The organism is Snodgrassella sp. W8124, assembly GCF_016100875.1.
GTDB lineage: Bacteria > Pseudomonadota > Gammaproteobacteria > Burkholderiales > Neisseriaceae > Snodgrassella > Snodgrassella alvi.
The window spans coordinates 1648050-1705720 of record NZ_JACFRP010000001.1; the positions used below are offsets into that span (position 1 = coordinate 1648050).

The 57671-nt window shown below is 43.7% G+C and carries 44 protein-coding genes, 2 tRNA genes and 3 rRNA genes (2 of these 49 cut by a window edge); 18 read left to right on the top strand and 31 right to left on the bottom strand.

The genetic code is table 11. The features are described 5' to 3' along the window. The 3 genes in view from H3U73_RS07400 to H3U73_RS07410 are tightly spaced (at most 47 nt apart) and all read right to left on the bottom strand, a layout consistent with a single transcriptional unit that may run on beyond the window. A protein-coding gene (locus H3U73_RS07400) for a ferredoxin--NADP reductase (protein ID WP_084585974.1) crosses the window boundary here: on the bottom strand, positions 1-266 show its start. It extends 511 nt beyond the left edge of the window; only the first 266 of its 777 coding nucleotides appear in the window; the start codon lies at positions 264-266; its stop codon lies beyond the left edge, outside the window. 47 nt (positions 267-313) lie between these two features. Next, a complete protein-coding gene (locus H3U73_RS07405; protein WP_084585973.1) occupies positions 314-1096 on the bottom strand; it encodes a J domain-containing protein in 783 nt (260 codons plus the stop codon). Between the two features lie 20 nt (positions 1097-1116). Then, complete coding sequence (locus tag H3U73_RS07410; protein WP_025329993.1) at positions 1117-2274, bottom strand: PLP-dependent aspartate aminotransferase family protein; 1158 nt, start codon at positions 2272-2274, stop codon at positions 1117-1119. A gap of 256 nt (positions 2275-2530) precedes the next feature. On the opposite strand from H3U73_RS07410, the gene folE2 reads away from it, so the two are divergent. Together folE2 and dsbD are read left to right on the top strand one after the other, a co-directional pair. Next, positions 2531-3304: a GTP cyclohydrolase FolE2 gene (gene folE2 / locus H3U73_RS07415; protein ID WP_084550769.1), complete on the top strand. Its 774-nt coding sequence runs from the start codon at positions 2531-2533 to the stop codon at positions 3302-3304. 149 nt (positions 3305-3453) lie between these two features. Beyond that, the gene (gene dsbD, locus H3U73_RS07420; RefSeq protein WP_232336211.1) at positions 3454-5313 is read left to right on the top strand and encodes a protein-disulfide reductase DsbD; all 1860 of its coding nucleotides are present in this window, start codon (positions 3454-3456) and stop codon (positions 5311-5313) included. 77 nt (positions 5314-5390) lie between these two features. On the opposite strand, the gene H3U73_RS07425 is transcribed toward dsbD, so the two are convergent. Then, a complete protein-coding gene (locus H3U73_RS07425; RefSeq protein WP_370570145.1) occupies positions 5391-5762 on the bottom strand; it encodes a hypothetical protein in 372 nt (123 codons plus the stop codon). Positions 5763-6012: 250 nt separating this feature from the next. On the opposite strand from H3U73_RS07425, the gene recC reads away from it, so the two are divergent. The 6 genes from recC (at position 6013) to H3U73_RS07455 (ending at position 18221) form a co-directional block, all read left to right on the top strand. Next, positions 6013-9237: an exodeoxyribonuclease V subunit gamma gene (gene recC / locus H3U73_RS07430; RefSeq protein WP_198190294.1), complete on the top strand. Its 3225-nt coding sequence runs from the start codon at positions 6013-6015 to the stop codon at positions 9235-9237. Then, entirely contained in the window at positions 9237-12863 is a 3627-nt protein-coding gene (gene recB, locus H3U73_RS07435) for an exodeoxyribonuclease V subunit beta (RefSeq protein WP_198190295.1), read from the top strand. The genes recC and recB overlap by 1 nt, the downstream gene beginning before the upstream one ends. A 54-nt stretch (positions 12864-12917) precedes the next feature. After that, the gene (locus H3U73_RS07440) at positions 12918-13319 is read left to right on the top strand and encodes a hypothetical protein (protein ID WP_037393914.1); all 402 of its coding nucleotides are present in this window, start codon (positions 12918-12920) and stop codon (positions 13317-13319) included. Positions 13320-13436: 117 nt separating this feature from the next. Beyond that, a complete protein-coding gene (locus tag H3U73_RS07445) occupies positions 13437-14420 on the top strand; it encodes a hypothetical protein (RefSeq protein ID WP_144363184.1) in 984 nt (327 codons plus the stop codon). 296 nt (positions 14421-14716) lie between these two features. Continuing rightward, positions 14717-16033: a DUF445 domain-containing protein gene (locus tag H3U73_RS07450; RefSeq protein WP_084550740.1), complete on the top strand. Its 1317-nt coding sequence runs from the start codon at positions 14717-14719 to the stop codon at positions 16031-16033. 106 nt (positions 16034-16139) lie between these two features. Then, positions 16140-18221, top strand: coding sequence for a TonB-dependent copper receptor (locus tag H3U73_RS07455; RefSeq protein WP_198190296.1), 2082 nt, complete (start codon positions 16140-16142; stop codon positions 18219-18221). 81 nt (positions 18222-18302) lie between these two features. On the opposite strand, the gene H3U73_RS07460 is transcribed toward H3U73_RS07455, so the two are convergent. The 3 genes from H3U73_RS07460 to H3U73_RS07470 all read right to left on the bottom strand — a co-directional run bounded on the left by H3U73_RS07460 (position 18303) and on the right by H3U73_RS07470 (position 23021). Then, on the bottom strand, positions 18303-18824 hold the full coding sequence (locus H3U73_RS07460) for a Spy/CpxP family protein refolding chaperone (protein ID WP_025329983.1): 522 nt from the start codon (positions 18822-18824) through the stop codon (positions 18303-18305). Positions 18825-18993: 169 nt separating this feature from the next. Continuing rightward, positions 18994-21402, bottom strand: coding sequence for a membrane-bound PQQ-dependent dehydrogenase, glucose/quinate/shikimate family (locus tag H3U73_RS07465; RefSeq protein WP_084550734.1), 2409 nt, complete (start codon positions 21400-21402; stop codon positions 18994-18996). Between the two features lie 443 nt (positions 21403-21845). After that, positions 21846-23021, bottom strand: coding sequence for a phosphoglycerate kinase (locus H3U73_RS07470; RefSeq protein ID WP_198190297.1), 1176 nt, complete (start codon positions 23019-23021; stop codon positions 21846-21848). A 253-nt stretch (positions 23022-23274) separates the two neighbouring features. Between H3U73_RS07470 and H3U73_RS07475 the strand changes: the two genes are divergently transcribed. The 3 genes from H3U73_RS07475 (at position 23275) to H3U73_RS07485 (ending at position 24759) form a co-directional block, all read left to right on the top strand. Beyond that, the gene (locus H3U73_RS07475; protein ID WP_025329980.1) at positions 23275-23658 is read left to right on the top strand and encodes an MAPEG family protein; all 384 of its coding nucleotides are present in this window, start codon (positions 23275-23277) and stop codon (positions 23656-23658) included. 54 nt (positions 23659-23712) lie between these two features. Next, positions 23713-24132 (top strand): GFA family protein, encoded by a 420-nt coding sequence (locus tag H3U73_RS07480; RefSeq protein ID WP_025329979.1) that lies wholly within the window; start codon positions 23713-23715, stop codon positions 24130-24132. 156 nt (positions 24133-24288) lie between these two features. Further along, positions 24289-24759, top strand: a complete 471-nt coding sequence (locus H3U73_RS07485) for an ester cyclase (RefSeq protein ID WP_084550728.1) — start codon at positions 24289-24291, stop codon at positions 24757-24759. Between the two features lie 120 nt (positions 24760-24879). Here the strand turns inward: H3U73_RS07485 and H3U73_RS07490 are convergent, their stop codons facing one another. The 6 genes from H3U73_RS07490 to H3U73_RS07515 form a co-directional block, all read right to left on the bottom strand. Beyond that, positions 24880-26061: an acetyl-CoA C-acetyltransferase gene (locus H3U73_RS07490; protein WP_037475498.1), complete on the bottom strand. Its 1182-nt coding sequence runs from the start codon at positions 26059-26061 to the stop codon at positions 24880-24882. Between the two features lie 30 nt (positions 26062-26091). Then, a complete protein-coding gene (locus tag H3U73_RS07495; protein WP_025329976.1) occupies positions 26092-26757 on the bottom strand; it encodes a 3-oxoacid CoA-transferase subunit B in 666 nt (221 codons plus the stop codon). A gap of 13 nt (positions 26758-26770) precedes the next feature. Next, the gene (gene atoD / locus H3U73_RS07500) at positions 26771-27424 is read right to left on the bottom strand and encodes an acetate CoA-transferase subunit alpha (RefSeq protein ID WP_025329975.1); all 654 of its coding nucleotides are present in this window, start codon (positions 27422-27424) and stop codon (positions 26771-26773) included. Between the two features lie 123 nt (positions 27425-27547). Further along, positions 27548-27850 carry a hypothetical protein gene (locus tag H3U73_RS07505; protein WP_025329974.1) on the bottom strand — a complete coding sequence of 101 codons (303 nt, stop codon included), beginning with the start codon at positions 27848-27850 and terminating at the stop codon, positions 27548-27550. A gap of 2 nt (positions 27851-27852) precedes the next feature. Next, positions 27853-29190, bottom strand: a complete 1338-nt coding sequence (locus H3U73_RS07510; RefSeq protein WP_084550725.1) for an acyclic terpene utilization AtuA family protein — start codon at positions 29188-29190, stop codon at positions 27853-27855. 43 nt (positions 29191-29233) lie between these two features. Next, entirely contained in the window at positions 29234-30598 is a 1365-nt protein-coding gene (locus tag H3U73_RS07515; RefSeq protein ID WP_025329972.1) for a CitMHS family transporter, read from the bottom strand. A gap of 235 nt (positions 30599-30833) precedes the next feature. Here H3U73_RS07515 and H3U73_RS07520 point away from each other — a divergent pair, with 235 nt between their 5' ends. Then, positions 30834-31721 (top strand): LysR family transcriptional regulator, encoded by an 888-nt coding sequence (locus tag H3U73_RS07520; RefSeq protein ID WP_084550722.1) that lies wholly within the window; start codon positions 30834-30836, stop codon positions 31719-31721. Between the two features lie 22 nt (positions 31722-31743). Here H3U73_RS07520 and H3U73_RS07525 read toward each other — a convergent pair whose 3' ends face one another. Further along, a complete protein-coding gene (locus tag H3U73_RS07525; RefSeq protein ID WP_244895671.1) occupies positions 31744-32064 on the bottom strand; it encodes a ComEA family DNA-binding protein in 321 nt (106 codons plus the stop codon). 324 nt (positions 32065-32388) lie between these two features. Here H3U73_RS07525 and tkt point away from each other — a divergent pair, with 324 nt between their 5' ends. Then, the gene (tkt, locus tag H3U73_RS07530; RefSeq protein ID WP_084550716.1) at positions 32389-34374 is read left to right on the top strand and encodes a transketolase; all 1986 of its coding nucleotides are present in this window, start codon (positions 32389-32391) and stop codon (positions 34372-34374) included. Between the two features lie 61 nt (positions 34375-34435). Here tkt and H3U73_RS07535 read toward each other — a convergent pair whose 3' ends face one another. From H3U73_RS07535 to H3U73_RS07560, 6 genes are all read right to left on the bottom strand, one after another. Further along, on the bottom strand, positions 34436-35722 hold the full coding sequence (locus tag H3U73_RS07535) for an MFS transporter (protein WP_084550713.1): 1287 nt from the start codon (positions 35720-35722) through the stop codon (positions 34436-34438). A gap of 40 nt (positions 35723-35762) precedes the next feature. Continuing rightward, positions 35763-36950 (bottom strand): M20 aminoacylase family protein, encoded by a 1188-nt coding sequence (locus H3U73_RS07540; RefSeq protein ID WP_025329967.1) that lies wholly within the window; start codon positions 36948-36950, stop codon positions 35763-35765. Between the two features lie 306 nt (positions 36951-37256). Further along, positions 37257-39122: a hypothetical protein gene (locus H3U73_RS07545; protein WP_198190298.1), complete on the bottom strand. Its 1866-nt coding sequence runs from the start codon at positions 39120-39122 to the stop codon at positions 37257-37259. Positions 39123-39607: 485 nt separating this feature from the next. Beyond that, a complete protein-coding gene (locus H3U73_RS07550; protein WP_084550705.1) occupies positions 39608-40582 on the bottom strand; it encodes an NAD(P)-dependent oxidoreductase in 975 nt (324 codons plus the stop codon). Between the two features lies 1 nt (position 40583). Then, the gene (locus tag H3U73_RS10750; RefSeq protein ID WP_144340629.1) at positions 40584-40958 is read right to left on the bottom strand and encodes an EamA family transporter; all 375 of its coding nucleotides are present in this window, start codon (positions 40956-40958) and stop codon (positions 40584-40586) included. Between the two features lie 23 nt (positions 40959-40981). Further along, positions 40982-42412 (bottom strand): UbiA family prenyltransferase, encoded by a 1431-nt coding sequence (locus tag H3U73_RS07560; RefSeq protein WP_198190299.1) that lies wholly within the window; start codon positions 42410-42412, stop codon positions 40982-40984. A gap of 46 nt (positions 42413-42458) precedes the next feature. On the opposite strand from H3U73_RS07560, the gene H3U73_RS07565 reads away from it, so the two are divergent. Further along, complete coding sequence (locus tag H3U73_RS07565; protein WP_084550695.1) at positions 42459-42779, top strand: tRNA (cytidine(34)-2'-O)-methyltransferase; 321 nt, start codon at positions 42459-42461, stop codon at positions 42777-42779. Between the two features lie 101 nt (positions 42780-42880). On the opposite strand, the gene rrf is transcribed toward H3U73_RS07565, so the two are convergent. The 5 genes from rrf to H3U73_RS07590 form a co-directional block, all read right to left on the bottom strand. Further along, a 5S ribosomal RNA gene (rrf, locus tag H3U73_RS07570) occupies positions 42881-42994 on the bottom strand. Between the two features lie 105 nt (positions 42995-43099). Next, positions 43100-45989 (bottom strand): 23S ribosomal RNA (locus H3U73_RS07575). A gap of 326 nt (positions 45990-46315) precedes the next feature. Next, positions 46316-46391 (bottom strand) — tRNA-Ala (locus H3U73_RS07580). A gap of 16 nt (positions 46392-46407) precedes the next feature. Then, a tRNA-Ile gene (locus H3U73_RS07585) sits at positions 46408-46484 on the bottom strand. Positions 46485-46561: 77 nt separating this feature from the next. Beyond that, a 16S ribosomal RNA gene (locus H3U73_RS07590) occupies positions 46562-48101 on the bottom strand. Together the 16S, 23S and 5S rRNA genes with 2 tRNA genes alongside form the textbook arrangement of a ribosomal RNA operon. 632 nt (positions 48102-48733) lie before the next feature. Here H3U73_RS07590 and H3U73_RS07595 point away from each other — a divergent pair. After that, a complete protein-coding gene (locus H3U73_RS07595) occupies positions 48734-49459 on the top strand; it encodes a 16S rRNA (uracil(1498)-N(3))-methyltransferase (protein ID WP_198190300.1) in 726 nt (241 codons plus the stop codon). Between the two features lie 65 nt (positions 49460-49524). Here H3U73_RS07595 and ppk2 read toward each other — a convergent pair whose 3' ends face one another. Both ppk2 and H3U73_RS07605 read right to left on the bottom strand, forming a co-directional pair. Continuing rightward, positions 49525-50418, bottom strand: a complete 894-nt coding sequence (ppk2, locus tag H3U73_RS07600; protein WP_198190301.1) for a polyphosphate kinase 2 — start codon at positions 50416-50418, stop codon at positions 49525-49527. A gap of 139 nt (positions 50419-50557) precedes the next feature. Further along, positions 50558-51751, bottom strand: a complete 1194-nt coding sequence (locus H3U73_RS07605) for an MFS transporter (RefSeq protein ID WP_198190302.1) — start codon at positions 51749-51751, stop codon at positions 50558-50560. Between the two features lie 392 nt (positions 51752-52143). Here H3U73_RS07605 and H3U73_RS07610 point away from each other — a divergent pair, with 392 nt between their 5' ends. From H3U73_RS07610 to H3U73_RS07620, 3 genes are read left to right on the top strand one after another with little or no spacing between them, the layout of a single operon-like run. After that, positions 52144-53559 carry an aspartate aminotransferase family protein gene (locus H3U73_RS07610; protein ID WP_084550173.1) on the top strand — a complete coding sequence of 472 codons (1416 nt, stop codon included), beginning with the start codon at positions 52144-52146 and terminating at the stop codon, positions 53557-53559. A 53-nt stretch (positions 53560-53612) separates the two neighbouring features. Further along, positions 53613-54701, top strand: a complete 1089-nt coding sequence (locus H3U73_RS07615; protein WP_084550171.1) for a GNAT family N-acetyltransferase — start codon at positions 53613-53615, stop codon at positions 54699-54701. After that, the gene (locus tag H3U73_RS07620; protein WP_198190303.1) at positions 54694-55584 is read left to right on the top strand and encodes an arginase family protein; all 891 of its coding nucleotides are present in this window, start codon (positions 54694-54696) and stop codon (positions 55582-55584) included. The genes H3U73_RS07615 and H3U73_RS07620 overlap by 8 nt, the downstream gene beginning before the upstream one ends. Here the strand turns inward: H3U73_RS07620 and H3U73_RS07625 are convergent. The 4 genes in view from H3U73_RS07625 to H3U73_RS07640 are tightly spaced (at most 34 nt apart) and all read right to left on the bottom strand, a layout consistent with a single transcriptional unit that may run on beyond the window. Further along, complete coding sequence (locus H3U73_RS07625; RefSeq protein ID WP_198190304.1) at positions 55566-56753, bottom strand: DegT/DnrJ/EryC1/StrS family aminotransferase; 1188 nt, start codon at positions 56751-56753, stop codon at positions 55566-55568. The two genes, H3U73_RS07620 and H3U73_RS07625, sit on opposite strands and share 19 nt — an antisense overlap. Positions 56754-56783: 30 nt before the next feature. Next, positions 56784-57194 (bottom strand): multidrug efflux SMR transporter, encoded by a 411-nt coding sequence (locus H3U73_RS07630; protein ID WP_025329809.1) that lies wholly within the window; start codon positions 57192-57194, stop codon positions 56784-56786. Further along, entirely contained in the window at positions 57194-57550 is a 357-nt protein-coding gene (locus H3U73_RS07635) for an EamA family transporter (protein ID WP_037392850.1), read from the bottom strand. Before H3U73_RS07635 ends, H3U73_RS07630 begins: the two co-directional genes overlap by 1 nt. Before the next feature lie 34 nt (positions 57551-57584). Then, positions 57585-57671 carry the 3' end of a carboxylesterase gene (locus tag H3U73_RS07640; protein WP_096766277.1) on the bottom strand. The gene runs 735 nt beyond the window's last position, so the window shows 87 of its 822 coding nt (coding positions 736-822); its start codon lies beyond the right edge, outside the window; the stop codon is at positions 57585-57587.

The following is a 57671-nucleotide window of genomic DNA, read 5'->3' on the forward strand; positions in this document are numbered from 1 at the left end:
TGCAATTGTGCCAGCCGGGCACTCATCGGTCCGCCTTCAATCAATACCACAAAGTATTCGAGTGTATCTGCATATTCGGCAGATACAACAGAATAGGCACGCCAGATAAAACCTGCGCCGTCTCGAAAACCCAGACGCGAAAACTGACCGGCACTGAAGCGATAGGCTTCAGGCCGGGTGATGGCAAAAGTCAGCAGTTTAGGGGTATGCTGTTTGACCCAGAGTACGGTTTCTTCAGTAAATTTAGCTTCTGCGGCAGCCTGCATGCAGTTATTCCTGTGTGTGAACCACCGCCTGAGCGGTGACAGTATGATTACAGTCTGATATCGATATCCTGATATTTTCGGCTGGCTTCGGTATGACTGATTTCAATACCATCACTTACTGCCCATTTTCCATCATTAATACGCTGGTATTGCAGGCTGAAACTGCCATCACCGATTTTATGCAGGGTAAAGGTTTCGCCCGCCGGAATATAAAAGGTGCGTATAGCTGTAAATTTACCGGCGTGCAATTCGTATAATTGGGCAAATACCGGCGATTGCAAGGAGGTGGCATGTACGACAATATTGTTATTGCCGCGCTCACGCAAAACCGGATAGCCGGATACATAAGCAGCTTTAAGCGGGAAAAGCTGCCCATTGGGTGCCGTGGTAACTGGCATGCTACTCTGCTCATTAACGTTATTAGCCGGCGGATATGCCAGCCTCCACCACACTCCGCCCATAGCAATCAGTACGGCAATCCCCACAATCCATAACCAGCCGTGACCGCGTTCGTGCAGGTCGACAACTTTATCCTGATGGTTAGGCAATAAAACCGGAGGCGCAAATGGTGTCTGCCGGCGCGCCAGCAATGCCGGTGACAACCTTGCCTGCAGGCTTTGCCGCGCAATCCACACATCATGATGATGGCGCTGCTCCGGATCAGACAATACTGCATATGCTTTATTAATCTCAGCCATACGCTGATGTGCCTGCGGATTATGCGGATTGCGGTCAGGATGGTATTTTTGTGACAAAGCCCGATAGGCCGCACGAATAACTTCGTCGGATGCCCCTTGAGCAACATTTAATACTTCATAATAATTGTGCACGGATTTTTCACTTACACAGGTTAAATCAAGGTATTGAGTGCATGATTGATATCATCCCAGATATCTTCAATATCTTCGATACCGGCTGAAATACGCAGCAGGCCTTCACGGATGCCCAGTGATTCTTTAACTTCTTTACTCATGCCGCTATGCGACTGGCTGGCACTGTGATTAATCAGGCTTTCGACGCCGCCAAGGCTGGCCGCCATCCGAATCATGCGCAGATTTTTTATCACACTATTGGCTGCTTCGCGACTGTTCTGACGTAAATAAATGGAGACCACTCCGCCAAAACCATGCTGCATCTGTTTACAGGCGATATCATGGTGTTCATGTTCCGCCAGACCCGGATAAAATACTTTTTCTACCGCAGGGTGCTGCTGCAAGCGTCTGGCCAGCTCAGCCGCATTGGATAAATGCCGGTCCATACGTACAACCAGTGTTTTGATACCGCGTAATACCAGTGCACAGTCCATCGGACCGGCCACGCCGCCGGTATTAATACTTAAGGCACGTAATAATTTTGCATGTGCAGGATCTTTTACCACAACAATACCCATCAGCACATCTGAATGTCCGCACAGGTATTTGGTTGCGGAATGAAAGACGATATCCACACCCAGATTCAGCGGATTCTGTACGTAGGGTGTCGCAAAAGTATTATCCATACCGACAATGGCACCGGCAGCTTTGGCTTTAGCAGACAGTTCGGCGATGTCTACCAGACGCAGCAGCGGATTACTCGGGGTTTCCAGCCATACCATTTTTACTTTGGTCTGTGCCAGTATCCGGTCCAGATTATCCGGATTGGTAAGATCGGCAAAAATAACGTTAACACCCCACTGGGCATATACTTCGGTTAATAAATCATAAGCTCCGCCATAAATATCGGCTACCGCAACAATGGTATCACCCGGCCGCAGAAAAGTACGCCACACAGCATCGATTCCGGCCATACCACTGCCATAGGCAAAACCGGCACAGCCATTTTCCAGCTCGGCGACTGTGTCTTCAAGTACTTGCCGTGTCGGATTGGAAATACGCGCATAACGGAACGGAATATTTTCGCCGATTTCATTCATGGCGAACATGCTGTTCTGATAAATAGGCGGCATTAGGGCACGGTTATGCTCTTCCGGCTGATAACTGGAATGGATGGTCTGTGTGGCAAATTTCATATTTTCTCCGTTTGATTACTGGTTTTGCTGTTCAGACAGCTGTTTATACGGGTAACGGCATTAATACTGAGGCTGCTAGTTTAGCACGCACTCTGGTTATCAGGCAGCATGCTGTTTCTTTTACACTAATCCCGACTGATTTGCTCGGAATTAAGGCATACAGTATAATTTTATGCCTTATATGCCGGCAGTTTCTGTGGTTTCACTATACTGCGCCGGCTGGATTCAGATTTGTTTTGCAAGGAAAAGTATCAGAATGGACACTATTGCCGACGTGCAAAGCAGTGTTGATAAACGCAATATGCCAATCAATCAGGTTGGTGTGAAAGGCTTACGCCTGCCGCTGAGTATTATTTGTGCTGCAGGTAAACAACATACTGTTGCTGATTTAACCATGACTGTGTCACTGCCGGCCGAACAGAAAGGCACACATATGTCACGCTTTATTGAGTTAATGCAGACACAGCATGACAGTATTGATTTTGCTGTACTGCGGCAGCTGACTGCCGCCATGTTAGAAAAACTTCAGGCAACGGCTGGTAAAATCAGTATGCGCTTTCCTTTTTTCCGGCAAAAGCAGGCTCCGGTAAGCGGCATTTCCAGCCTACTGGATTATGAAGTGGTACTCAGTGGCGAAATTCAGGCTGGTATTTATCAGCAAACATTACAGATCATTATTCCGGTTACCAGCCTGTGTCCGTGCAGTAAGGAAATTTCTGCTTACGGGGCGCATAATCAGCGTTCACATGTCACTGTTACGCTGGTATGCACTGAATCAATTGCTGTTGAAGAAATTATTGATCTGGTAGAACAACAGGGTTCATGTCAGTTATACGGTTTGCTGAAACGGCCGGATGAAAAGTATGTTACTGAATATGCTTATGATAACCCCAAATTTGTTGAAGATATGGTTCGTGATGTTGCTACCGCGCTAAAAACTGATACACGTATTCAGTCTTTTACTGTAGAAAGTGAAAATTTTGAATCTATTCATAACCATTCTGCCTATGCACTGATACAATACCCGTAAACTGATTGTTTGCAGACTTAGCTTTATCTGGTAAACGAAATCAGAAAGCACTTAAGGGGAGATAATGACTACCCTTCGGTTCTGCCGGTAGTCATTTTCTTTGTTGATTGTTCAGGTTGAAATTACACTGGTTACAGTGACCATTTTTTATGTATCACAATCCTACCCGTTCTCGTGTCTGTATGACTTCCCTGTTAAAACTGATGTTTATGCTGCTGGTATTGCTGCCGGGGCTGAATAGTGCAGTGCTGGCTGCGGACAATAAAAAATTATTACCGCCGGAACAGGCTTTTGTACCGGAACTGATTGTTCATAATCAGGATATTCGTGTACATTTTGTTATTGCCGACGGCTATTACCTGTACCGGAATAAAATTCAGATTACTACTGAACCGGCAGATATCTTTGGTGAAGAACAATTTATCCGGCAGGGACAGCAAAAGCACGATGAGTTTTTTGGCACCCAGCAGGTTTACTATAATTATGCAGACGCAGTCTGGCACTATAGATCAGATGCACAGACTGTTCCGTATCAGTTAACTTTATCTTATCAGGGCTGTGCAGATGCAGGAATCTGTTATCCGCCGGTAGAAAATACATTTACCATCAGCCGTACCGGCAAATATCGTATTACGCCACAATCAACGCATATTCAGCCAGTCCCGCAGGATACTTTTACTGATCCTCCGGTTAAAGCTCCGCCACCGGAGTGGTCAGGCAGCTCAGGCGGTGACAGTCTGTTTCAGCTTTCCCGCGCAACACTGATTACCAATTTAATGACATTTTTTATTGCCGGTATGGGATTGAGTCTGACAGCATGCATGTATCCGCTGCTGCCGATAGTATCAGCCATCGTCATGGGTACCCGCCGGAAAACCACTAAATTGCGGGCATTTATCCTATCATTTGTTTATGTACAGGGGCTCGCTTTTACCTATACTATTGTTGGTATTGTTACTGCCCGTACCGGTGCGTTTCTGACCGGATGGCTGCAACAGCCTGCAGTAGTGCTCGCTGCCGCAGCCATACTGGTGATACTGGCTTTATCAATGTTTGATTTATACAGTATTCAGTTGCCGGCACGCTGGCAGACGTTTTTTCAGCGGGTCAGCGGCCGCTTTCATGGCGGACATTTGCTCTCTGTGCTGATAATGGGGGCATTGTCAGCGCTGATTGTCGGTCCCTGTGTCGCACCACCTCTGGCTTTTGCACTGGGTTATATTGCGCAGAGCGGGGATGCTGCTCTGGGCGGCATGGCTCTGTATGTTATGGCGCTGGGTACGGGCATTCCGCTGATTCTGATTTCTGTATTCGGTGTGCATATTCTGCCCCGTGCCGGTAAGTGGATGATTGGTGTCAAATATCTGTTCGGTCTGATGCTGCTGGGTGCAGCTACCTATATTGCCACTCCGTTTCTGAATTACTATCTGGTAGTCACTATTTATACTTTGCTGATGCTGATACCGGCAATCTATTTAGGCTGGCAGTGGTATCATTCATCAGCACGTCAGCGCTGGTTTAATGCGATTATCGGTATACTGTTTCTGGCTTGCGGGATTGGTTTTGTTTCTGCCAGCATAATGAACTGTGTGACGCCTTTACATCGTTTTCTTACTTTAACACCGCCAAACGGTCAGCATTTCGGTCGTTATTTCGATAAGCCGGAACAATTGCGTCAGGCTATGCAAGAGTTGTTTGATGAAGATCCGAATAAGCCGGTACTGGTAGATTTTTATGCAGACTGGTGTATATCCTGCAAGGAAATGACCGCATTTACTTTAAGTAAAGCTTCAGTCAGACGGGTAATTGAAGAAAAGCGTTTTTTGCAGATTGATGTAACCAATAATACGCCGGCACAACGCAGAATGATGCAACGCTATGGTCTGTACGGACCTCCGGGATTATTTGTTGTACACAGAAACGGCTATCGCAGCCAGCCACTGATTGGCTATGTACCGGCATCAGAATTGTTAAGCTGGTATGACAAACAAGTACAAAAAGCACAATAAATTAACAGCCTCTTTGCTTGCAAAGAGGCTGTTGCACAGAGAGTTAACAGTTCATACTTTTTCTGTTTAAGTGTGTTTCAATCCTGATAATGACGATCAGCCACTTTCAAAGCGCGCCGTGCCAGTGCCAGATTGGCTGTTTTGCGGTCGAGTACCATAAACATAAACACACCTTGAACATTCTTCATCGGCCGCAATAAATAATATTGTTTATGCAGGCTGATAAGAATATCGTCTATAGCATCTTCATTGTTGTCCAGACCATAAAGACGCTCAATAGCCTTTATTTCTGAACGCACAATTTCGGTATTGCCGGCGGACAGAATGTCAAGATCCATGCCTGACGGACTAACCCCGTCTATAAACATTCCGCTTTCATAATCCACGACAGCACACGCCATGACACCTTTAGTTGCCGCTAACTCATCAATGACGCCATCAAATCTCACTGTGATATCCTTCTTTATATTGCCAGTATTTTAATTATGGCAGAGTACTTAATTACCTATTTTCCAATTTTTTCCAGCTTTTGACCAGTATTAACTATTTTTTATTAAAATTTTTTAGTTTAAATTCTGTAAATATACTTTTGTGTCAACGCAATAAAAACAGCTAAAGGCGCAAAATCATGTTTGACAAATCGCTCAAGCAGCTCCGGCACAGCTATAATAACAACCTTAACTGGTGCCGGATGCTGTTATGCTGTATGTTTATCAATCCAATCAACTATCTGATTTAGCTGCTTTGTTTGCCAGCGTATATCAGCATACCTCACCACAGTCAGCATGGGCTGCAACAGAAATCGTGGTACAGAGTCAGGGTATGCGCCGCTATCTGAATCACTATCTGGCTCAGGAGCACGGTATTGCCGCTAATCTGCATTTCAGTCTGCCGGCCAGCTACATCTGGCAATTAACTCATCAGGTATTACCGCAAACACCAGCGCTTAACCCGTTTCAGTCAGAAGTATTGCGCTGGCGCTTACTGGGATTGTTTCATAGCCCTGCGTTCAGACAACCCCAATTATGCCAAACTGCTACCGCACTACATTCTTATCTTGATAGCAGTACTCAGGCACCTTACCATCTAGCCGGAAAACTTGCTGATATGTTTGACCAATATTTAATCTATCGCAATGATTGGATAAATAATTGGCAGGAAAACAAATCTGCGAATCTGGGTGAAGATGAGCAATGGCAGGCAGAGCTATGGCGCTGGCTGAATAATGAATCAGATTTACCACACCGTGCCGGCTTAATGCAGGAATTTCTGAGCAAACTTGGTTCTGAACATTTACCCGGGCAGATATTCGTATTCGGTATTGCCACACTGGCACCGGTTTATCTGCATGCATTACAGGTAATAGCACAATATACTGATGTGCATATATTTGCGGTAAACCCGTGTGCTGAGTACTGGGGCAATGTTCTCTCAGCAGATATGCTGCTCAATAGTCAGGAAACTGACCTGAGTGTGGTTGGCCATCCTTTACTGGCCAGTCTGGGCAAACAGGGGCGGGATTTTTTTGATGCGCTCAATGATCTGGGCGAAGTAGTGTATATGCCTTCTGTCTATGCTCAGTGTGATGAAGTGGCAGATACTCTGTTACACCGGCTGCAAAACGATATCCAGTGCCTGCAACATCCGAAACAGTCTGAACCACCGTACCGGCTGCAGGAATATGATAATTCCATTCAGATTGTAGCGGCGCATTCCTGCCTGCGTGAACTGCAAATTCTCAAAGAGCAGCTGATTCAGGACCTGGCCGCACATCCGCACTGGCAGCCGCAGGATATTGCGGTACTTACACCACATATTGGGCCTTATCTGCCTTTTATCCACGCAGTATTCGGACAAACGCAGGGCGACACGCCTGCTCTGCATTACAACATCGCCGACGTTAAAATCAGCCTGCATGAACCCCTACTGCAATTATTCGAAAAACTGCTGCAACTGATGCAGAGCCGGTTTGATATTGAAACTGTGCTGCCTTTGCTGGATGAATCTGCTCTGCGCGCACGTTTTGACTTAAACGACAGCGATGCAGAACTGATTCACCGTGTCTGGAGCGAACAAGGGGTACGCTGGGGCGTGGATGCAGATATGCGTCATGAATATGGCGGACAGGGTAAGCACTTTACCTGGCAGCAGGCGCGTGAACGTACGGTACTCGGCTGGCTGCTGCCGGAAAATAAATATACGGCACTGTGGCAGCAACAGCTTCCGTGGTTCGGTGATATAGGCCAGACTGAAATTCTGGCACGCGCACAACAGTTAATAGACTGTCTGATTAAACATCATAGCTGCTGGCAAAAAGCAGCTACTATTCCCGAATGGATTGCGCGTACACGACAACTTCTGCGGGATTTAGCCGATACTGATTCTCTGTCCGGACATGCCATGCAGCAACTGGAAACCAGTCTGGCTGAATGGCAGGCGCAGGCAGCACTGGCACAATTTAATCTGACCATTGAACCGGCCATTGCAATCGAGCATTTGCAGAAGTATTTATCCACTACCCGTCAGGCCGGATTTCTGCGCGGCGGGATTACCTTTTGCAGCATGGTACCGATGCGCAGCCTGCCCTTTCGCTGTATCTGTCTGCTCGGTCTGAATGACGGCGAATTTCCCCGTACTACCAAATCTGCTGCTTTCGACCTGATTGCACAGCATCCGCGCCGCGGCGATCGTGCCCGTCGCAACGATGACCGCTATCTGTTTCTTGAATCTATTTTAAGTGCGCGCGAAAAACTGTATTTGTCGTATATCGGTAAAGATATTCGCAAAAACGAAGAACTGGCCCCCTCTGCTCTGCTTTATGAGCTGACCGATGTTCTGGCCGCCATGACCGGCTGTAATCCGCTGGTATTTAATCAGCAGCATATCATCAGACACCCGTTACAACCCTTTTCCTATCGCTATTTTAACGGCGATTTAGTCAGCTGCCGCAGTGATTACGCCACGGCACTGAATCAGAATACAGATAAGCCTGCGCCATTTTATGCAAAAATAACTGAACCGGAAAAACAGAATCAGGAAGTTGATATTGAATCCTTTATCCGGTTCTGGCGTAATCCGGTACGTCACTGGCTTCAGCAGCAGTTACAATGGCAGGCACCCTATCAGGAAACACCAGTCAGTGCAGCAGAACCGTTTGCAATTGAAAACAGTGCATCGATTTATACTGCCTATACCCGTGCACGCCGGCAGCATCTGGATTTTGCTGAGGTAGATGCAGCACTGGCAGTAAGCGGACTGGTGCCTGAAGGCGAGCTGGGCGTGATTGTCAGCCAGGTTTTACGCAATCAGACACTGGCTCTGGACAGCAGCATACTGTTCAGTCCCGCTGTCGCCGATATTGCCTTTATTTTTGAACACGAACAGTTACAGCTAAGTGGCAACATCAGCCGTTTACATCAGTGCGGGCAGCTGATTGAACGGAATCACGCCCCGACAGCACCGGATAATATTGAGTTATATCTGCGCCATTTACTCCTCTGCGCTACTGAAAGCGAAGGTGCACAGGACACATATGAGCTTTATCCGGCCAAACCGCGCATGCTGGCAGCAATGAGCCTGATTGATGCGCAAGCACAACTGGCTTTATGGCTTGAGTATTACCGGCTAGGACAAAGCCGGCCACTGCCCTTTTTTCCGAAAACCAGCCTTACCACTGCCCTTAAGTGGTATCGTAACCGGCAAAAGAAAAACCGTGCACCTGAATATGGTGCTGAAGAACGCAGTACCGCGTTTAAAGTCTATGCAGACAGCCATAACGGAAAACCGCAGGCCGACTATCCTGAAGTAGCTCAGGTATTTGGCCGCGATGAAGAACTGCCGATTGACACCCCTCTGTTCTGGCAACTGATTGAAGAATTACTGCTGCCCATGACAGCAGCGTTGGAAACCGCTGATAAATTATAATGAGCCAAGCATTAAATCCGATTACCATGCCCTTAAACGGCAGCAGCCTGATTGAAGCTTCTGCCGGTACCGGGAAAACCTTTAACATTGCCGCCCTGTTTGCACGGCTGGTGTTACTGGAACGCATGCCGGTTGACGCTATTCTGGTGGTCACTTTTACCAAAGCAGCTACAGCGGAGCTGAAAACCCGTCTGCGTACCCGCCTTAATCAGGCTCTGGCTCTGTTACAAAATAATCTGCCTGCGGAACAGAATGACCCGGTACTGCAACAGCTGATTGACTGTGCCCGCAGTCAGGATGATGATTCCAGCCTGATTCTCCGTCTGCAGGCGGCCATTACCCAGTTTGACCGTGCAGCCGTTTACACCATTCACGGATTCTGCCAGCGCGTACTCACTGATTATGCCTTTTTATGCCAGACACCATTTGATACGGAAACTATTGAAACTGATCCGGAAATGCTGTGCCGGTTTGCCGAAGACTTCTGGCGGCAGCAGGTAAGCAATAACAGCAGCATGGCCATTCTGGCCGTCGCTTACAAACTTACCCCTGCCCGGCTTATGCAGGAAATGGGACGGCACTGCGGCATGGTAGATTTACAGGTACGCCAACCGCCTGTTGCGGATATAGCCGGCATAAATAACTGCTGGCAACAGGCATGGCAGAGCGTATGTACACATTTCAGCCTTATTCAGGATTCATTCTGGCAGTTACATCAGCAACTAAATGGCAATATTTACCGCCAGAAAAGTTATCAGCAGCTTTTCACCGACCTGCAGCAGGTAATGGAAAGCGAAGTAAACTGCCATACTTTTTCATCTTCTGTACTGGAAAAATGTGCCAAACTGGCTTCATCCCAGCTACAGGAAAACACCAAAAAAAATCAAACACTCAATAATGAGCTGATAGCTAACATTGCCCCACTGGTCGAACTGGCAGAAGCTGTTACTGCCATGCTGATTGCGGAAGACAGCATATCACTGCAATTACAGCTGGACTGTTTTAACTACGTGCGCCAGTGTCTTAATCAGCACCGGCGCAACAGCCATCAGCGCAGCTTTGACGATTTACTGGCAGATCTGGGGCTGGCACTGTCTGCGGATAATCCCATGTCTGAAACACTGGCCGCAGCACTGGCACAAACATGGCAGATTGCACTGGTAGACGAATGTCAGGATACTGATCCGTTGCAGTACCGAATTTTCAAAACTGCGTTTGCCGAACAAAACCGCCCGCTTATTATGGTGGGTGACCCGAAACAGGCTATTTACCGTTTTCGTGGTGCTGATATTCACGCCTATCTGCGCGCCGCTGCCGATACCCCGCCACAGCAGCGCTATACCCTGACCACCAATTACCGCAGCCATCAGGCACTGGTACAGGCCATTGGCCGCCTGTTCAGCGGCAAAAAGCTGCCTTTTATTCTTGAGGGTATCAGCTATCCGCAGGTACAGGCACAGGCTGAAAATAACCGTCTGCATTACAGTCACAGCAATACTGTTATACCGGCGGTAGTGGTGCGCTGGCTGCATGAAAAAATAGATGTCAGCGATAAGGGGGCGGAAATTATCCCGAATAAAGACAGTCTGCGGACACGTTCGGCCGAATACTGTGCCTATGAAATTGCCGGCATGATTAATCAGGGTATGCGCGGAGAACTGCTACTGAGTAACCGGCCGTTACAGGCTGGCGATATTGCCGTATTGGTGCATTCACATAATGAAGGTCGCATGATTGCCGGCGCATTGAAACGCTGCGGCATCATGAGCGTCTCTCTTGGTAACCATTCAGTTTTTTCCAGCACTGAGGCACAAGCTGTCGAGGCTCTGTTACGTTTCTGGCTGCAACCGCAGCGCACCGAAACATTACGCTTTATCCTTGGCGGTGTACTGTTCGGCTGGACAGCAGCACAGCTGGCAGAACTGAACCGGAATGAAAATACACTGAGCGAATGGATACAGCTGGCACTGCAAACCCGCGAACAATGGCAGCAGTATGGTATTTATCCTGCCATACAGTGGTTTGCCGGCCAGACCGGCATGGAAATCAGACTACTTACGCAGCGCAATGAGCGCAGCCTGACCAATCTGTGGCAACTGGCCGAATTACTGGCTGCTGCTGAACAAACTCTGCCGACGGCCAACGCCCTGCTGAACTGGCTGACCAGTGCCATCAGCAACGAACGGTCAGCAGGTGAAAGTAGTTTGCTGCGACTGGAAAGTGATGAAGCACTGGTTAAAATTGTGACCATGCATGCTTCCAAAGGGCTGGAATATCCGGTGGTATTCTGTCCGTTTGCATGGGATGGTAAAGAGACCATTAATAATCAGGAACACTGGCAACGTCTGCATCATCAGGATAAAGTGGAACTGATTGCCAATAGTTTGCTCAGCGACAGCGACCGGGATGAGCTGGAATGCGAAAGTATGGCCGAACGTTTGCGTCTGTATTATGTAGCCTTTACCCGGGCACGCGAACAATTGATACTGTACACTGCCGCCTGCAACAATACCGCCAGTAACCCCATGGCATGGCTACTGGACGGACAGCCGGACAATACCCTGAAAGAATCCCGCCAATTCTGGCAGGAAACACATAAGCCCAATCTGCCCAGTACTTTACGTGCTGCATGGCATCAATGTCTGGCTGCCGGCAACCCTGAGCTGTTTCAATGGTGTGAAGGCAATGTAGCCCCTGCCTGTATTGATATCAGTAAAAAACCCGAACAACCTTATCGTGCGCTAACACCGACAGTACGGACTTTTCAATCCATACGCTATACCAGCTTCACCAGTCTGAGCCGGCATGATTACAGTCACCGCGAATCTGCTCCGGAAGAAGAAAAAATAGCACCTGCGCTGGATCAGGCTGAAGTACAGACTCAGCCACTGAGCCCCGATACAGAAGCGGAAACACCTGTGCTCGCATTCGAGCGCGGTATCAACGCCGGACTTTGTCTGCATGCCATACTGGAACAGACCGAATTCAGCCTGCCGGCTACTGCAACGGAACAGGAGCATATTCTCGACTGTCTGGCGCGTTATGGTTTCGACAGCCGGCACAGCACCACCATGCAGACGCTTACTGATACCGTACGCCAATGCCAGCTGTCACCACAAACCATTATTGCAAACATACCTAAAGCACAACGAGTGGCTGAAATGAATTTCATGCTGCGGGTTGCCGATTTCAGTATCGCAGATTTACAACAGTGGTTTACCCACACATCCGGATTACCGCAATGTTGTGTTCAGGCAGCACAGGAGCTGGATTTTGCTACGGTAAACGGATTTATCAACGGGGCTATCGATCTTCTAGGCGAAGACCGGCATGGTCAGGTATATGTTATTGATTACAAATCCAACCATTTGGGAAATCGTCTGTCAGACTATAACCGGGAAAACATGGACGAGGCTATTGCCAAACATCATTACTACCTTCAGGCACTCATTTACAGCATTGCCTGTGCACGATTTCTGCACAGTCGCCGGCAGCTTCCGCCCAGTATCAGCGTACGTTATCTCTTCCTGCGCGGACTTAATCCGCACAACCAGAATGGCATATGGAAATGGGATATAGACACAGCCAGTCTCAGACCATGGCTAGTAGAACATGACAAAGTATAGCAGCTGCGGTATATTAACCATTCCAGCCGTATTTTTCGCTAAGGAAGCAACAACATGCTCAACAAGCCCGAAGAATTTATCATGGCCATACTTGCCGGCATATGGGTCGTTATCACCTTTATTATCTGTCGCTATCTGCATCTGCCAACTGATACGGGTTTATTAGTTACTACCCTGACATTGATATGGGCGCTGGTATTTTTCCTGTTATGGCAGCGCGGGCGTACATGCAAAATCTGGCCGGTTTTTCTGGGGCTTCTGGTTATGTGCTGGTGGCGCGCTATTTGTTACTCATCTACCGAGATTATTCTTAACAATGATAACAGTACCTCCACACTGGTACACTGGTACGGCAGCTGGACAGCTCTGATTATTTATGCGCTGATTCCGGTCATTGCCGGTTACGGATTCAAGTGGTGGCAATATAAACGCCGTAAACCACAAGTAACGGCTTGAAGTTGCAGTTTACTGAGATAGTCTGATACATATTGTTAAAAATACAATTAATACAAAAATTCGGATTAATGAGATTATAGGTAATCAAATTAAGATTATCGCTAGGGGCTGAATAAATTGAAAAAAAATCGATTTATTGAATTTTTTAACCCACAAAACTCCCTGAAGCTTTCGTTAATTTATTTAACTATCCTTTATCTTTTCGGGACGCTTTTGCGACCACCTTTCTGGTATCCCTATTTTAACACTGACATTGAATTTCTCTTAATTTATGGCTGCTTATATCTCTTTGGTCTTTTATTAATATGGATATTCGGGTTAACAATAAAACAGATTTTTTCTTCATACTTTAATGATAAACACAGTCCGAATAAGACACCATCAACCGTTACACTATTGTGTTATTCAATCAGTAATTTTCTGATTTGTGTTTTCTTTATTTATTTACAATCAATCACATATCAAGTTTTCATTTATTTCAATAATTTCCTTGTTTTTATTTATACCTTTGTTAACAGCATTGGTGCTTTTATTATTTTAATATTTAAACTTATCTGTCAGGTTTTATCATTTAAACGTCGTAGAACAGTTTCTGCTTCCGATAATTCATTAGCCATCAAAAAAACTAACACTGACCAAAAAGCCAGTACGGGTAAATTCAGTATTAAAAAGTTGCTCATTTTTGCGGCAGTTTATTTATTTGTGCTGACTTGCAGTAACAGCTTAATTGGCAGAGGATTAATGATTCCTTACTTTGAAGGCGACATACTTAATATCCTCTCTGTAGTAATGTTTCTGTGCTTTATACTTTACTGGATTGATATATTACTGGCCTTTGCTCTCGCTATCAAAGATAGTGTTACCCCAAAAAATCAAGTTGCATGGTCTGATTTATTCAATTATTTAACTTACAGCTCGGTCTATTATTTACTGGCACTCACTATTTTATATCCACTAACAGGCGAATTATCTGGCGCAATAGCCGAAGAGCAATTCGAAAATATATGGCTGATTAACTATTCGCTCTATATAATTTTAAATTATATTGGCGTACTCATTATTTTGTCGGTAAAAGCATTCCAAAAACCATTACCCGAATAATCAGTTTCCAGTAATGATTTATACCAGCTAAAAAGCACAATGTTATATCAATGAAATATTCATGGAATATTAAATAATATGTATTATTTAATATAGGGTCCGGGTAAAAAATTTATTATAAAATCAAATCCAGCTAACGATACCAACCTTTAACTACCGGCTATTTCTCCCTTATTAAGATTGATACTTTTATTCAGTTGAGTAAATTCAGGAAATCACACCGGCAACAAGACCAATTAACCAGTAAGCTTATATACTGAAAAATTTTATCCGGATATCTGAAACACACCGATATTATGAACACAGCCACTATTACCAGTCTGATACAGCGCCAGCGTCTGCGACGCATGCGAATACTGGCTACCAGTTTGCTGATTATTGCCTGTGTTTTATTTGTTTTAAGCTGCCTGCTGCAAAAACAATATCCGGCTCTGGTCTATCTTAAAGCATTTACCGAAGCCGCCATGGTAGGTGCACTGGCAGACTGGTTCGCAGTTACTGCCCTGTTTCGCCATCCCCTTGGTCTGCCTATTCCTCATACCGCAATTCTGCCTCAGAAACAGGAAAGAATTGCCAATGAATTCGGACATTTTATTGAAAATAATTTTTTACAGGATAAAGCAATTGCCGGACGCATCTATCGTATGCATCCGGCCAGAAGAACCCTGCAATGGCTATGTGCTCCGCAAAATCAGCAAAAATGGCTGCCTGTTCTGACCAGCCAGATTCCGCTGCTGTTAAATACCGCCAGTGCCCGTGAAGTAGCCGGATTTTGCAGTCAGCTGCTAAACACCCAGTACAGCGGTGCCCGTCTGGGCAAAACACTGGCAAACTTTCTTCATTTAATCCATAAACAAGGTATTGATACACTGCTGATACGATCTTTACTGCAACAAATACGCCAATGGCTGCAAAACGAACAGACACGGGCACAACTTGAAAAAAGTCTGTTATCTTGGGTAAGTAAAATTGAAAAAAGCGATCCAAGTACATGGGATAAATTTAAGGCTTCGCTGAAAACGACACTGACTGCACGTATTGATGACTGGGTCGCCGGCAAAGCACTCGATTGGGCAGACTCCTATATAGATGCGGTATTGGCGAACCCAAAGCATTCTTTCTGGCGCGCCTGCCGAAAACAGCTTCTCGTTACCGAACGCAAATTACGTCGCAGCCGGAGCTGGCACAGATGGCTTGCGGCCGGACGGCAGCAACTGCTGCGCTCTACAGCATTGCAACAAAGCATAATGGATTTATGGGATAGTTTTGTGGCATGGAGTGAACACGATACCAGCCAGAGTAATTCATGGTGGCAGCAGCAGCTTGGCCGGTTATCTACCCATATACAGCAGCAAGCCATGCAAAACCCGCGATTTATGCAGCGTCTGGATACCCGAATTACATTGTGTGCAAAACTCATCACTCGCCAGTATAAAAATCGCGTCAGTCAGTTCATTGCCGATAAAGTCAAAAGCTGGGACAGTAAACAAATGGTTGATAAACTCGAATTGAGTGTCGGGCGTGATTTACAGTTCATTCGTATCAATGGCACGCTTGTTGGCGGTTGCATCGGTCTGCTTATTTATATTGCATCTCAATGGATAGCCGCCTGAACATACATAGAATTACATTGAGTTAAAAAATTAAATTTATTCAAAGATTCATTTATATTTTTTAAGATATAATAAATTACATTATTTCAGCCATTCAGGCACTCCCATGCATTATCGTGACAAATCTCTTTTTTTCTTAGCTCTGTCCTGTCTCATTTCTACAGTTCGTGCCCAGCCACAATCAGAAAACACAGAACCGCATACAGCAGAATTAAGTCCGATAGTGGTGGTCGCTTCAAAACAAAATACACCGGGTGTTGAAATAATCAACCCCAAAACAGCCCTTCAGCCTTTACCGGCACAGGACGGTGCTGATTTACTTAAATCAGTTGCAGGAATGAGTGTCACACGTAAAGGTGGCAGCTCAGGTGATCCTCTGCTACGCGGTCTGGGCGGTTCACGCCTGCTGATCAGTGCTGACGACCAGTTTGTACTGGGCGGCTGTCCCAGACGCATGGACCCGCCCACCTCCTATCTGTTTCCGGCCAGCTACGACAGAGTCATTATTACCAAGGGACCACAAGCAGTTAATCAGGGGCCGGGAATGATTAGCGGTTCTGTACGTTTTATCCGTGATGAAAAACCACTATCTCAGCCTACTGCCAAATTAGACAGTGCCTTTACAAAAGGATCATTCGGGCGCAGTGATGCTTATATCGACGGTACACTAGGTAATCAGTACGGCTGGCTGCGGCTTAATGCCAGTCACAATGAGTCTAAAGATTACAAAGACGGTAATGGAGACACCATTCATTCTGCATTCAAACGCAATAATCAGATGGCTCAGGCAGCTCTTACCCCATTTACTGACACCCTGCTGGCTGTACAATATGAACACAGCACCGGTCATGCCCGCTATGCCGACCGCAGCATGGACGGCACCCAGTTCGACCGCCATGGCTGGTCAATGAAATTGCGCCAGCAAAATATCACCAACTGGCTGAGTCAGCTACAGTTTGAATATGGTCGCAGCAAAATCGACCATGTGATGGATAATTTCAGTCTGCGTACTCCTGCACCGATGAAAATGGCTTCCGGTATGAGCAAAATGGCATCGGATATGCCCAATATGAATGGTATGCATACCACCATGCCGGTACGCCGCATGTATTCAGTAATGAATCCTTCGCGTGAAATAAAATCAGCTAAATTGTCAGCACAAATAGAGCTGGGAAATACACACAGTGAAATCGGTGCAGACTGGCAGAATGATGAAGTCAGCACCCGGCCTATGGTAATGAGTACCAATAAACAGCAGGCAGAAAATTATTACAAACTGCCCTTTATCTGGAACCAGACTTATAAACGGCACGGTGCCTATATTCAGAGTGAATGGAATATAAATGATAATAACAGTCTCTTTGGCGGTTTTCGTCATGACTGGACCAGTACCCTATTTAATCCGCAGAAAAATGCCATTGCCTCAAAGTATTTGCACCAGCATCAGGGACTGAATGCCGGCTTTATCCGTCTGGAACACCGTAACAATAAACTAACCAGCTATCTCGGCTATGGTATTGCCGAGCGTGCTCCTGATTACTGGGAACGCAGTAAAGCCAACGGCGAAAAATTGCGTAAGGAAACCAACCATGAAATCGATGCCGGTTTAAGTTATCAAGGTAACAGCATCAGCAGCTCAATTGATATTTTTGCAGGACAAATCAATGATTTTATTCTGATTGAAAGCATTAACAGCAAAAATTCAGCCCGTCAGATAGATGCGCGCCGCTATGGCTTCGAAGCCAGAACCAACTGGCAGTTCGCACCACACTGGAATCTTGGCGGCAGCCTCGCCTATACCTATGCCAGTAACCGCAGTGATAAACGACCACTGGCACAAACCCCGCCACTGGAATGGCGTACTTACCTCAACTGGGAAAACGAGCATTTCAGCGCCGGTGCCTTGTGGCGTGTTGTTACTAGTCAGCACCGCTATGCCAAAAATCAGGGCAACATTGTTGGCATGGACTTAGGTCAGAGCAGCGGCTTTGGGACACTGGCATTAAATGCCGGCTGGAAACCCGGTAAAAATATGCTGGTACAAATCGGAATCGACAATGTCTTTAACAAAACCTATGCCGAAGCAGTAAATAAATCTGCTTATGATTTTGATACCTATTCCGTACAACAATACCGAGTTAACGAGCCAGGACGCACACTGTGGGCACGGGCACAGATTAAATTCTGATAAATATTTCTTATCAAAGAAAAATAAAAACCCCGCAATGCGGGGTTTTAAATCACAAAACCGAACTACAGTAACAATAAATTATCGCGCTTTGGAGTGCAGCAACTTCTGTTGCTGACGCAAACGCCAATATTGCTGTTGCTGTTTCGGAGTCAGAATCTGATAGATATCATGTTCGCGTTTTAACTGTAAAAAATCATAATCAGCACGTGCCTGTTGCTGTTCAGCCCAAAGACGCTGTTCCTGTGCAATCATATTTTTAGCTTTAACATCATCAAATTGCTTATTTAATACCAGATTTTTACGCTCCTGTTGCAAATTAGCCAGAATCTGACGATTTTCATTGCTCATAAGCGGACGCTGGCTGGCATACTGATGATCAATTTTCTGTACCAGTGCCCTTTGCTGATTACTTAAATTCAACTGAGGCAAAATTGAATGTGGATTTACCGGACCCAAAACCGGTTTCTGCTCATGCACAACCACTGTTTCAGTTTCAGTGACTACTGCTGTCGGCGGCTGTTCTGTTCCAGCAGCAGCAAAAGCACCCATACTCATTGAAGACAAAGCAGCAAGCGTTACTACACGGATAAAAGTTTTCATAACACAACTCCTTGTTATTTGAGTTAAGAATACATTCATATTTAACAAACAGTATTTCATAGTAGTATGTAAAATCATGAATATAATTGAAATTAATTAGTAAACAATTTTATTAATTCTTTAAAAAACAGCACCCGTCCCAGGTGCTGTTTTTTAGTGCTGGTCAGATTTACTTTTTATCCGGCAACGCATAAGCAATTACATAGTCACCAACATCATTTGAATGGCTGGTACCACCGGCTGAAATAACCACATACTCCTTACCGGTTTTCGGAGAGACATAAATCAGCGGAGCAGCAACCGAACCCACTGGCAGGCGTGCTTTCCAAACTTCCTTACCAGTTTTGGCATCTATTGCACGCAGATAATAATCCTGCGTACCGGCAAAAAATACCAGACCGGAGGCAGTGGCTGTCGGACCACCCAGCGTAGGCATACCAATCGGCATTGGCTGTTTTGTCTTAATATTCAGAGGCCCGGTATCCTGAACTGTGCCCATTGGCACCTGCCATACTAGCTGCTTGGTGTTCAAATCAATGGCACTCAGCGTACCAAATGGCGGCTGCTGACATGGTACACCCAGCGGAGATTGCAGAATGTCGATTTTCACACCGCCATAAATACCGGCAACCTGCGGCCGAATCGTACCCATAAATCCCGGTACTTCATCAGTAGAAACCTTGAACTGTTTTGCCTCCTCACGGGTAACCAACTGCATACGCAGTGCCATGCGCATATCATTCACAAACATCAGATTCCGTGATTCATCAATTGAGATACCACCCCAGTTCATGCCGCCAAGCAGACTTGGCCATTCAATATACGGCTGTGCACTCGGTGGCGTAAACCGGCCTTTGTATACAGAATTCTTAAACAGAATACGGCAATATAACTGATCAAACGGTGTGATACCCCACATACTGCGTTCAGTCAGCGGCTCATTACCAATATTGGGCATACCCACAGAATCAGGCTGCGTAGCAGACAAATGTTCACCTTCGGCTGCCGGAGCTGTAGGTACAGGGCTTTCCACAACTTTAGTGACAAATTCCCCGTTTCGCCGGTCAATTACAAAAATCTGCCCGGTTTTAGTAGTTTGAATCAGAGCAGGAATTTTCTGGCCTTTATCATTAGTAACATCATACAGTACAGGCTGAGAAGGCAAATCATAATCCCATACATCATGGTGAACCAGCTGACGTACCCAGCGTAATTTACCGGTGCTGGCATCCAGAGCAACTACTGCTGCCCCGAATTTTTCCTTAATATGATTGCGGTCACCACCCCAGTAATCCGGCGGTCCATTGCCGGTTGGTAAATAAACCAGATTCAGTTCTTTATCATAAGTAGGAATAGTCCAGACATTAGGTGTTTCAAGTGTGTAATTCTGACCGGGCTTAGCCAGACCTTCAGGTTTACCAATATCCCATGTCCACACCAGCTTACCGTCACGTACATCAAATGCCCGTACCGCACCAGATGGTTCACCATGAACAATATCGCGAACCCAGCCGCCTACAACAGTTAAATGTCCCATCATTACAGGCAGAGAAGTCGGATGATAGCGCTTACTGTTTTCAGTCGGCCCCATATAAGCCTTGAGATTCACATAACCATTGTCACCAAAACCCGGACATAACGTCCCTTTATCTGCATCCAGAGTAAACAGACGTGCATCCACTGTAGATACAACAATTCTGCGCCGGCATACAGACTGAGTATAAGCGGCTTTTTCAGCATTGGTCAGGCTATCATCCTTATCCATATCATAATAGCCTACCCCGCGGCAGGTTACATGCTCCGCAGTACGTGCTTTAGGATCAAAGCGCCAGATTAACTTACCGGTATCCGCATCAATTGCAGATACCAAATTTTCCGGTGTGCATGAATACAGTTTGTCACCAATCTGCAATGGTGTATTTTCGTCTACACCGATTGCTTTACCGGAAGTACGGCGGCCAGTATGAAATGTCCATGCTACCTGCAGATTACGCACATTATCCGGATTTATCTGAGTATACGGCGCAAAGCGGGTACCGCGCTGATTTCTGCCAAAAAATGCCCAGTCAGACGGATTTTGAGCATTTTCATGTGCCGCATCAGCATTCTCACTGATATTAACCTGATTACGAATCTGACCATGCGGATAAAACGACGCAATCAGCGTGGCCAGTAAAGCCAGAAATATAACAACACCGCTAAAATTATAAAAACGGCGGCCGGAAGCTGAAACACCCTGAAAGCCACTGCCTGACCACAAAGTCATCATAAGAAACAGTGCAGGTATAACCAGACGCGGCATCAGAGCCCAATAAGTTAACTCCGTTGCATCTGTTAATGCCCAGATTAGCGTTGCCACGAACACTGCCAGCGAAAACAAGGCAGTATAAGACTTACGCAAACCAACCATTATCGCAAGTACCAGATAAGCAATACCAGCCAGTAAATAATAGCCGGAACCGCCCAGTATCAATAGCTTAATTCCGCCATAGCCTAGCGCCAGACCGCCAGCCAGCAATATCAATACAAGCAGCCAGCGTGGCAGATTACGCCAGCAACTTCCTGAAGAACCAGACATCAACTACTCCTAACCTGAATGTGTGAATAAATATTGCTAACCAACATGTAAAGTACATAAAACTTTACTTATCAGGCAGCAATATTTTTAAATTATTTAAAATTAGTTATTTATAAATTAATAAATACAAAAAGATACTTTAAATAAACATAAATAAATTAAAATTTACAAAGTAACTAAATTATTAACCTTTAAATAAGCCATTGTCAAAAAATTAACACTCAGTTTTTTAATACAGGAGGGATGCCCGAATAATGTACTTATCTCAGTACAATCCGAGTTTTATTCACATACAACAAAATATGTTTCTGCCTGAAAGAAGTTAACTTCTTATGTCATTGAATCATCATAAAAACAACAGACATGAAAAAAGCGAAATTGCGGTATTAAGCAATTTCGCCTAAAAAAGCATCCGTAACGATGCCGATAAATAAAATTAGCAATCAGGCTCGTGCAGTCAGCGCAGCAACGGCCGGTAAAGTCTTACCTTCAAGAAACTCCAGAAATGCTCCGCCACCGGTACTGATATAACTGATATCATCAGTAATACCAAACTGAGCAATTGCAGCCAGCGTATCACCGCCACCGGCAATTGAATAAGCATCACTATCAGCAATTGCCTTTGCCAGCACCTTAGTACCATGAGCAAATGCAGCAAATTCGAATACACCTACAGGACCATTCCAGACAATCGTTTTTGCCTCTTTCATCATCTCAGCCAGTCTCTGTGCTGATTGCGGACCAATATCCAGGATCATATCGTCTTCGGCTACATCGGCTACGTTTTTAATTTCAGCAGCTGCATCAGCAGCAAAACGTTTGGCTACCACCACATCAACAGGCAAAGGAATATCACCGCCCTTAGCAGCTATCTTAGCCATAATCTGCCGTGCACTATCAACCAGATCAGCTTCAGCCAGCGATTGCCCTACAGGCAGTCCCTTTGCCAGTAAAAATGTATTGGCAATTCCGCCACCTACAATTAAATGATCCACATTATCGGCCAGACTTTCCAGAATCGTCAGTTTAGTTGATACTTTACTTCCGCCCACAATAGCCACTACCGGAGCCTGCGGATTCTGTACTGCATGAGTTAACGCATCCAGTTCGGCTGTCAGCAGCATACCGGCACAGGCCAGCGGTGCAAATTCTGCCACTGCGGCTGTAGATGCTTCTGCACGATGTGCAGTACCAAAAGCATCATTAACATAGACATCACCAAGCGCAGCATAAGCTGTAGCCAGAGCATGGTCATTTTCCTTCTCGCCGATATTCAGACGAACATTAGGCAGCATGATTACATGTCCGGCCTGCACCTGTGGTTTGTGTTCACGCCAGTCTTCTGCCACACTGACATTCTGACCTAATAATTCTCCTAATCGCTGCGCCACCGGAGCAACACTGTCTTCCGGTTTTGGAGCGCCGGCTTTCGGTCGTCCCAGATGTGTCAGCACCACAACAGCTGCACCCTGCTGCAAACAAAAACGAATCGAAGCTAAAGAAGCACGAATACGCGTATCATCAACAATAACACCATCTTTAATAGGCACATTCATGTCTACCCGAATCACAACGGTCTTGCCAGACACATCCTGATCAGCTAACTTTTTAAACAACATGGTTGAGTTCCCGCAATAAAAAACGCTGATAAATTTGCTATATCACTCCGTACCTCCCAAAGAATGACAACATCAGCGCATCACAAACAGATAAAATAGTTATAAATCACAAAAAGCTTGAAAAACTTTAAATTATCTTATAATTTACCCATAGGGTAAAGTCACAGACAGGATAAAACTGCCCGTACTTAACCAGCGCCATCACATAATTTATTTAATTGCAGTACACACATAACTACTGAGGTACAACATTATGACTCTTGCTTACTGGTGTGTTTTAATAGCCATGCTTCTGCCATGGATTGCAGCATCTTATGCTAAGAAAAGTGGTGGATTTAAAGCTGATGATAATCATCAGCCCCGTGAATTTATGGCTAAAGCTCAGGGTAAAGCTGCACGTGCTAATGCTGCACAGCAAAATGGTTACGAAATATTTGCACCTTTCGCTGCTGCGGTCATTATTGCCCATGCAACTGATAACGCTGCCCAGTTCACCATTAACTTCTGGAGCGTATTGTTTATTCTCAGTCGTCTTGGTTATTTTTATTGTTACATTAAAGATAAATCTTTTGCCCGTTCATGTATCTGGGGAGTGGGCGTTATCTGTATCATTGCACTTTACATAGCTGCAATCTGAATACAATACTGGCAAGTAATTTTGATAATTTAATCTGCAATAAAGGGGGAGTATATGAGCAAACAATCAGGTTCATGTCTTTGCGGCAAAGTTAAATTTTCTCTGGAAACAGATAACCACTCACTGAGTGCCTGCCATTGCAGCACCTGCCGCAAATGGAGTGCAGGTCCGCTGATGACGATTATGCATAATGGTAAGATTCAGTTTGAAAATACAGAATTCATCAAAAATTACAATTCATCAGAATGGGCGGAACGCGGATTTTGCTCAGAGTGCGGTACCCATTTGTATTATCACTTAAAAAATAGTGACCAATACTATATAGCTGCATGGACACTTGACCAGCCTGACGCCCTGGATTTCAATCTTCAGGTTTATATTGATAACAAACCGGAATGCTATTCTTTCGCCAATCAGACACATAATCTGACAGAGGCTGATATTCAGCAAATGATAGCAGAGCAGCAGAAATAATCACGGCCGGATTAGCCTATCCAACAGTTCTTATCCGAATAAATAACTATATTGTTTTATTTAGTTTAATTGCGACCATTCAAGCGGTCTGCATTATAGATTAATAACGCATTATAGATAGAGTTTATCTGAATTAAAATAGGAATTGGAGTTGGTATGAATGTAATTAAAAAAAGCTTTTTAATTGGTATTTGTTTGTTGAGTTTCACAGGTGTTGCCGCTGCAAAAGATTTAAAGCATAGAAATATCGCCCAAGAAGAAGAAAATCGTACACTAGTTATCAATTTTTATAATAACTTTTTTAATAAACATCAACTTGCTGAGGCAACAAAAACACTGGCTGAAGATTATAAACAACATAATCCTTATGTCGCTGATGGTAGAACACCTGCGATTACTTATTTCGAAGATTTCTTTAAACAAAATCCGCAATCAAGTGCCATCATAATTCGTTCATCTGTGGAGGGCGATATAGTATGGTTACATGTCCATTCTAAAATCAATGAAGATGATCTTGGTAAAGCAGTAGTTGATATATTCCGAGTTAAAGATGGAAAAATAGTTGAGCATTGGGATGTGATTCAAAATGTACCAGAGCAGGCAGAAAATAATAATACGATGTTTTAATGATTAATCCGACAACTTATAAGCGCCTTAACGGCGCTTTCTTCGTTCAAGCAAAAACAGACTATATATGTTTAATATATAGTCTGTTTTCAATTGGATATTCAGTAAAATTAAACTGTATTACATACGCTCAACAATCATTGCAATACCCTGACCGCCGCCGATACACAGTGTAGCCAGCCCGAACTGAACATCTTTTGCCTGCATACCATATAACAGACTTACCAGAATGCGTGTACCACTGGCTCCAATCGGATGACCAATCGCAATCGCACCACCATGGATATTGGTCTTATCCATATCAAAATGCAATTCGCGGCCTACTCCGAGGAATTGTGCAGCAAAAGCTTCATTTGCCTCAACCAGATCAATATCTGTCAGAGCCAGACCGGCCTTCTGCAAAGCTTTCTGTGTCGCAGGTACAGGTCCCAGCCCCATCAGTGCAGGACTGACACCAGCACTGGCATAACTGCGAATACGTGCCAGAGGCTGTAATCCGAGTTCTTTTGCTTTGCTTTCCGCCATCACCAATACAGCAGCAGCACCATCATTAATTCCTGATGAGTTGCCGGCAGTCACCGTTCCATCGGCACTGAATGCCGGTTTCAATTTAGCCAGTGCTTCAGCAGTTGCCTCTGCCCGCGGATATTCATCACGCGCAAATACAGTCTCACCTTTACGTGACTTAATTGTTACGGGAACAATTTCTGCATCAAATACACCGGCTGCAACCGCCTGCGCAGCCAGCTGTTGAGAACGTAAAGCCAGCTCATCCTGTTCCTGCCGGCTGATCTGATATTTCTGTGCAATATTTTCAGCAGTAATCCCCATATGATAATGATTGGTAGCACAGGTCAGCCCGTCGTGTACCATAGTATCAATTACCTGCTGATTACCCATACGATAGCCCCAGCGTGCACGGCTATCCAGCAGATATGGTGCCCGCGTCATATTTTCCATACCGCCGGCTATCACTACCTCTGCATTCTGCGCAGCAATAGACTGAGCGGCCAGTGCTACCGTTTTTAATCCCGAACCGCATACTTTATTAACAGTATATGCTGGTACACTATCAGCCAGTCCGGCTGCCAGGGCTGCCTGTCGTGCCGGATTCTGTCCCAGCCCGGCCTGCAGCACATTTCCCATCACTACTTCATCAACCAGCCCGCTTTCAACACCGGCACGGTTTAAAGTTTCAGCAATAACCAGCTTACCCAAATCTACCGTACCTACACTGGCCAGCGAACCATTAAAGCTGCCTACAGGTGTACGAGCTGCACTGACAATAACTGCATTTTCCATATTTAACTCCTAAATCTGACTGTTACCAGCCTATAAACCACGCTGGCTGATTGCCATTTCACGGAAATCTTCAGCCACAGTAAATTCAGCCTGAGTTTTAGCCTTAATTGTTTCCAGATCAACGCCTGGTGCATGTTCCAGTAAAACCAGTTGTCCGTCTTTAAAGCCAAACACAGCCAATTCAGTAACAATCAGATTAACTTTGTTTTTTGCTGTTAGCGGCAAAGTACATTCTTTCAGAATCTTGGATTCACCATTTTTAGTACAATGCTCCATACCAATAATAACCCGGCGCGAACCGGTTACCAGATCCATTGCACCACCCATGCCCGGTACCATTTTGCCCGGCACCATCCAGTTTGCCAGATTTGCCTGCTGATCGACTTCCAGACCACCCAACACACAAGCATCAACATGGCCGCCGCGAATCAGTGCAAATGAAAATGCACTGTCAAAAGTACAACCGCCGGCAGCGATACCACATGGCTGACCACCTGCATTCACCAGATTAGGATTGGCTTTTTCAGGGTCCAGTGCAGCCAGACCGAGAAAACCGTTTTCAGACTGCAAAGTAATATGAATATCTTCCGATACATAATTGGCTACCTGAGTTGGCAGACCAATACCCAGATTCACCACATCCCCATCATTGAATTCCAATGCAATTCTGCGTGCAATTAATTCTTTTGCATTCATGGTGACTCTTCCTTTATTCCGGATAAACAATATAATCAACCAGCGCTGCCGGTGTAGTCGCCGCATCAGGTGAAATTTCACCCACTTCAACCACATTGCCTGCTTCAACAATTACCTTTTTCGCAGCCAGAGCAACCAGCGGATTAAAATTCTGAGCAGACAGTTCATACACCAGATTACCCAGCTTATCTGCCGTTTTTGCTTCCACAATGGCCAGATCAGCCTGTAAAGGCAATTCAAGCAGGTATTCCTGTCCGTTTACCGCGATTTTCTGTTTGCCTTCTTCGACAATTGTTCCCAATCCGGTAGGTGTCAGCACACCACCCAAACCTGCGCCGGCAGCACGAATCCGCTCTGCCAGCGTACCCTGCGGTACCAGTTCAACTTCAATCTCACCGGCAATCATTTTCTTACCGGTTTCCGGATTAGTACCGATATGCGAAGTAATAACTTTTTTGACACGATTATTCGTAATCAGCGGGCCGACACCGGTTTCTACAAACGCAGTATCATTTCCAATAATAGTTAAATCCTTAACCCCTGAATCCAGAATAGCCTGTACCAGTCTGGCGGGCGTACCGATTCCCATAAAACCGCCAAACATAATGGTCATTCCATCCCACAGATGATTTTTTACATCCGCTAAACTGAGCTGTTTTGTTTTCATACTCTTCTAACCTGAGATAAACCAAAGACCGGACAAATACATAACAACTGATTTTGTTATAGATCTATGACAATATTTGATTTGCCGGCGATACCCTGAAAAGCACCGCCGGCAAGTGATTAATTACTCAATATCCATATCCAGAATTGCTGCACTCAAACCTTTACCATGCATATCATGTGCCAGCGTACGGGTAACACCACCACCCAAAGCACCATACATAACAAAATTCAGTGCACCGATATTCGGTAATTCATAGCGCACAACATCACCAGTCACGATGTCTGCAAAAAACGCTTTAACCTTTTCTGCAGTCACTGCTGCTTTAATACGTTCATAATCTTCAGGCCGATAAGCAATTACCGAAATATTTGAAGTATTACCTTTATCACCAGTACGAGAGTGTGCAATTTCACGTAACTTCATTATCAAACCTCCAGATAGTCAATACTGGTTGTCACCAGATTACGGGGAATAAATGTTGAATCCATAGCCACAATTTCTTTTACAGATTTCATAGCACCGCCACCGCCGGCCGGACCATTGGTATATAAAGCTTCAACTTCATTACCCACAACTGCTGCCGCAGCTTTAGTTGCGAAACGTCCGGCTACACGCACACGAACTTCATACGGCTGGCTGCTCTGTGACAAAGTTGCACCGTGCAGTGAATCGATACCAATCAGATCAAAACGCACCTCTTGTGGTTCTGCATGTGCGATTTCAAACCGCTCTTTTACGATGGCCAGTGCCAGACGACCGCGCTCTACCGCTCCCGGACCGGCATAGCTCATCTCACCTTCACCAATAAAACCATCTTCATAACCTACAGAGACCTTCAGCGTCTCAGGACGGGCACGACCTGTACCACCAGTAACTGCAACACGGTCTTTACCTACTTGTGTAAAGGTTACCTGCGTGAAATCTGCGGTGACATCCGGTGTTTTATATTCATCCGGGCGATGAATTTCATACAGCATCTGTTCCTTACAGGTATCAGGAGTAACCATGCCGCCAGAGCTTTCAACTTTAGTAATTACTGCATCACCATCGGCACTGATTTCGGCAATCGGAAAGCCCAGACGTGCCAGATCAGGTACATCGCGGTAACCCGGATCAGCAAAATAACCACCAGTGATCTGGCCGGCACATTCAAGCAAGTGTCCCAGAATAGTGCCCTTACCCAGATGTTCCCAATCTTCTGCATCCCATTTAAACTCATGCATCATGATTGACAGGAACAGAGACGGGTCAGAAACACGGCCGGCAATAACAATATCAGCACCATTGTCCAGCGCCTGTACCATTGGTTCAGCGCCGATATAAGCATTGGCTGAAACAATTTTCTTACCGCATTGTGAAACCGGTTTTTGCAGCTCATCCAGTGGCAGATCCTGCTGCATAACCTGTTCGTAAACATCATCGCCTTCAATAATGGCAATTTTCAGATTTTTTGCGCCCAGAGAACGTGCGATTTCGGCAGTTACTTTGGCTGCTGCACGCGGATTGGCAGAACCCATATTAGTAACAATCTTGATTCCCTTTTCCAGACAGGCCGGTAATACTGCCTGCATACGCGCTGCCAGTAATTCATTAAAACCGGTTTCCGGATTATGCTTTTTCTGGCGCTGACCGATAGCAATCGTGCGTTCAGCCAGACATTCAAATACCAGATACTGAATATCCCCTTTTTCCGCCAGCTCTACAGCCGGCTCAATCCGGTCACCACCATATCCGGCACCACAACCAATTCTGATTTTTTTCATATGTCATACCCTTTTTACATTCAACAACTTAAAAACAACCTGTTTATATCGGGAATACTCCGAATAACATCGCGCCTACAGCCATCACGATAGAAGCCAGCCAAAGTATCGGAATAGAGAATTTCTGATGGTCAGCCAAATCAACGCCGGACAGACTGCACAACAGGAAGGTAGCCGGAGTCAGCGGACTAACCGGGAAACCAGTAGTCATCTGTCCAAGTAAAGAAGCCTGAGCCACCTGAATAGGCGGGAAACCACCAATATTGGCCACCACCGGCATAATGCCGAAATAATAGGAGTCAGGGTCAAACACCAGACTCAGCGGCATTGCTACCAGACTGACAATAAACGGAATATGAGAAGACAAACTGTCAGGTACAAAATGACCGGCTGAATTTGCCATAGCTTTGAGCATACCGGATTCACCCATAATGCCTGTGAACACACCGGCAGCAAACAAAATAGATGCCATCATCAGCGCGCCCTTAGCATGAGCATTAATCCGTGCAGATTGTTCAGCAGGCTTGCGGTAATTTAATGTCAGCGCAATACAGCAGGCCACCATAAAAATAACCACTGGTGATATTTTTGTGGCTACCATACCCGTAATTACCAGAATCACCAGAGTAATATTCGCCCAGAATAAATGTGGACGACGCAGCTTTTGCTCTTCTTCGGTTAATTCTTTTGGCGCAAAATGTGTTGCTGTTTCTTCATTTTCACCACCGATTACCGCACCAGCACCAGCTCCGGCCAGACCTAAGCGTTTTTCTTCTTTGCGTCCCCAGTACCAGCCCATAAACACCATAAACGCCAGCCCGCAAATCTGCGCCGGAATCAGTGGCGTAAACAGATCATGTGTAGATACCTCCAGTGCTGCGGAAGCACGAATCATCGGTCCGGTCCATGGCAGGAAATTTACACCGGCACTCAGTGCTGTAATCCCGGCAAGAATTCGCTTATCAATACCAAGTTTGTTATATAAAGGCAGCATGGCCGGTACTGTAATCAGAAATGTCACTGCTCCGTTACCATCCAGATGCGCAATCAGTGCCAGAACACCAGTACCAATAATAATTCTCTTGGGATTAGTACCTACCACCTTCAGAATCTTGGCAATAATCGGATCAAACATCCCGGCATCACTTACCACACCGAAGAAAATAATGGCAAACACAAACATCGCTGCCATAGGTGCCAGTTTGGATATTCCTGTCACCACCATTTTTGGTATAACGGTGTAATGAGGTACTACATCCAGACTACCCTGAAACAACGGTACGATATATAGTGCGATTACAGCCCCTAGAATAGGAATAATAATCAAAGCGACTATCGGCGATAACCGCTTGCTCATAATGCAAAATAGCAAAGTTGCAATAGTTAATATGCCTACTAAAGCCAGCATAAGAATCCCCTTTTTGGGTTATTATTAAAAAAGAATAAATGAATAAATATTTAAGAAAGCCTTTGCATTCTCACCATAACGACACACCCTGTCTAATCGATAATAAAAATCGATTAATAAACAAATTCGATAAATCCGGCAGCATATGAAAAATTTGATAAAACTCAATATGTATTAACGCTAAATATGCTATTGTAGATAGCAATATGGATTTAAATACGGCAAATAATGCTATATGAATATATCAATCAAGCAGATAAAAGCCTTTCTGGCGCTGGTAGAAGAAGATAACTTCACCCGTGCAGCTCAGAAGATCCATTTGTCTCAGCCTGCATTTAGTAGTCTGATTGCCAATTTGGAACAGGAAATCGGCTATCGCCTGTTTGACAGAGATACCCGTAAAGTTCAGCTTAATGAAGACGGAATCCACTTCATCAAACTGGCACGTGAACTCATGTTTGCCTATGAGCGAACTACCAAAGAAATCCGCTCACATGCCAATAATCATAAAGAAAAACTGGTACTGGCAGTTATGCCGTCTATCGTCGTGCAATGGGTTTCACAGCTGCTGGCTACTTTTCATCATAAACATGCCAATGTCAAAGTTGAATTACTCGATACTCAATGGGATCTGTGTCTGCAAGCACTATTACAAGGACATGCAGAACTGGCATTAACCGCAAAATCCCCCTCTCTGACTGAAATTTCTGCCGAGTTTCTTTTTTCAGATAAGTTCCATCTCATATGTCATATCAATCACCCACTGGCCAGCAAAGCAGATATTGAATTAAAAGATTTACTTGAATATGGCATGATCGGATTTACTAAAGGTACCAGCATCCGCCATTACGTTGATAAAATTGTAGATTTGTTTGGAATGAATTATGTAGTTGAAGTTAGCCAGCTCACCACCATGATGGGACTGGTAGCGGCTAATTACGGCATTGGCATAGTACCAAGATTAACATTATTTCAATTTGAACATAAAAATCTTGTAGTCAGAGAGGTCAGAGACATGAATCTGGAACGTTCCATTTATCTGATCAAGCATAAAGAACGCAAACTGTCACCGCAGGCCGAAAATTTTTATCATCATATTAAAGCCAATATATTCAGTGATTAATTATATGTAACCTTAACTAATATTATCTGGATACAGCAGTAGCGGGTACGGCTCGACGGTATTTTGCATCCGGTATATTTGAACTAACCGTTACACCGCTGACACTAATATCATTTTGCAATTTCTCATAAGTCGCTTTACCAATACCTTTAACACGCATAATGTCTTTTGTAGAACGAAAAGGACCGTGTGCATTGCGATAATCAATTATTGCCTGTGCTTTAACTGCACCAATATGCGGTAATGATTGCAACTGCTGTGAAGAAGCAGTATTAATATTAACAGCAGCCCACACCGAAGCCATAGCAAACAACAGTACCAAAATCATACCAATCTTTTGCACTCTGTATTCTCCTTTGATTGATAAAGTTACCTGATCAAATCATACCTATGAATTGACAATAGCATAAAATATAAGATTAATTTATGCAATCATTATTTTATTTACTGAAAATACGATATTTTTAATCATTTCCAGCATATACCTCAGCTTAATTAATCAACCGTTTCAAACCATCAGAATCAGACAAAAAACAGTCTTTCCTTGAAAGGTTTGTGCAGATTCAGGATAATTCGCACTGGATACCTTTGTCTCTTGCGGCGGAGTACAGTCCATTAACTCACATCGCTATTGCAACCAGCAATCCCCTCATCAAAAGGCAACTTCATGGCTTCACATCTCGCTAATGCTATTCGCTTCCTGGCAATGGACGCAATTGAACAGGCTAACTCAGGGCATCCGGGCGCACCAATGGGTATGGCCGAAATGGCTACTGTAGTGTGGCGCGAATTCCTGCAACACAACCCAGCTAACCCCAAGTTTTACAACCGCGACCGTTTCATCCTTTCGAACGGACACGCGTCCATGCTGCTGTATAGTCTGCTGCATCTGAGCGGTTACAATCTCAGTATTGAAGATCTGAAAAATTTTCGCCAGCTGCACAGCAAAACCCCGGGACATCCAGAATACGGCTACACTGATGGTGTAGAAACCACAACCGGACCACTTGGACAAGGAATTGGTAATGCCGTTGGTATGGCACTAGCAGAAAAAATTCTGGCTGCCCGATTTAATAAACCGGGCTTGAATATTGTTGATCACCATACTTACGTATTTGTCGGCGATGGCTGTCTGATGGAAGGAATATCCCATGAAGTATGTTCACTGGCCGGCACGCTTAAATTGGGCAAACTCATTGTTCTGTATGATGACAACAACATCTCAATTGATGGCAAAGTAGACAATTGGTTCAGCGAAAACATTCCTGAACGCTTTACCTCTTACGGCTGGCACACAGTTGCCAATGTAGACGGCCATGATGAAACCGCTATCCGCGCAGCCATTACCGCAGCAAAAGCCGAAACCGAGAAACCATCGATTATCTGCTGTAAAACTAGAATCGGCAAAGGTGCCGCTAACAAAGAAGGTAGCCATAAAACCCATGGCGCACCATTAGGTGCCGAAGAAATTGCCGCTACCCGCGCTGCTCTGAACTGGACACATGAACCATTTACCATTCCGCAGAAAATCTATGACGACTGGAGTGCAGTTAAAGCCGGTACTCAACTGGAACAGCAGTGGCAAAATCTGTTTAATCGGTATCAGCAACAATACCCTGTTGAAGCAGCTGAATTTATCCGCCGCATGGACGGTAAACTGCCGGAAAATTTTGAAGAACACGTTCAAAATGCATTAAATGAAGTATGCAGCAAAGCTGAAAAAGTGGCCACCCGCAAAGCCAGTCAGAACAGCATCGAAATTCTGGCACAAATTCTACCTGAATTTGTAGGCGGATCTGCAGATCTTACCCCCTCAAACCTGACCGACTGGTCTGGCAGTACTGCCGTGACAGCCACCAGTGGCGGCAATTACATCCATTATGGCGTACGAGAATTTGGTATGGCAGCCATTATGAATGGTTTGAGCCTGCACGGTGGTATCAAACCATTCGGAGCTACTTTCCTGATGTTCAGTGAATACGCCCGTAATGCTTTGCGCATGGCTGCACTAATGAAAATCAACCCGATATTTGTATTCACACATGATTCTATCGGCTTGGGAGAAGATGGTCCGACACACCAGCCGATTGAACAAATTGCCACCCTGCGTCTGATTCCGAACATGAGTGTATGGCGACCGTGTGACAGTGCCGAATCACTGATAGCGTGGGCAGATGCCGCCGCAGCAACCAATCACCCCAGTTGCCTGATATTCAGCCGTCAGGGGTTACCATTTATGCCACGGGATAACCAGCAGCTAGCCAATATCCGTCGTGGCGGTTATGTACTGAAAGCACCCGATACAAAGGCTGCACAGGCGGTACTTATTGCCACAGGATCTGAAGTGGAGCTGGCTATCAATGCTCAGAGCAAATTAGCTGAACAAGGTATTGCCACAACAGTTGTATCTATGCCTAATACCCATATTTTTGATCAGCAGGATCAAGCCTACCGTGACAGCGTCTTACCTGCTCATCTGCCTCGTATTGCCATTGAAGCCGGTGTCAGTGATTCATGGTATAAATACGTGGGTACGAATGGTGCCATTATTGGTATTAATCGTTTTGGTGAATCCGCACCAGCTGAGAAACTCTTTCAGGAATTTGGTTTCACTATCGAACAGGTTGTTGAAGTAGTGAAAAATATCATTTAAATGAGCATATAAAAAAAACGCCGGCATTGTTTGCCGGCATTTTTATATCATTATGATAGATTTAATCTTTTACATTTATATGACGTGTTTCCGGCATCATCAGAATAGCTATTACAGATAATAAACTGGTACCTGCTACATAATAAGCCGGCGATACTGCACCAAAATGCCTGATCAGCCAGGTAATCACAAATTGTGCCGTACCACCAAACAAAGTTATACTAATAGCATAAATTAGTGATACAGCGGTTGCGCGTAGTTTAAACGGTATCATTTCCGGAATAGCCACTAAACTACTGGCGCCGCTCATCCCTGTTAACAACGTTACCATCATTGTTACCAGCAACAGCATCGCCACACTTTCAGTTTTTACCAACAGATAAAACATCGGCACAATCAGCAACATTAAAGCCACCCGTGGCCATAATATAATACTTTTACGACCATATTTATCAGCCAGCATACCTGCCAGTAATGAAAACACAAACATCATCAACCCACCCGAAGTAGTGCAGATTTGCGCAATATTTGGCTTAAGTTTAAACGTATCGATAGCAAAAGTAGTCATATAATTACCTACCTGAGCGGTAATAGCCGTCGACATCAGCACCATAACTCCCAGTATCACCTCGTTCCTATAACGGGAAAATATGATTTTTATCATCTGAGTACCACTGTGATGAGTCGGTTCTTCCAGTGTTTCCGGTAAGGCTCGGCGAATATACAGAGCAATCGGAATTAATACCAGACTTATCAGAAAAGGGATGCGCCAGCCCCATGCATTCAACTGTTCCAGAGTCAGAATACTGGAAACAGTAAAACCAACCAAACCACCAACCACTACCGCAATTCCCTGACTGGCCATTTGCCAGCTGGCATAAAAAGCACGTTTATCTGGCGGAGCAGATTCAATCAGCATTGCTGAAGCCGGACCTACTTCTCCACCTAAAGCCAGCCCCTGAACCATACGTGCAATAACCACAATAATAGGAGCTGCAATCCCGATCACCTCATAGCTGGGTGTAACAGCCAGTCCCAGTGTTCCCAGCGTGATTAATGCCACAGTCAGCATCATCGCTGCCCGACGACCTTTTTTGTCTGCATAGGCACCAATAAGTAAACCACCCAACGGTCGCGTAAAAAAACCGACACCATATACAGCTACTGCAGCAAGCAAACTGGTGTATTTATCATTATTGGTTGAGGGAAAAAATGATTGCGCAATATACACTGCAAAAAATGAATAAATAATAAAATCATAAAATTCCAGTGCATTCCCTGCCACCGCCGCCGCAATCGCTTTCGCCGGTGGCTTATTATGCTCTATAGCTACTTGTCCTGTATTCATATCATTACTCCAATTATTTTATTAAATATTCAAATCTGATTTATTTTAAAAAGCGCTCAGCCAGTGCTACCCAGTATGTCGCACCAATAGCTATATTTTTATCATTGAAATCATAATAAGGATTATGCAAATCAAAACCCGAAGCAGCATCCACCTCTTTCAGACCATTACCAATAAACAAATAACTTCCCGGACATTTTTCCAGCATAAATGCAAAATCTTCACTTCCGGCCATTGGTTCAGTCTGATCGACAATATTTTCTTCCGCTACCACTTCACGTGCAACCTGGCGCGCAAACTGAGTTTCTTTACTGGTATTAAATACAGGAGCATATCCATGCTGATAATCCACTTCAGCCACAACATTAAAGCTTTGTGCCTGAGCCTGAGCGATTGCCACAATACGTTGCTGTAACAGCTTACGTACTTCAGGCTTGAAGCAACGCACAGTCAGTTTTAACTCAGCTTGCTCCGGAATCACATTATTTGCCACACCGGCATGAAACATACCTACGGTAACCACAGCCGAATCCAGCGGACTGACATTGCGTGACACAATTGTCTGTAAAGCCATTACGATAGAAGAAGCAGCCACAATCGGATCATGCGTATTGTGCGGTTTCGCGCCATGCCCGCCTACACCTTTTATTGTAATAGTGGCCACATCAGATGAAGCCATCATCCAGCCATCATAAAAATGTAACTGTCCCTGCGGATAACCCGGCATATTATGCATACCATATACGGCATCACACGGATATTTTTCAAACAGACCATCAGCAATCATCCGCATAGCACCACTACCAGATTTGCCATATTCCTCCGCCGGCTGAAAAATCAGATTTAATGTACCATTAAACGATTTTCTGCTGGCTAATACCTTAGCCGCAGCCAGTAGCATTACAGTATGTCCATCATGGCCACATGCATGCATTTTGCCTGTATGCTGGCTTGTATGCGCAACACCACTTTCTTCAGTGATCGGCAATGCATCCATATCAGCCCGGATACCAATACGTCTGTCACCATTTCCGGCTTGAAGTTGTGCTACCAGACCAGTACCACCAATACCCCGTTCAACTTTATATCCCCACTGCTCCAGCAAACCGGCAACTTTATCGCTGGTTCGATTTTCTGCAAAAGCCAATTCAGGGTGTTGATGAATATCATGACGCAGCTGAACAAAAGTACTTAACTCAGCTTCAATCAGCTCATGAATCTCTTTCATAAACATACCTTTACATTTTTAATGAATTAAGAAGACTATAGCTTAACAAACAAAATTATTATTGACAAAACAAAATAATTTAATACATTGTCTTATAAGATTAATTTTTTAAGTATATTTAAAACAAAATAGGAATAATAAAAACCAGTTATTTATATAGCCCAAAAAAGTTTTCAATATTAATCTGTTTTGTCTCTTTTACATTAAAAAATCTAAACACCCGTCTGATGACAGAAAAAAAAATGCACTTTTAGAAATTTAAAGTGCATTTTTATATTTAGAAAAGTTATTTAATTAAACCCTGATTTAAAATATTTTTAACTCAAGTTTTAATCTTTCTTTAACTTTACCATTAAAAAACAATAAAGTTATCAACCCCATTATTGCCAATATAGGTAAAAACCATAAATATCGCCAAGTTACCGGAAAATAACTCAGACGTAACACTCCATTAAAATCAGACGGTACGGAAACCTGTACCAATGAACCTGAACTATCTGCAGTAACAGATAATATATGATCATCAATCTTAGCAGAATAACCATACCACCATAAACGCGGGAATATCAGAGTAATATTATCTTTATGCTCTGGAATCTGAACCCAATCTGTATTATTTTCGTGTTTCACAATTCTGACACCAGCTATATCAGGATAAACAAAGGGAGAATTATTTTCCCACCCTTTTGTCAGAGTAAATGGTAACGATACATACAAATCATTACGGCTATCTGCTGATTGAACTTCACTATATCCGCACTGCTTAAACTGATGACTAAAGGCAGCATAATCATCCTTATTAACGATAATAGTGCTAATCCGCATCAACACTGCCTGACAAACATTGAATCCTTTTGCACTCTGTAAAATATTCTCCAATGCCTGTTTAGATGTAAAAATACCATGTGCAGACTGATTAACCGGTAATATTTTCTCGAGTCTTTTACTACCTACAGGAGAATAACCATTTATTGATTTAATATCATAAAAACCGAACTGAGCTGAAGCAATATCATTTAATTGCCGGGTTTGTTTTAAATAAATATTTAATGGAAGAGACAAAACATAACCTTGTAAATTAACATTATCTGGTAACTGAATACGTTCAGCTAATTCAGTCTGACGCTGATAAGAACCGCCTAATGTAGGTAATCCGTTAAGGAACAATAATAAAATTAATAAAGTTAAGCCTATCATCCCGTATGAACTTTTTCTCTCTATTATTTTCGGGCTCAATATAAGCAGCCAGACAGAAAAAATTTGCAATACAATATAAAACGGATGAAGATTCCAGGAATTAAAAAACACCAGACAAAATACAAATAGAATAACTAAAAAATATTTTTTATTAAAATTAACTAATATACTTTTTTTAAAATTAAATAAATCATGTTCAAGTAAAAACAGCATCAACACTAAACTCAGAATCAATGTTAATGTATCAAAGCCCGCATAAGCTGGTAAAAATAAAAAAAATCCACCTAAGATAATATATAAAGAAATATAAATTTTTTTATTTAATATTATCTTTTTACCTTGGATAATATGTGCATACTGTAAAATATAGAATACAGCCAGACAGATAAAAAAAGAAATAAAGGGTAAAAATCGAAATGGCCAGCGCAAAGGGCCAAACTGGGATGGCATTTGTGATAAAAGAAAAAATATTATAATTAATGTGGAAAACCATTTCAGAATATTATCTCGTTGCCAAAGTTCTTTGATATTTCGGTAAAAAAATACCATAGGTAAAAATAAAGTAGAAAAACCCAAAGGTACTAACACCAGCCTATAGCTGATATAAGTCATATAATCATAAAAAGTAGGAAAAAAACCCAGAATAATAGTAGACCATGAAGGAATAAAAGTTCTGAGTGAACTATCAAATCCACTTACGCGATTAGTTAAATCATGCGAAAAAATATATTCGGAATAAATTGGGAAAGAAAAAATAAGTGCCAGAATAGCCGGAATACTCAAGTAAACAACTTTATTTAATTTACCTGATTGTTTAAATTCAAAAACCAGAGTTATTCCGACAAACACAGCATAACCTATTACTCCATGTGGCCAGCCGGAAGAAAGCAAAAAAATAACTGATATAAAGTTTAGAATAATATTGATTTTAGAGTAATTTTTTTTAAGTAATAAAAATGTGGCAATAGACACCATTGCCCAAGCCTGTCCGTTTGCTGCATTCCACCAGGCACCCAGATACTGATAAAGAAAGACCGGCTGAATAACTGTAAATGCGGCCAGTGTATAAGCATAACATTTATGTAATCTGAATACTCTGGCAATAACCAAAGAAGATAGCGAAACCAATACGATATTTATAAAAGCCAGTATCCAGCCAGATAACAGAATATGATGAAAACGAGAAGTAATAAGAGAAACCAGAATATTCTGAGGTAAAAATATACCTTTACCTAAATCAATCATCTCATTACCACCGATATACATAGAGTCAACTATAAAAGGTATTCTCCCTTCTGACCAAATATGGCCAATCTGTCTGAAAAAACCAAGCATTTCATAAGAAGCATCATCAATACAAAAAAAATCACTCTGAAACAGACTACATATAATAATTATTGAAATTGCATAAAATATTGAAAATAACAATGCCTCTTTAACATTTACGTTTTCATTACTCATTATTGGGTTTTCTTTATATTAATATAATTATCATATGCAGCACACATAGCAGTTATATCTGAACATGAAGGTGACCAGCCTAGCAACTGATTAACTTTTGTAATATCAAGCAAAGTATTCTGATCAGCAATGGCATACTGCTCAGGATATAATAGTGTCATACCTATTTTATCCAGTCCGGACAGTACCGGTTTAATCAATCTTGCAGGAACCGGTATTAAAAAAGATTTTGAATTAGCATGTTTGATGATTGCCTCTAACAGCTCTCTGGTTGTCGGAGGATTTAATGAACCCAAATTAAAATTTTCTCTGGGAAAGTTATTTTTACAGGCCTGCAAAGCGGCAGTAACACAATCATCAACACTTACCATTTGATAACGATTAGTACCATTTCCTATCATCGGCACAGGTAAATTTAAAGATATCAGCCTGAATAATTTACCTAATATACCTAAACGCCCAGCACCAGTAATCAGTCTGGGACGAAAAATAGTAGCATTTAATTTTTCATAACTTCGAATTAATTTTTCTGCTTCAACTTTACTGCTTCCATATGGCCCCAAAGGATTTTGGGGATGATCCTCTGATACCGGACATGAATTCACCATACCATAGGTCATATCAGTAGAAAAGAATACCATTCTGGTTGTACCTGCTGCTGACATTGCCTGCAAAATATTTTGAGTACCAGTAACATTCACCTCAAAAAACCAAGCCTGACGATTTGATCTGGGTACATTATCAGCAAACTGTCGTGCAGCCAAATGATAAACAATATCATCCGGTTGAAGATTTAATTTTCTTATATCCTGAACTGAACGTATATCACCATAAACAAACTGACTTTGTTTTTCCAGAGTGCAATCAGTATATTTTTTTATGTCAAAATTAACTACTTCATTACCATTCTGCAATAATTTTCTTATGAGAATCTGTCCAGTGAACCCGCTACCTCCGGTAATAATATGACGCAATTTACGCACTCCTGGAAATAATTATGATTCCTATACAAATAGTAACCAAACCTATAATACGAAGTAGATTAACATTTTCATGTAAAAAGAAATACCCGATAAAAGCAGTAATGATATAACCAATTGATAAAAGTGGATAAGCCAGACTTACTTCAGTTTTACCCAATACAGCCATCCATAAGCCAATACTAATTGCATAAAGGCACATACCAGTAATAAACCATGCATTCAATATTAGCTGATATCCAAAGTAAAAATAATCAGAAGCACTTTGGGGAAACGTCCCAAGTGTCTGCATAGTTTTACGTAATGCAATTTGTGCCAGAGCATTTAGTGTAACGCTGATAACTGCAAGCATAAATGTTAATAAATTCACTCTAACTCTTCCAAATCAGAAAACTAAATATATCTGGCTAACAATATGATATATATTATTAAAGCCAGTAAAATCAGACTTTTTTTATCTTGAATAAAAAATACGATCGGGTCATCGTGCATTAAACCTCTTTTAGTCATCATCCATAAATTACCAATCAGATAGACCATCAATAATTGTGCCAACCATAATAAAGCAGGAGTTCTATAATAAACAATGGTTTCCGGAGCATTAATATAAAGACCAAAAACAATAATGGCACCAATATATGTACTGATACCTAATGGCCAGAGAATATCTAAATCGGATTTTATATACCCCCTACCGGCAATGGAGTTATTTTCATCAGACTTTGAAACTAACTCGGCACAACGTTTCACAGTAGCCAAACTTAAGAATATTAAGACAGAAAATGCCAGTAAAGAATAACTTAATTCAATATTTGCAACTACTCCGCCTGCTAATATTCTCACGGTATATAAAACGGATAAAACTATTATATCTAACAATATAATCTGTTTTAACCTTAAACTATATAATGTTGTTATTAATAAATATAATAAAAATATACCAAAAAAATATCTTGATATCAAAATAGAAATTAATCCTGCACTCATTAAAAGCAATAAACTTACCCTGAGACCCTGAGCAATCGATAAATCTCCGGAAGCAAACGGTCGATGTCTTTTATTCAAATGCTGACGGTCATTTTCCAGATCCCATAAATCGTTTAAAATATATGTTGCTGATGCACCTAAAGAAAAAGCAATAAAAGCAGTAGATACTATTAAAAATTTTTGAAAATCATAAAACTGAAAAGAAGTAAGGAGTGGAACAAAGAGAAGTAGATTTTTTAAACATTGATGTAAACGTATGGCTTTCAGCCATGACATCATTTTTTCATCTTTATTGCTGAACTGTTTTAATACCGGCGTTCCGCTTTGCTTTATTATTTTTATAAGTTTATCAGTTTTATTTCCTGTAACAATAGCTCCGCTAGCCTCTTTCCAAATTGGCAAATCAGCACTATCATCCCCTGCATATATAAATTTTCGTCCGATTTTCTGTTCTATCGCATTAAATTTGTTTATTCCTTTTAAATTTTTTTGTGAATCCGTAGCAATAACATCATCAAAACAATTCAAAAAATCCGCTACTTTATATGCAATATCTTTATAGGCAGCAGTAGCAAGTATGACTTTTCTTCCTTGTTGTCGTTGCTTTTGTATGTAGTTAACTAATTCATGACGATAAGGTATTTTATCAGCATTAAAATCACTATGTTCATAGACAAATTTTTTAAATTCTGCCTTACCTTGGAAATATATTTTTATTAATTTGAAAAGCTTAAACGGATATAATTTAAGCATACTGATCAGGGTTTCATGTAATGAATCAGTCAGAATTAATGTTCCATCTAAATCCACAACTAACGGAAGACTTGATTCTGTCACTATTTTCCCCTGCATATCGATAAAATAATGCAATAATTTTACATAGATGTTTACTCATCATCAATACAGTTACCTAAAGCATTCATCATGCATAACCGAAACTCAGACTAACGCACAGATCTACCTGATAGAAACCTACGGCACACGCAACTACACTCAGTTCGACTACAGCGACCCCAATCAGCAAATCTACTTTCTCTTCGGTCGCGAAACCACCGGATTGCCCCGGGCATTCGCACAGGCACGCGCCGAGCAATGTCTGCGAATCCCGCAGTCAGCGCACATCCGCTCACTGAACCTTTCCAACGCCGCCGCCATCGTCCTCTACGAAGCACTGCGTCAGCAGTCCTTCCCTTCTCTGGCCTAGATACAGCAACAGCAGCCATCAGGCTGCTGCGGTATTGTTCTCTTCTCTGCGCTTAAAGTAAGAAACCCGGCTGACTAATCAACCGGGTTCTTCTATAGGGAGTCTGGCGGTGTCCTACTTTCACATGGGCAATCCATACTATCATCGGCGCTAGGTCGTTTCACGGTCCTGTTCGGGATGGGAAGGCGTGGGACCAACCCGCTATGGCCGCCAGACATTAAACTGTCAAATCAGAAAGCCTTAATCTCGGTGATGATGTGTATTCATCAGTAAGCTTTATCATTCTCTGTGCATTTGCTGCACGAAGTCCTTCAAATGATAGAGTCAAGCCTCACGAGCAATTAGTATCGGTTAGCTCCAAGTGTTACCACTCTTCCACACCCGACCTATCAACGTCCTGGTCTCGAACGTCTCTTCAGAGGGATTAAATCCCTGGGGAAGTCTCATCTTCAGGCGAGTTTCACGCTTAGATGCTTTCAGCGTTTATCTCTTCCGAACTTAGCTACCCGGCGATGCGACTGGCGTCACAACCGGTACACCAGAGGTTCGTCCACTCCGGTCCTCTCGTACTAGGAGCAGCCCCCGTCAAACTTCCAACGCCCACTGCAGATAGGGACCAAACTGTCTCACGACGTTTTAAACCCAGCTCACGTACCACTTTAAATGGCGAACAGCCATACCCTTGGGACCGACTACAGCCCCAGGATGTGATGAGCCGACATCGAGGTGCCAAACTCCGCCGTCGATATGAACTCTTGGGCGGAATCAGCCTGTTATCCCCGGAGTACCTTTTATCCGTTGAGCGATGGCCCTTCCATTCAGAACCACCGGATCACTATGTCCTGCTTTCGCACCTGCTCGACTTGTCGGTCTCGCAGTTAAGCTACCTTGTGCCATTGTACTATCAGTCCGATTTCCGACCGGACCTAGGTAACCTTCGAACTCCTCCGTTACTCTTTGGGAGGAGACCGCCCCAGTCAAACTGCCTACCATGCACGGTCCCCGATCCAGATTATGGATCCGGGTTAGAACCTCAAAGTCACCAGGGTGGTATTTCAAGGACGGCTCCACAAGAACTGGCGTTCCTGCTTCTTAGCCTCCCACCTATCCTACACAAGTGACTTCAAAGTCCAATGCAAAGCTACAGTAAAGGTTCACGGGGTCTTTCCGTCTAGCAGCGGGGAGATTGCATCTTCACAACCATTTCAACTTCGCTGAGTCTCAGGAGGAGACAGTGTGGCCATCGTTACGCCATTCGTGCGGGTCGGAACTTACCCGACAAGGAATTTCGCTACCTTAGGACCGTTATAGTTACGGCCGCCGTTTACTGGGGCTTCGATCCGATGCTTGCACATCTTCAATTAACCTTCCAGCACCGGGCAGGCGTCACACCCTATACGTCCACTTTCGTGTTTGCAGAGTGCTGTGTTTTTATTAAACAGTCGCAGCCACCTATTCTCTGCGACCTCTCATAGCTTACAGAGTAAATCCTTCACCATAAGAGGCATACCTTCTCCCGAAGTTACGGTATCAATTTGCCGAGTTCCTTCTCCTGAGTTCTCTCAAGCGCCTTAGAATTCTCATCCTACCCACCTGTGTCGGTTTGCGGTACGGTTTCATTCAAACTGAAGCTTAGTGGCTTTTCCTGGAAGCGTGGTATCAGTCACTTCGTGTCCGTAGACACTCGTCATCACTTCTCGGTGTTGAGCACCCGGATTTGCCTGAGTGCTCCACCTACCGGCTTAAACGATCTATTCCAACAGATCGATGACCTAACCTTCTCCGTCCCCACATCGCATTTGAATCAAGTACAGGAATATTAACCTGTTTCCCATCGACTACGCATCTCTGCCTTGCCTTAGGGGCCGACTCACCCTACGCCGATGAACGTTGCGTAGGAAACCTTGGGTTTTCGGCGACAGGGCTTTTCACCCTGTTTATCGCTACTCATGTCAACATTCGCACTTCTGATACCTCCAGCATGCTTCTCAACACACCTTCTTCGGCCTACAGAACGCTCCCCTACCATGCCAGTTAACTGACATCCGCAGCTTCGGTTACAGATTTGAGCCCCGTTACATCTTCCGCGCAGGACGACTCGACCAGTGAGCTATTACGCTTTCTTTAAATGATGGCTGCTTCTAAGCCAACATCCTGGCTGTCTGGGCCTTCCCACTTCGTTTACCACTTAATCTGTCATTTGGGACCTTAGCTGGCGGTCTGGGTTGTTTCCCTCTTGACACCGGACGTTAGCACCCGATGTCTGTCTCCCGAGGAACCACTTGATGGTATTCTTAGTTTGCCATGGGTTGGTAAGTCGCAATGACCCCCTAGCCATAACAGTGCTTTACCCCCATCAGTGTCTTGCTCGAGGCACTACCTAAATAGTTTTCGGGGAGAACCAGCTATCTCCGAGTTTGTTTAGCCTTTCACCCCTATCCACAGCTCATCCCCGCATTTTGCAACATGCGTGGGTTCGGTCCTCCAGTACCTGTTACGGCACCTTCAACCTGGCCATGGATAGATCACTCGGTTTCGGGTCTACACCCAGCAACTCGACGCCCTATTAAGACTCGGTTTCCCTACGCCTCCCCTAATCGGTTAAGCTCGCTACTGAATGTAAGTCGTTGACCCATTATACAAAAGGTACGCAGTCACGGATTACTCCGCTCCCACTGTTTGTATGCATTAGGTTTCAGGTTCTATTTCACTCCCCTCCCGGGGTTCTTTTCGCCTTTCCCTCACGGTACTGGTTCACTATCGGTCGATGATGAGTATTTAGCCTTGGAGGATGGTCCCCCCATCTTCAGACAGGATTTCTCGTGTCCCGCCCTACTTTTCGTATACTTAGTACCGCCTCTGAAATTTCGAATACGGGGCTATCACCCTCTGCGGCCAAGCTTCCCAGCTTGTTCTTCTATCTCAGTGACTATCATATACTGGCTCCTGCGCGTTCGCTCGCCACTACTTGCGCAATCTCGGTTGATTTCTTTTCCTCCGGGTACTTAGATGGTTCAGTTCTCCGGGTTCGCTTCTCTGCACCTATGTATTCAGTACAGGATACCATGCTTATACATGGTGGGTTTCCCCATTCGGATATCGCGGGATCTCAGCTCTATTGCCAGCTCCCCCACGCTTTTCGCAGGCTTACACGTCCTTCTTCGCCTATCATCGCCAAGGCATCCACCTGATGCACTTATTCACTTGACTCTATCATTTCAAGAACCTCCTGACTTCGTCAGCCTACCGTTGACTAGTATCTCTGACTTAAGGCCTTTACTCTCATAAAGCTTACTGCTTTGGTTGTCTGAACAACGCCTTTTGTGCTCGTTGTTCAGCGATACAATCATCACCCAATTCTTGCAGCACTTCTCTTCTTCTGTCTCCAGAATCAGTTCTATGCTCCAATCTTTGTTTGTTGATTTCGGCTTTCCAATTTGTTAAAGATCGATGCGTTACTTCGCAAATTAAAATCAGCTCTCTGAACTGCCTTTAATTTCCAAAGTATTTTACTGAACTCCTTCTCCTCAGAGTGGTGGTGGAGGCAAACGGGATCGAACCGATGACCCCCTGCTTGCAAAGCAGGTGCTCTACCAACTGAGCTATGCCCCCTCTGTCCTTAAATAAGTGGTGGGTCTGGGAGGACTTGAACCTCCGACCCCACGCTTATCAAGCGTGTGCTCTAACCAGCTGAGCTACAAACCCAGTTTATTCAGTCTCTTCTCGCATCTTTTCAGTTTACCGATAAGTGTGAATGCCAATCAGCCCCTTCTTTTCTCTAGAAAGGAGGTGATCCAGCCGCAGGTTCCCCTACGGCTACCTTGTTACGACTTCACCCCAGTCATGAAGCATACCGTGTTAAGCGACCTCCTTGCGGTTAGTCTACCCAATTCTGGTATCCCCCACTCCCATGGTGTGACGGGCGGTGTGTACAAGACCCGGGAACGTATTCACCGCAGTATGCTGACCTGCGATTACTAGCGATTCCGACTTCATGCACTCGAGTTGCAGAGTGCAATCCGGACTACGATCGGCTTTCTGAGATTGGCTTCACCTCGCGGCTTCGCTACCCTCTGTACCGACCATTGTATGACGTGTGAAGCCCTGGTCATAAGGGCCATGAGGACTTGACGTCATCCCCACCTTCCTCCGGTTTGTCACCGGCAGTCTCATTAGAGTGCCCAACTTAATGATGGCAACTAATGACAAGGGTTGCGCTCGTTGCGGGACTTAACCCAACATCTCACGACACGAGCTGACGACAGCCATGCAGCACCTGTGTTACGGCTCCCGAAGGCACTCTCCTATCTCTAAGAGATTCCGTACATGTCAAGACCAGGTAAGGTTCTTCGCGTTGCATCGAATTAATCCACATCATCCACCGCTTGTGCGGGTCCCCGTCAATTCCTTTGAGTTTTAATCTTGCGACCGTACTCCCCAGGCGGACAATTTCACGCGTTAGCTTCGCTACTAAAACATCTAGTGTCCCAACAGCTAATTGTCATCGTTTAGGGCGTGGACTACCAGGGTATCTAATCCTGTTTGCTACCCACGCTTTCGAGCATGAACGTCAGTGTTATCCCAGGAGGCTGCCTTCGCCATCGGTATTCCTCCACATCTCTACGCATTTCACTGCTACACGTGGAATTCTACCTCCCTCTGACACACTCTAGTTAACCAGTTTCAAATGCACGTCCCAAGTTGAGCTCGGGGATTTCACATCTGACTTAATTAACCGTCTGCGCTCGCTTTACGCCCAGTAATTCCGATTAACGCTCGCACCCTACGTATTACCGCGGCTGCTGGCACGTAGTTAGCCGGTGCTTATTCTTTAGGTACCGTCAGCACCAGGTGGTATTAACACCCGGCTTTTCTTCCCTAACAAAAGTCCTTTACAACCCGAAGGCCTTCTTCAGACACGCGGCATGGCTGGATCAGGGTTCCCCCCATTGTCCAAAATTCCCCACTGCTGCCTCCCGTAGGAGTTTGGGCCGTGTCTCAGTCCCAATGTGGCGGATCATCCTCTCAGACCCGCTATGGATCGTCGCCTTGGTAGGCCTTTACCCCACCAACTAGCTAATCCAACATCGGCCGCTCAAATAACGCGAGGTCACTAAGATCCCCCGCTTTCCCCCTCAGGGCGTATGCGGTATTAGCCATCCTTTCGGACAGTTATCCCCCATTACTCGGTACGTTCCGATGCATTACTCACCCGTTCGCCACTCGCCACCAGAGAGCAAGCTCTCCGTGCTGCCGTTCGACTTGCATGTGTAAAGCATGCCGCCAGCGTTCAATCTGAGCCAGGATCAAACTCTTATGTTTAATCTTAGCTTTTTTGTAATCCCGAAGTTCCCTTCGGTTTCACTGGTCTGCTTCAAAGTTATTGACAAGAAATGTTTTTATCTTGTCTCTCTGAATCAGTGTGAGGCCGCTTGGCACTCACACTTATCGGTAATCTGTTCTGTTAAAGAGCGTTGCTTTCGACTGCGTTCTACTTTAAACTGTGCGTTTGTTTCGTGTCGCGTCATCAGCGAAGAAGGCGAACTATACGCCTCCACAAATCCCCTGTCAACTCCTGCCTGCATTTATTTTTGACTTTCTTCTCATTCAGCTGTTTTTCCTAAATTTATTTTTGGTGCCTTTGACTAAATTTGACTATTTTCAAACTTTCATGACTTGCTTTGTCTGTGTGTTTATTAAATGAGTTGTGTATTCATATTTGTTAGTTCTAAAGATTAATACTCTTTAGATTGCGAAAAGGTATCATTGTTTATAATTTGTATTGCTGATATAAGAATGGGTATTTGTAGATTTATTTAAATGTATGGCTTATAGATAAGGTATTTACTCGTTTTTGTATTTCTATAAACAATTAGAACAGTTATTTAATTTTTTAAATGTTAATCCGGCTATTTTTATTCTCTGGATTATTGATTGATTTTTTTACTACTATTATGCCCCGTTTTTATTTACCGCCCAGTGTTTTAGTTTCAGATGCATTCTCTTTACCTGATACGGCTGCTCGCCATGTACAGGTGTTACGCTACCAGCCAGGTGAGGTAATTGAGCTTTTTGATGGGCTTGGAAAGGTCTATCAGGCTGAAATTACGTCAATGGGTAAGAAAAATGTGAATGTACTGATTCGTGAAAGTACAGATATTAATTTAGAGTCACCATTAAATATTACGTTGATGCAATCCATATCAAGTAGTGATCGTATGGATTTAACTATTCAAAAAGCTGTGGAGCTTGGCGTAACTGTGATTCAGCCAGTACAGACGGAACGCAGTAGCCAGCGCTTAAGTGGCGAACGGGCAATGAAAAAACTTGAGCGCTGGCTGGATATTGCTATTGGTGCCTGTGAACAATGCGGCAGAACGGTAGTACCTCAAATTCAACCGATAACGGGATTGTCAGATGCATTGTGTGCTCTGGGTGTGGATGATTTAAAACTGCTGATGAGTTTAAACCAGCCCCGAGCATTAAATCAGTTTACACAGCCACAGGCAGTAGTATTGCTGGTTGGTCCTGAAGGCGGATTAAGCCAGGCTGAAGAAGAGCTGGCAATTAATCATGGCTTTAATGCAATCAGCACAGGACCCAGAGTATTACGGACAGAAACAGCATCTTTGGCAGCTATTGCAGCAATGCAGTTGCTATGGGGAGACTTTCGCGGGTAAATTAGAAAAATCCAGAACTGATAATAAAACCAGCCAGTTTAGTCTGCTATCTGGCTGGTTCTGTATTAATATTCTTCTGGTATATAACGATAAGGATAATTAGGTTCCTGATAATCACCCTTATCCTGACGTCTTGGTAATTCGACCTTTTTCCGTGGTGTCTTTTTATACGGAATTTCACTCAATATATGTTTAATGATATTCAGACGCGCTTTCTTTTTGTCATTAGAATCAACCACGTACCACGGCGCCCATGAGGTATCAGTCGCCATAATCATTTCATCACGAGCCCGGGAGTAGTCATACCAGCGACTGTAGGACTTGATATCCATAGGAGAAAGCTTCCAGATTTTACGCGGGTCGTTAATTCGACCAAGCATACGTCTATGCTGTTCTTCCATACTCACTTCAAGCCAGTATTTAAGTAGGATGATACCGGAATTAACTATAGCTTTTTCCATAAATGGAATAACTTCTAGAAATTCCTTACTTTCTTCTTCGGTACAGAATCCCATCACGCGTTCTACACCAGCACGGTTATACCAACTACGGTCGAAAATAACGACTTCTCCAGCCGCAGGTAAATGAGGAATATAACGCTGCATGTACATTTGTGACTTTTGGCGTTCACTTGGTGCCGGCAAGGCAATAGTTTGAAAAATACGAGGGCTGACTCTCTCAGTGACAGCTTTAATTGCACCACCCTTACCCGCTCCGTCGCGACCTTCAAAAATAATACATACTTTTTGTCCGGAGGCTTTTACCCATTCTTGCAGGGCAACCATTTCACCCTGAAGTTTTTCCAGTTCTTTGTAGTATTTCTTTTGGGATAATTTTTTATGTTTGGTATTTTTATCTTGATTATGTTTGGTACTTTTATTCGGACAAGTGTTATTCTGGCTTTCTCCTTGCTCAGTATCAGGTATTTTGGTTTCAGATTGCTGCTGGTTTGCAGTCATAATACTTCCCCTATCTGTTGTTATTAATAATTAAAGTAAATTTAATATTAACAGATTATTTATGTTAACAGTTGTTTGCAATATCAGTTACATGTTTTTACAATATTATTTACTGTTCTGTATACATGAATAAACTTAGTTATTGCAGATTTGCGGCTGCAGTGCGCTGTTCATCTTTTACTGTAAACCACCATACGATTAAACCGATGATAGCAAGAGCAACGCCAACCCACGCTGTACTTGTCCACCCCCAGCCGGCGGCAATGGTTAAACCGCCTAAATAGGGTCCCAAGGCATTGGCAGCATTAAAAGCACTATGGTTGAGTGCTGCAGCCAGTGTCTGAGCTTCTTTAGCTACATCCATTAAACGGATTTGTAATAATGTACCTACAGCACCACTCATACCGATTAGTACAACCTGAATACATATCCAGTAAGGATGATGCACTGCAAAAGGATATAAGGCCAGCATAGCAGCAGACCAGGCCAGTAAGCATGCTAATCCACCCATTACATGGCGACGGACTATGCGTGGCACGATAATATTGCCAAGAGTCATGCCTACACCGTAAAGACACATCACTAATGGTACGCTTTTAGGTGACATACCGGTAATATCTTCAAGTGTTGAAGCCATGTAAGCATATATGCCAAACATGCCGCCAAAACCGATGGCTCCTATAGCCAGTGTCAACCATATTTGCCGGTTGGTCAGTGCACTAAGTTCACGCAGTGCATTGCTACCGCCTCCCTGCATACAATTTACCGGTAAAAAAAGAGCTACCAGTATCACTGTTAAAGCAGCCAGTATGGCAACGATAAGAAAAACAACCCGCCAGCCTACTGTTTGAGCCAGCCAGCTACTCAAAGGTACACCGATGGTGGTAGCAATGGTTAAACCAATCATCATTAATCCTACAGCCTGAGTTCTCTTATCCGGAGGCACCATAGCTGCGGCAACCAGTGCTCCAACACCAAAATAGGCGCCATGCGGCAAGCCACTTAAAAAGCGAAATAACATCATACTGCGGTAACCGGGAGCCAGCATCGTACCGAGATGTGTCAGAGAGAAAAATGCCATCAGCACCAGTAACAGGCTGCGCCTGCTAAAGCGTGCACCAAATATGGCAATAACCGGAGCTCCTATGACAACACCCAGTGCATAAATGCTGATTAGATGTCCTGCTACGGGTTCGCTTATATTTAAACCACTGGCGATATAGGGCAAAACACTCATGGTGGCAAATTCTGTAGTGCCGATTGCAAAACCGCCAACAGCAAGAGCAAATAAAAGCCAGCGGGGATGAGGAATGCGATTAAGTTCTGTGTTCATAGTTGTGTGATTAGGCTGATCAATAGTAGCCAGTAATATTGTGTGTTTATTGTGATTTAAGTCTAACTGATTGAGAAATATTAGTAAAAATTGATTTTAGTTTTTTTGCATAAGTCTATTGCGGATCATTAAATATTGTTTAGTTTTGTGAATATAAAATTTTATTTGGTTAGGGTGCAATCTATATATTGTCAGTGAATTGCTAAGCCAATATGTTTTACACATTTTCTTTTTTTAAATTAAGTGCAAAGATAATTGAATATTGAGCAGATAATGGTTTTATCAGGTTATTAGGTTTTGTTTGTTACGGTTTTGATGCTTTAGCAGGATATAATAGTATTAATTATGTACTTTTTATTAAGATGTTTTATTTTAAATGAATGGAATAAATGATGAGTAAGCCTAGTGCTCAAATACTTGTAAATCGTCCTGATGATGCACAGTTACTGGCAGATGAAGCAAAGTACTGTTCGTTTGGTGATACGGTACATTATGTGAATCCGCCAAAAATCTTTGATGGCTGCGAAGGCAGCTATATGTACGATAAAAATGGTACGCCTTATCTGGACTTACAGATGTGGTATTCGGCCTGTAATTTTGGCTATGCAAATGAACGGCTGAATGCTGTGCTGAAGCAACAGGTTGATACATTACCGCAATGTGCCAGCCAGTATTTGCATCCTACTAAAATTGAGCTGGCTAAAACCATTGCTCTGGATATGAAACGTAAATTTGGTCATGATGGTCGTGTGCATTTCAATGTCGGTGGTTCTCAGTGTATTGAAGATTCATTGAAAATTATCCGTAATGCATCTGAAGGCCGTTCATTAATGTTTGCCTTTGAAGGTGGCTACCATGGACGTACTTTAGGTGCATCTTCCATTACCTCCAGCTTCCGTTATCGCCGGCGTTATGGCCATTTTGGTGATCGCGCTATGTTTATTCCGTTTCCTTATCCGTTCCGCCGCCCTAAAGGAATGACAGCAGAAGAGTATGGCGAACATTTGGTGGCAGATTTTGCCCGCCTGTTTGAAACAGAATACCATGGTGTGTGGGATCCGAAAGCCGGACAAGCTGAATATGCAGCATTCTATGTGGAACCATTGCAAGGAACAGGCGGATATATTGTACCGCCACGCAACTACTTTAAAGGACTGAAAAAAGTTCTGGATCAATATGGTATTTTGCTGGTTGTTGATGAAATTCAGATGGGTTTTTATCGCACCGGTAAATTATGGTCAATTGAACACTTTGATGTAAAACCAGATATGCTGGTATTCGCTAAGGCACTGACCAATGGCATGAATCCGCTTGGTGGTCTGTGGGCGCGGGAAGAACTGATTAATCCTCAGGTATTTCCGGCTGGTTCTACTCATTCTACTTTTGCCTCAAATCCATTAGGAACAGCGGTAGGTCTGGAAGTATTTAAGATGATGTCCGAAACTGACTATGAAAAAATGGTTATGGAAAGCGGAGCGTATTTCCTTGAGGGCTTAAAAACACTGGAACAGCGCCATAAGGAAATAGGTGAAGTAGACGGTCTGGGGCTGGCTTTACGTGCCGAAATCTGCACAGAAGACGGATTTACTCCGAATAAAGCTCTGGTAGACAAAATGGTGGATATTGGTATGTCCGGCGATCTGGACTGGCAGGGTCAGAAAATGGGGCTGGTACTGGATATTGGCGGTTATTACAAAAATGTCATTACTTTCGCGCCTTCATTACATATTACTAAACAGGAAATTGATCAGGGTATTGAATTACTGGATCAATTGATTACACGTGCTAAAAAAGAGTTAACAGCTTAGGGCTGGTAATGGCAGCCGGCTGATGTTCAGGCTGGCTGCCGTATTAGTAAATTATGAATTATCTGACTCAACTGGAACCGAATGAACTGGTCGACACTTTTCTGACCAGTCCGCCTCAGGATTTTACAGCATGGCAATTAACAAGCGGGGTACCGGCATTTGCTGCACGGTTTGATTTACTGACTACTGCAGAAGCTGATTTTCAGCAAAAAATTCGCCATTGGCCGTTATTTAACTGGTGGCAGCAGTTTCTGAAACCTGAAACTTGTTTTATTGGTACTACTGTATCGGAATATGCGCTGTTTACTCAACAACAATCTGTGCAGCAGTTAGCCGCGGAAATTAAACAGCATTATGGCAAAAAATATCCGCTGCTGATTGTAAAAGATATTCCTCAGCAATCACCATTACTGAATCATCAGGCAAATGAATATGCTGCATCGCTGATACAGGTATTGCAACAAGAAGGATTTATTGCAGTAGAAGGTCAGGCATTAGCCTGGGTACCGATAGATTTTAATGATATTGATGAATATCTAGGCCGTCTGTCTTATCAGCGACGTAAAAACTTCCGGCGTAAATTAAAAACGCAATCGCTGGTAGAAATTGGTTGTCTGCATAGTGGTGATGCCTATTTTCAGAATAAAGCCGTTTTAGATGAGTACTATCGGTTATATTTGAATGTTTATAATCAAAGTGAAATCCATTTTGATTTATTAACCAAAGATTTTTTTGTGCGCCTATTACAGGACAGCAGCAATCAGGCCAGGATTTTTACCTACCATTATCAGCAAGAACTAATTGGTTACAATATCTGTTTTGTTCTGAACGGTATGCTGGTAGATAAATATATCGGTTTTGTTTACCCTCAGGCACGGGAACTGAATCTGTATTATCTGAGCTGGTTTTACAATCTAAATTATGCCAAAGAGCATGGGCTTAAAGTTTATGTCGCCGGCTGGACGGATCCGCAAGTTAAAGCATCTTTAGGTGCACAATTTACTTTTACCAAACATATGGTGTATGTCCGCAATCCTGTTTTAAGAAAGCTACTGGCAAAAATCAGTACTCGTTTCGAACAGGATAAAATCTGGCAGGAAAATAGCAATCAGCCTACTCAGGATAGTAAAAAACATGAATAAAACGGTAATTCTGGATTTTGACCACAGTACAGGATCTATACCAGATGCAGTAAGAATTGAACTTGGTCAATGGCAGGAAGTTATTCGTTTTGGTTGCTCTCAGACCAGTTTTAAGAAATTACAGGCTGAACTGAATCAGCAATTACCCGAACATTATGGTACGGTATTAACCGGCAGTGGCGACTATCATCATATTTCACTATTGTTGATTAACCGTTTACAGCAATTTTTCAGCGCCTCCAATCCGATACAAGTCATTATTTTTGACAATCATCCGGATAATATGCGTTATCTGTTCGGAATTCATTGTGGTTCGTGGGTCAGTTACGTGGCGCAATTGCCTTTTGTCAGCCATGTACATGTATTAGGTATTACTTCAAATGATATAGGGGTGGCACACAGCTGGGAAAACCGGCTGGCGCCATTATTTCAGGGTAAATTAACCTACTGGTGTATGGATGTGCGGGTTGGCTGGGCAAGAACAATTGGTCTGAAACAGGCTTTTCGGGCATTCTCCTCACCAGAAGAGCTGGTAAGCACTTTTATCCGGACACAGCAACATACTAATGAACCTGTATATATCTCGATAGACAAAGATGTTCTGGGTAAAGACGTAGTACAAACCAACTGGGATCAGGGGCGCATGCAACTGGAACATTTATTAACTGTGATTAACGCTATGAATCAGCGGATTATTGGCAGCGATATTACTGGTGAAGTATCTCAGTGGGAATATACCAGCCTGCTAAAACGCTTACTGAGTGCAATGGACAAACAGGAATCTATTCCGGCTACTACACTGACTGCATGGCAGGAAAAACATCATGCTGTTAATCAGCAATTGCTTGCTGCTCTGGCTCATAATCAGCGCACAGCATCCTGAATAACTTCACATATCTGGGAAAATTGAGCATCAGTAAGCCACAGGCTGTTGGTAATAGTTAACATACGTGCAGCAAAATCTTCAGCATTCGGCATGGATGAAGCAGGTACAATCGGCTGCAAATAATCGTATTGAGACAGTGGGTGAATAAATAACCGCGTTACCCCCAGCGGACTAGTCCATAGCTGTTTTAATACAGCATCGCGATGTTGGACTGTAGGCAATAACACCATTAGAAAAGGCCATACACCCCGACCATGCTGATCGACGATTACCTCTATTCCGGAAATACTCTGCAATTGTTCAATACGCTGGAAGGCCTGCTTTTGCAACATATCTAGAAATGCCGGTAAACGCAGGCAAGCATTAGCAGCTACATGCTGACGCCAGCGACTAACCCGATGCATTGGAATATCAAAATCAAAATCATCTCCAACAGCTGCAATCCATTGCTGCCGGCGCAATGCCTTTCTCCTGCCTTGCCCATAAACAAAATGTAAACCGGCAGGATTATACAAAGCAGTATATCCAAATAATTCGAGAGTTCTCAGCAATTCCCATTTGCACCGGCGTGGCAATAATTTCTTGGACATAGCTTGTAAATTACTGCGTAATTGCATATCACTGGCGGTTAACAAACCGCCTTCATACATAGTTAGCCCTTTACCGGCCGCCAGACTGAACAGCACAATATCGCCATGCTGCCCTACTTCTGCACCCAATGCCTGCGCTGCATCCTCTATCACACTAATCTGATAGGACTGAGCCAGTTGTTTAACGGTACTGACATCTGTCACCCGGCCGCCCAAGTGTGTAGGTATCACTGCCAATACCTGCTCATTTAACAGAGTACTTAACTGAGCGATATCCATATCGATACTACCGGGTTTTAAATCACATAACTGTAACTGTAAACCACAATGATGAACGGCCAGCGCAACTAGCGGACAGGTATATGCCGGTACAATTACGATTTTACGCTGTGGCTGTTGCTGTGCCAGTGTTGTTAACGCAATAATCAGTGCTGCTGTACCTGAACAGGTAAGCTGTAAGGGCGGCAGATGCAATTGTTCGCTGACTCTGCTCGTAAGTGACTGACCAGCCGGCCACCAGTCAGACCACTTTAGTGGTAATCCGGCAGTAGGCGGGTTCTCATAGTAGTATGACATATATAATACTAATCTTCTGAACCGGAAAAGTTAACACGGCTCATCATCTTTACTATGCTCTTCCGTTTCAATGATCTCTTTTTCAGCCAGTGCTAAAAAGATAATACCAGCCACAATAAATATCGCGCCGAGGATGCGAATATTTGTAATGTGCTCATGAAACAGAAAAGCTGAAACCAGCATTACCGTAACTACTTCCAGATGCGATGCAGCAAATGCCGGACCAACCGGTGCTTTTTTCAACAGCATCATCCAGGTAAAAAAAGCACCAATATAGCCGGCAATGGCAATATATACCCACGGCTGAGTAAATACGCGGGAAATCCAGTCCCAATCCGCAGCAAGTGGCTGCGCATGAATAGCAGTTAATTTAAAACTGCTCTGCCCCAATGTATCAAATAATAATAAGAGCGCAAAACCAACTATATAAAATTTACGCATTAGGACGCTCCTACCAGTACTACTCCGATGGTAATACAAAACATACCGGCTAACCGGAAACGGGTAAGCTTTTCCTGAAACAAAACCCGTCCTACCAGCATCAGCACGATAATGTTAATTGAGCCAAGTAAAATACCCTGTGACAATGGTACCTGACTTAAAAATGCCAGCCAAAGCAAAAATTCAGCGACATAGGAACCAATCCCAATCCACAACCAGTAATTACTGAACAGATCAATCCAGTAATACCAGCCATTGCGGTTATCTGGCGCAATGGCTGCATATTTAAATGCTATTTGCCCGAGCGTATCAAAACAGATATTGGCAAACCATAAAATGAATACAAGCATCGTCATATAATATTTCCTTTGCTGCGAGATAGATATTCACTTACGCTGTTTGCGCTATATGCTCGAAAAAGGCAACTGATTCATTGATTACTTCGCGCCGCTGGCGATCAATGGTAATCAGGTGATA

Excerpts from the sequence above, each read along its gene's own strand:
- H3U73_RS07410 (WP_025329993.1), bottom strand. The coding sequence starts at position 2,274 with ATGAAATTTGCCACACAGACCATCCATTCCAGTTATCAGCCGGAAGAG.
- folE2 (WP_084550769.1), top strand. The coding sequence starts at position 2,531 with ATGGACACTATTGCCGACGTGCAAAGCAGTGTTGATAAACGCAATATG.
- dsbD (WP_232336211.1), top strand. The coding sequence starts at position 3,454 with ATGTATCACAATCCTACCCGTTCTCGTGTCTGTATGACTTCCCTGTTA.
- recC (WP_198190294.1), top strand. The coding sequence starts at position 6,013 with ATGCTGTATGTTTATCAATCCAATCAACTATCTGATTTAGCTGCTTTG.
- recB (WP_198190295.1), top strand. The coding sequence starts at position 9,237 with ATGAGCCAAGCATTAAATCCGATTACCATGCCCTTAAACGGCAGCAGC.
- H3U73_RS07440 (WP_037393914.1), top strand. The coding sequence starts at position 12,918 with ATGCTCAACAAGCCCGAAGAATTTATCATGGCCATACTTGCCGGCATA.
- H3U73_RS07450 (WP_084550740.1), top strand. The coding sequence starts at position 14,717 with ATGAACACAGCCACTATTACCAGTCTGATACAGCGCCAGCGTCTGCGA.
- H3U73_RS07455 (WP_198190296.1), top strand. The coding sequence starts at position 16,140 with ATGCATTATCGTGACAAATCTCTTTTTTTCTTAGCTCTGTCCTGTCTC.
- H3U73_RS07460 (WP_025329983.1), bottom strand. The coding sequence starts at position 18,824 with ATGAAAACTTTTATCCGTGTAGTAACGCTTGCTGCTTTGTCTTCAATG.
- H3U73_RS07465 (WP_084550734.1), bottom strand. The coding sequence starts at position 21,402 with ATGTCTGGTTCTTCAGGAAGTTGCTGGCGTAATCTGCCACGCTGGCTG.
- H3U73_RS07470 (WP_198190297.1), bottom strand. The coding sequence starts at position 23,021 with ATGTTGTTTAAAAAGTTAGCTGATCAGGATGTGTCTGGCAAGACCGTT.
- H3U73_RS07475 (WP_025329980.1), top strand. The coding sequence starts at position 23,275 with ATGACTCTTGCTTACTGGTGTGTTTTAATAGCCATGCTTCTGCCATGG.
- H3U73_RS07480 (WP_025329979.1), top strand. The coding sequence starts at position 23,713 with ATGAGCAAACAATCAGGTTCATGTCTTTGCGGCAAAGTTAAATTTTCT.
- H3U73_RS07485 (WP_084550728.1), top strand. The coding sequence starts at position 24,289 with ATGAATGTAATTAAAAAAAGCTTTTTAATTGGTATTTGTTTGTTGAGT.
- H3U73_RS07490 (WP_037475498.1), bottom strand. The coding sequence starts at position 26,061 with ATGGAAAATGCAGTTATTGTCAGTGCAGCTCGTACACCTGTAGGCAGC.
- H3U73_RS07495 (WP_025329976.1), bottom strand. The coding sequence starts at position 26,757 with ATGAATGCAAAAGAATTAATTGCACGCAGAATTGCATTGGAATTCAAT.
- atoD (WP_025329975.1), bottom strand. The coding sequence starts at position 27,424 with ATGAAAACAAAACAGCTCAGTTTAGCGGATGTAAAAAATCATCTGTGG.
- H3U73_RS07505 (WP_025329974.1), bottom strand. The coding sequence starts at position 27,850 with ATGAAGTTACGTGAAATTGCACACTCTCGTACTGGTGATAAAGGTAAT.
- H3U73_RS07510 (WP_084550725.1), bottom strand. The coding sequence starts at position 29,190 with ATGAAAAAAATCAGAATTGGTTGTGGTGCCGGATATGGTGGTGACCGG.
- H3U73_RS07515 (WP_025329972.1), bottom strand. The coding sequence starts at position 30,598 with ATGCTGGCTTTAGTAGGCATATTAACTATTGCAACTTTGCTATTTTGC.
- H3U73_RS07520 (WP_084550722.1), top strand. The coding sequence starts at position 30,834 with ATGAATATATCAATCAAGCAGATAAAAGCCTTTCTGGCGCTGGTAGAA.
- tkt (WP_084550716.1), top strand. The coding sequence starts at position 32,389 with ATGGCTTCACATCTCGCTAATGCTATTCGCTTCCTGGCAATGGACGCA.
- H3U73_RS07535 (WP_084550713.1), bottom strand. The coding sequence starts at position 35,722 with ATGAATACAGGACAAGTAGCTATAGAGCATAATAAGCCACCGGCGAAA.
- H3U73_RS07540 (WP_025329967.1), bottom strand. The coding sequence starts at position 36,950 with ATGAAAGAGATTCATGAGCTGATTGAAGCTGAGTTAAGTACTTTTGTT.
- H3U73_RS07545 (WP_198190298.1), bottom strand. The coding sequence starts at position 39,122 with ATGGTGTCTATTGCCACATTTTTATTACTTAAAAAAAATTACTCTAAA.
- H3U73_RS07565 (WP_084550695.1), top strand. The coding sequence starts at position 42,459 with ATGTTTACTCATCATCAATACAGTTACCTAAAGCATTCATCATGCATA.
- H3U73_RS07595 (WP_198190300.1), top strand. The coding sequence starts at position 48,734 with ATGCCCCGTTTTTATTTACCGCCCAGTGTTTTAGTTTCAGATGCATTC.
- ppk2 (WP_198190301.1), bottom strand. The coding sequence starts at position 50,418 with ATGACTGCAAACCAGCAGCAATCTGAAACCAAAATACCTGATACTGAG.
- H3U73_RS07605 (WP_198190302.1), bottom strand. The coding sequence starts at position 51,751 with ATGAACACAGAACTTAATCGCATTCCTCATCCCCGCTGGCTTTTATTT.
- H3U73_RS07610 (WP_084550173.1), top strand. The coding sequence starts at position 52,144 with ATGAGTAAGCCTAGTGCTCAAATACTTGTAAATCGTCCTGATGATGCA.
- H3U73_RS07615 (WP_084550171.1), top strand. The coding sequence starts at position 53,613 with ATGAATTATCTGACTCAACTGGAACCGAATGAACTGGTCGACACTTTT.
- H3U73_RS07620 (WP_198190303.1), top strand. The coding sequence starts at position 54,694 with ATGAATAAAACGGTAATTCTGGATTTTGACCACAGTACAGGATCTATA.
- H3U73_RS07625 (WP_198190304.1), bottom strand. The coding sequence starts at position 56,753 with ATGTCATACTACTATGAGAACCCGCCTACTGCCGGATTACCACTAAAG.
- H3U73_RS07630 (WP_025329809.1), bottom strand. The coding sequence starts at position 57,194 with ATGCGTAAATTTTATATAGTTGGTTTTGCGCTCTTATTATTATTTGAT.
- H3U73_RS07635 (WP_037392850.1), bottom strand. The coding sequence starts at position 57,550 with ATGACGATGCTTGTATTCATTTTATGGTTTGCCAATATCTGTTTTGAT.